This is a genomic window from Burkholderia sp. 28_3 (assembly GCF_003253915.1).
Taxonomy (GTDB): Bacteria; Pseudomonadota; Gammaproteobacteria; order Burkholderiales; family Burkholderiaceae; genus Burkholderia; species Burkholderia cenocepacia.
On record NZ_QKZF01000026.1, the window covers coordinates 1 to 53,622 of the forward strand.

The 53,622-nt window shown below is 64.9% G+C and carries 62 protein-coding genes and 2 tRNA genes (1 of these 64 only partly in view); 8 read left to right on the forward strand and 56 right to left on the reverse strand.

What is annotated here, in order from left to right; translation table 11 throughout:
- Positions 1–195: 195 nt before the first annotated feature.
- The 52 genes from DFS13_RS33890 to DFS13_RS34150 all read right to left on the reverse strand — a co-directional run bounded on the left by DFS13_RS33890 (position 196) and on the right by DFS13_RS34150 (position 44,836).
- The gene (locus DFS13_RS33890) at positions 196–1,590 is read right to left on the reverse strand and encodes an integrating conjugative element protein (RefSeq protein ID WP_009459646.1); all 1,395 of its coding nucleotides are present in this window, start codon (positions 1,588–1,590) and stop codon (positions 196–198) included.
- Between the two features lie 9 nt (positions 1,591–1,599).
- The gene (locus DFS13_RS33895) at positions 1,600–2,547 is read right to left on the reverse strand and encodes a TIGR03756 family integrating conjugative element protein (RefSeq protein WP_019726343.1); all 948 of its coding nucleotides are present in this window, start codon (positions 2,545–2,547) and stop codon (positions 1,600–1,602) included.
- Entirely contained in the window at positions 2,544–2,990 is a 447-nt protein-coding gene (locus DFS13_RS33900; RefSeq protein ID WP_009459649.1) for a TIGR03757 family integrating conjugative element protein, read from the reverse strand. The genes DFS13_RS33895 and DFS13_RS33900 overlap by 4 nt, the downstream gene beginning before the upstream one ends.
- A 161-nt stretch (positions 2,991–3,151) precedes the next feature.
- Positions 3,152–3,646, reverse strand: coding sequence for a DNA repair protein RadC (gene radC / locus DFS13_RS33905; RefSeq protein WP_009459650.1), 495 nt, complete (start codon positions 3,644–3,646; stop codon positions 3,152–3,154).
- 175 nt (positions 3,647–3,821) lie between these two features.
- Positions 3,822–4,586 (reverse strand): DsbA family protein, encoded by a 765-nt coding sequence (locus DFS13_RS33910; protein WP_009459652.1) that lies wholly within the window; start codon positions 4,584–4,586, stop codon positions 3,822–3,824.
- Between the two features lie 13 nt (positions 4,587–4,599).
- Positions 4,600–7,467, reverse strand: a complete 2,868-nt coding sequence (locus DFS13_RS33915; RefSeq protein ID WP_019726341.1) for a conjugative transfer ATPase — start codon at positions 7,465–7,467, stop codon at positions 4,600–4,602.
- Positions 7,467–7,907, reverse strand: coding sequence for a TIGR03751 family conjugal transfer lipoprotein (locus DFS13_RS33920; protein WP_009459662.1), 441 nt, complete (start codon positions 7,905–7,907; stop codon positions 7,467–7,469). The genes DFS13_RS33915 and DFS13_RS33920 overlap by 1 nt, the downstream gene beginning before the upstream one ends.
- The gene (locus DFS13_RS33925; protein ID WP_009459664.1) at positions 7,888–9,306 is read right to left on the reverse strand and encodes a TIGR03752 family integrating conjugative element protein; all 1,419 of its coding nucleotides are present in this window, start codon (positions 9,304–9,306) and stop codon (positions 7,888–7,890) included. Before DFS13_RS33925 ends, DFS13_RS33920 begins: the two co-directional genes overlap by 20 nt.
- Complete coding sequence (locus tag DFS13_RS33930) at positions 9,296–10,201, reverse strand: TIGR03749 family integrating conjugative element protein (RefSeq protein WP_009459665.1); 906 nt, start codon at positions 10,199–10,201, stop codon at positions 9,296–9,298. The genes DFS13_RS33925 and DFS13_RS33930 overlap by 11 nt, the downstream gene beginning before the upstream one ends.
- Positions 10,198–10,887 carry a PFL_4703 family integrating conjugative element protein gene (locus tag DFS13_RS33935; RefSeq protein ID WP_009459666.1) on the reverse strand — a complete coding sequence of 230 codons (690 nt, stop codon included), beginning with the start codon at positions 10,885–10,887 and terminating at the stop codon, positions 10,198–10,200. Before DFS13_RS33935 ends, DFS13_RS33930 begins: the two co-directional genes overlap by 4 nt.
- A complete protein-coding gene (locus DFS13_RS33940) occupies positions 10,884–11,282 on the reverse strand; it encodes a TIGR03750 family conjugal transfer protein (protein ID WP_009459668.1) in 399 nt (132 codons plus the stop codon). Before DFS13_RS33940 ends, DFS13_RS33935 begins: the two co-directional genes overlap by 4 nt.
- Positions 11,283–11,293: 11 nt before the next feature.
- A complete protein-coding gene (locus DFS13_RS33945; protein ID WP_009459670.1) occupies positions 11,294–11,653 on the reverse strand; it encodes a TIGR03745 family integrating conjugative element membrane protein in 360 nt (119 codons plus the stop codon).
- Positions 11,654–11,669: 16 nt separating this feature from the next.
- On the reverse strand, positions 11,670–11,903 hold the full coding sequence (locus tag DFS13_RS33950) for a TIGR03758 family integrating conjugative element protein (protein WP_009459672.1): 234 nt from the start codon (positions 11,901–11,903) through the stop codon (positions 11,670–11,672).
- Complete coding sequence (locus DFS13_RS33955; protein WP_009459674.1) at positions 11,900–12,283, reverse strand: RAQPRD family integrative conjugative element protein; 384 nt, start codon at positions 12,281–12,283, stop codon at positions 11,900–11,902. The genes DFS13_RS33950 and DFS13_RS33955 overlap by 4 nt, the downstream gene beginning before the upstream one ends.
- Positions 12,284–12,381: 98 nt before the next feature.
- Positions 12,382–13,131 carry a TIGR03747 family integrating conjugative element membrane protein gene (locus DFS13_RS33960; RefSeq protein WP_009459676.1) on the reverse strand — a complete coding sequence of 250 codons (750 nt, stop codon included), beginning with the start codon at positions 13,129–13,131 and terminating at the stop codon, positions 12,382–12,384.
- Complete coding sequence (traD, locus tag DFS13_RS33965) at positions 13,128–15,317, reverse strand: type IV conjugative transfer system coupling protein TraD (protein WP_009459677.1); 2,190 nt, start codon at positions 15,315–15,317, stop codon at positions 13,128–13,130. The genes DFS13_RS33960 and traD overlap by 4 nt, the downstream gene beginning before the upstream one ends.
- Positions 15,318–15,321: 4 nt before the next feature.
- Positions 15,322–15,861, reverse strand: a complete 540-nt coding sequence (locus DFS13_RS33970; RefSeq protein WP_009459678.1) for an integrating conjugative element protein — start codon at positions 15,859–15,861, stop codon at positions 15,322–15,324.
- Positions 15,858–16,463, reverse strand: a complete 606-nt coding sequence (locus DFS13_RS33975; protein ID WP_009459679.1) for a transglycosylase SLT domain-containing protein — start codon at positions 16,461–16,463, stop codon at positions 15,858–15,860. Before DFS13_RS33975 ends, DFS13_RS33970 begins: the two co-directional genes overlap by 4 nt.
- The gene (locus tag DFS13_RS33980) at positions 16,445–17,170 is read right to left on the reverse strand and encodes a TIGR03759 family integrating conjugative element protein (RefSeq protein WP_009459680.1); all 726 of its coding nucleotides are present in this window, start codon (positions 17,168–17,170) and stop codon (positions 16,445–16,447) included. The genes DFS13_RS33975 and DFS13_RS33980 overlap by 19 nt, the downstream gene beginning before the upstream one ends.
- 14 nt (positions 17,171–17,184) lie before the next feature.
- Positions 17,185–17,826, reverse strand: a complete 642-nt coding sequence (locus tag DFS13_RS33985; protein WP_009459681.1) for a hypothetical protein — start codon at positions 17,824–17,826, stop codon at positions 17,185–17,187.
- A complete protein-coding gene (locus tag DFS13_RS33990; protein WP_009459682.1) occupies positions 17,823–18,422 on the reverse strand; it encodes a PilL N-terminal domain-containing protein in 600 nt (199 codons plus the stop codon). Before DFS13_RS33990 ends, DFS13_RS33985 begins: the two co-directional genes overlap by 4 nt.
- Before the next feature lie 147 nt (positions 18,423–18,569).
- Positions 18,570–18,776, reverse strand: a complete 207-nt coding sequence (locus DFS13_RS33995; protein WP_009459683.1) for a hypothetical protein — start codon at positions 18,774–18,776, stop codon at positions 18,570–18,572.
- A 115-nt stretch (positions 18,777–18,891) separates the two neighbouring features.
- Positions 18,892–21,171: a helicase-related protein gene (locus DFS13_RS34000; RefSeq protein WP_019726337.1), complete on the reverse strand. Its 2,280-nt coding sequence runs from the start codon at positions 21,169–21,171 to the stop codon at positions 18,892–18,894.
- Between the two features lie 135 nt (positions 21,172–21,306).
- On the reverse strand, positions 21,307–21,612 hold the full coding sequence (locus DFS13_RS34005; RefSeq protein WP_009459685.1) for a hypothetical protein: 306 nt from the start codon (positions 21,610–21,612) through the stop codon (positions 21,307–21,309).
- A gap of 90 nt (positions 21,613–21,702) precedes the next feature.
- Positions 21,703–22,023 (reverse strand): hypothetical protein, encoded by a 321-nt coding sequence (locus tag DFS13_RS34010; protein WP_009459687.1) that lies wholly within the window; start codon positions 22,021–22,023, stop codon positions 21,703–21,705.
- A 51-nt stretch (positions 22,024–22,074) separates the two neighbouring features.
- The gene (locus tag DFS13_RS34015) at positions 22,075–23,223 is read right to left on the reverse strand and encodes a DUF6094 domain-containing protein (RefSeq protein WP_219805742.1); all 1,149 of its coding nucleotides are present in this window, start codon (positions 23,221–23,223) and stop codon (positions 22,075–22,077) included.
- Positions 23,224–23,248: 25 nt separating this feature from the next.
- Positions 23,249–23,896: a hypothetical protein gene (locus tag DFS13_RS34020; RefSeq protein ID WP_019726336.1), complete on the reverse strand. Its 648-nt coding sequence runs from the start codon at positions 23,894–23,896 to the stop codon at positions 23,249–23,251.
- Between the two features lie 76 nt (positions 23,897–23,972).
- Positions 23,973–24,233 (reverse strand): hypothetical protein, encoded by a 261-nt coding sequence (locus DFS13_RS34025; protein WP_009459691.1) that lies wholly within the window; start codon positions 24,231–24,233, stop codon positions 23,973–23,975.
- 16 nt (positions 24,234–24,249) lie between these two features.
- Positions 24,250–24,657 (reverse strand): hypothetical protein, encoded by a 408-nt coding sequence (locus DFS13_RS34030; protein ID WP_009459693.1) that lies wholly within the window; start codon positions 24,655–24,657, stop codon positions 24,250–24,252.
- A gap of 102 nt (positions 24,658–24,759) precedes the next feature.
- A complete protein-coding gene (locus DFS13_RS34035; RefSeq protein WP_009459695.1) occupies positions 24,760–25,083 on the reverse strand; it encodes a hypothetical protein in 324 nt (107 codons plus the stop codon).
- Between the two features lie 94 nt (positions 25,084–25,177).
- Positions 25,178–25,867, reverse strand: coding sequence for a DUF3275 family protein (locus DFS13_RS34040; protein WP_009459697.1), 690 nt, complete (start codon positions 25,865–25,867; stop codon positions 25,178–25,180).
- Between the two features lie 57 nt (positions 25,868–25,924).
- Entirely contained in the window at positions 25,925–26,842 is a 918-nt protein-coding gene (locus DFS13_RS34045; RefSeq protein WP_009459698.1) for a DUF3577 domain-containing protein, read from the reverse strand.
- Between the two features lie 368 nt (positions 26,843–27,210).
- Positions 27,211–27,564: a DUF3085 domain-containing protein gene (locus DFS13_RS34055; protein WP_009459699.1), complete on the reverse strand. Its 354-nt coding sequence runs from the start codon at positions 27,562–27,564 to the stop codon at positions 27,211–27,213.
- A 124-nt stretch (positions 27,565–27,688) separates the two neighbouring features.
- Positions 27,689–28,501 carry a hypothetical protein gene (locus DFS13_RS34060; protein ID WP_019726335.1) on the reverse strand — a complete coding sequence of 271 codons (813 nt, stop codon included), beginning with the start codon at positions 28,499–28,501 and terminating at the stop codon, positions 27,689–27,691.
- 288 nt (positions 28,502–28,789) lie between these two features.
- Positions 28,790–29,068 carry a hypothetical protein gene (locus DFS13_RS34065; RefSeq protein ID WP_009459701.1) on the reverse strand — a complete coding sequence of 93 codons (279 nt, stop codon included), beginning with the start codon at positions 29,066–29,068 and terminating at the stop codon, positions 28,790–28,792.
- 97 nt (positions 29,069–29,165) lie between these two features.
- Positions 29,166–29,903, reverse strand: a complete 738-nt coding sequence (locus DFS13_RS34070; RefSeq protein WP_009459707.1) for a hypothetical protein — start codon at positions 29,901–29,903, stop codon at positions 29,166–29,168.
- A gap of 80 nt (positions 29,904–29,983) precedes the next feature.
- The gene (locus tag DFS13_RS34075) at positions 29,984–30,670 is read right to left on the reverse strand and encodes a hypothetical protein (protein WP_009459708.1); all 687 of its coding nucleotides are present in this window, start codon (positions 30,668–30,670) and stop codon (positions 29,984–29,986) included.
- 173 nt (positions 30,671–30,843) lie between these two features.
- Positions 30,844–31,236 (reverse strand): hypothetical protein, encoded by a 393-nt coding sequence (locus DFS13_RS34080; RefSeq protein ID WP_009459709.1) that lies wholly within the window; start codon positions 31,234–31,236, stop codon positions 30,844–30,846.
- 21 nt (positions 31,237–31,257) lie between these two features.
- Positions 31,258–31,470, reverse strand: coding sequence for a hypothetical protein (locus DFS13_RS34085; protein WP_003290186.1), 213 nt, complete (start codon positions 31,468–31,470; stop codon positions 31,258–31,260).
- Between the two features lie 331 nt (positions 31,471–31,801).
- Positions 31,802–32,359 carry a hypothetical protein gene (locus tag DFS13_RS34090; RefSeq protein ID WP_009459715.1) on the reverse strand — a complete coding sequence of 186 codons (558 nt, stop codon included), beginning with the start codon at positions 32,357–32,359 and terminating at the stop codon, positions 31,802–31,804.
- Between the two features lie 242 nt (positions 32,360–32,601).
- The gene (locus DFS13_RS34095) at positions 32,602–34,209 is read right to left on the reverse strand and encodes a DNA cytosine methyltransferase (RefSeq protein ID WP_009459716.1); all 1,608 of its coding nucleotides are present in this window, start codon (positions 34,207–34,209) and stop codon (positions 32,602–32,604) included.
- Between the two features lie 519 nt (positions 34,210–34,728).
- The gene (locus tag DFS13_RS34100; protein ID WP_009459717.1) at positions 34,729–36,741 is read right to left on the reverse strand and encodes a DNA topoisomerase III; all 2,013 of its coding nucleotides are present in this window, start codon (positions 36,739–36,741) and stop codon (positions 34,729–34,731) included.
- A gap of 278 nt (positions 36,742–37,019) precedes the next feature.
- A complete protein-coding gene (locus DFS13_RS34105; protein WP_019726334.1) occupies positions 37,020–37,460 on the reverse strand; it encodes a single-stranded DNA-binding protein in 441 nt (146 codons plus the stop codon).
- Positions 37,461–37,532: 72 nt separating this feature from the next.
- Entirely contained in the window at positions 37,533–38,060 is a 528-nt protein-coding gene (locus DFS13_RS34110) for a DUF3158 family protein (RefSeq protein WP_009459718.1), read from the reverse strand.
- Entirely contained in the window at positions 38,057–38,836 is a 780-nt protein-coding gene (locus DFS13_RS34115; RefSeq protein WP_009459719.1) for a PFL_4669 family integrating conjugative element protein, read from the reverse strand. The genes DFS13_RS34110 and DFS13_RS34115 overlap by 4 nt, the downstream gene beginning before the upstream one ends.
- A gap of 318 nt (positions 38,837–39,154) precedes the next feature.
- The gene (locus tag DFS13_RS34120) at positions 39,155–40,381 is read right to left on the reverse strand and encodes an STY4528 family pathogenicity island replication protein (protein WP_009459721.1); all 1,227 of its coding nucleotides are present in this window, start codon (positions 40,379–40,381) and stop codon (positions 39,155–39,157) included.
- Between the two features lie 3 nt (positions 40,382–40,384).
- Entirely contained in the window at positions 40,385–40,945 is a 561-nt protein-coding gene (locus DFS13_RS34125; RefSeq protein WP_009459723.1) for a DUF2857 domain-containing protein, read from the reverse strand.
- Positions 40,946–40,960: 15 nt separating this feature from the next.
- Positions 40,961–42,610, reverse strand: coding sequence for a ParB family protein (locus DFS13_RS34130; protein WP_009459725.1), 1,650 nt, complete (start codon positions 42,608–42,610; stop codon positions 40,961–40,963).
- Complete coding sequence (locus DFS13_RS34135; RefSeq protein ID WP_019726333.1) at positions 42,603–42,851, reverse strand: hypothetical protein; 249 nt, start codon at positions 42,849–42,851, stop codon at positions 42,603–42,605. The genes DFS13_RS34130 and DFS13_RS34135 overlap by 8 nt, the downstream gene beginning before the upstream one ends.
- Entirely contained in the window at positions 42,835–43,710 is an 876-nt protein-coding gene (locus DFS13_RS34140; protein ID WP_009459727.1) for a ParA family protein, read from the reverse strand. Before DFS13_RS34140 ends, DFS13_RS34135 begins: the two co-directional genes overlap by 17 nt.
- A 42-nt stretch (positions 43,711–43,752) precedes the next feature.
- Entirely contained in the window at positions 43,753–43,965 is a 213-nt protein-coding gene (locus DFS13_RS34145) for an AlpA family transcriptional regulator (protein WP_009459729.1), read from the reverse strand.
- A 118-nt stretch (positions 43,966–44,083) separates the two neighbouring features.
- Positions 44,084–44,836 (reverse strand): hypothetical protein, encoded by a 753-nt coding sequence (locus DFS13_RS34150; protein WP_019726332.1) that lies wholly within the window; start codon positions 44,834–44,836, stop codon positions 44,084–44,086.
- A gap of 29 nt (positions 44,837–44,865) precedes the next feature.
- On the opposite strand from DFS13_RS34150, the gene DFS13_RS40460 reads away from it, so the two are divergent.
- The 5 genes from DFS13_RS40460 to DFS13_RS34170 all read left to right on the forward strand — a co-directional run bounded on the left by DFS13_RS40460 (position 44,866) and on the right by DFS13_RS34170 (position 49,162).
- Positions 44,866–45,021 carry a hypothetical protein gene (locus DFS13_RS40460; RefSeq protein ID WP_019726331.1) on the forward strand — a complete coding sequence of 52 codons (156 nt, stop codon included), beginning with the start codon at positions 44,866–44,868 and terminating at the stop codon, positions 45,019–45,021.
- 653 nt (positions 45,022–45,674) lie between these two features.
- A tRNA-Gly gene (locus DFS13_RS34155) sits at positions 45,675–45,750 on the forward strand.
- 99 nt (positions 45,751–45,849) lie between these two features.
- A tRNA-Cys gene (locus tag DFS13_RS34160) sits at positions 45,850–45,923 on the forward strand.
- Positions 45,924–46,566: 643 nt separating this feature from the next.
- The gene (locus tag DFS13_RS34165) at positions 46,567–48,045 is read left to right on the forward strand and encodes a sensor domain-containing diguanylate cyclase (RefSeq protein ID WP_006482189.1); all 1,479 of its coding nucleotides are present in this window, start codon (positions 46,567–46,569) and stop codon (positions 48,043–48,045) included.
- A 184-nt stretch (positions 48,046–48,229) separates the two neighbouring features.
- Positions 48,230–49,162 carry an alpha/beta fold hydrolase gene (locus tag DFS13_RS34170; protein WP_048989498.1) on the forward strand — a complete coding sequence of 311 codons (933 nt, stop codon included), beginning with the start codon at positions 48,230–48,232 and terminating at the stop codon, positions 49,160–49,162.
- A 94-nt stretch (positions 49,163–49,256) separates the two neighbouring features.
- Here DFS13_RS34170 and DFS13_RS34175 read toward each other — a convergent pair whose 3' ends face one another.
- Entirely contained in the window at positions 49,257–49,805 is a 549-nt protein-coding gene (locus DFS13_RS34175; RefSeq protein ID WP_006482197.1) for a GNAT family N-acetyltransferase, read from the reverse strand.
- 50 nt (positions 49,806–49,855) lie between these two features.
- Positions 49,856–50,476, reverse strand: coding sequence for a helix-turn-helix domain-containing protein (locus DFS13_RS34180; protein ID WP_111442701.1), 621 nt, complete (start codon positions 50,474–50,476; stop codon positions 49,856–49,858).
- Positions 50,477–50,623: 147 nt separating this feature from the next.
- Between DFS13_RS34180 and DFS13_RS34185 the strand changes: the two genes are divergently transcribed.
- Entirely contained in the window at positions 50,624–50,860 is a 237-nt protein-coding gene (locus tag DFS13_RS34185; protein WP_006482191.1) for a ParD-like family protein, read from the forward strand.
- The gene (map, locus tag DFS13_RS34190) at positions 50,860–51,666 is read left to right on the forward strand and encodes a type I methionyl aminopeptidase (RefSeq protein ID WP_111442702.1); all 807 of its coding nucleotides are present in this window, start codon (positions 50,860–50,862) and stop codon (positions 51,664–51,666) included. Before DFS13_RS34185 ends, map begins: the two co-directional genes overlap by 1 nt.
- Positions 51,667–51,786: 120 nt before the next feature.
- On the opposite strand, the gene DFS13_RS34195 is transcribed toward map, so the two are convergent.
- Together DFS13_RS34195 and DFS13_RS34200 are read right to left on the reverse strand one after the other, a co-directional pair.
- Positions 51,787–52,290, reverse strand: coding sequence for a GAF domain-containing protein (locus DFS13_RS34195; protein WP_006482190.1), 504 nt, complete (start codon positions 52,288–52,290; stop codon positions 51,787–51,789).
- Between the two features lie 102 nt (positions 52,291–52,392).
- A complete protein-coding gene (locus DFS13_RS34200) occupies positions 52,393–53,310 on the reverse strand; it encodes a LysR family transcriptional regulator (RefSeq protein WP_048989496.1) in 918 nt (305 codons plus the stop codon).
- 111 nt (positions 53,311–53,421) lie between these two features.
- Between DFS13_RS34200 and DFS13_RS34205 the strand changes: the two genes are divergently transcribed.
- On the forward strand, positions 53,422–53,622 hold the 5' portion of the coding sequence (locus DFS13_RS34205; RefSeq protein WP_006482192.1) for a pirin family protein. 666 nt of this gene lie beyond the right edge of the window; only the first 201 of its 867 coding nucleotides appear in the window; its start codon is at positions 53,422–53,424; its stop codon lies beyond the right edge, outside the window.

The following is a 53,622-nucleotide window of genomic DNA, read 5'->3' on the forward strand; positions in this document are numbered from 1 at the left end:
TGATCACCGTCGCTATAATCCATTGACCGCGCAACACCACCTTCCAGACTGATCACGTTCGCCGAAACGATTGATCACCATCGCCGAAATCCGCACACACGGCGACGGCCGCGAGTACCACCGTCCACAGCAGCGCCTTTGCTGCGCGCCGGCTGAACAGCCAGCGCGGGCGCAGCCAGGCCGCACGCATCGGGCTCATGGCCGGCCTCCCGGATTGCCCTTCTGCAACTGATCGAGGCGGTCAGGCACCGGATCGCCTTCGTAGATCCCACGCGAGCCCGCCGCGCGCGTGCCGTGGCGCTGGATGATCGCCATGGGCGAATTGTTTGCCAGCTCCCGGCGCAGCTCCAGCTCGGTCTTGAGGTTGCGGATCTCGCGATCGAGCGTGTCGCTCTCGTGGTTCACAGCTTCCACGGCGAGCTGGTTGGCCGCCACGTTGGGCTCTTTCTTGCCGGTCAGCAGCGTGCGTTGCAGCAGTAGCGCTTTCTCCAGCACCGACGCCAGCGCAACCTCGGACGCCAGGCGCTGCGACAGCAGGTGCTGGTCCGGCTCGTCGCGCAGTGCCTCGATCACTCCGCGTGTGATGGGCAGCGACGCGCTGCCGGCCTCGCGCAGGTTTTCGGGCGTCGTGTTCTTCGCCTTGGAGACCAGGTCCTGGAGCGCCTGCAGCTTGGCATCGTACTCATCCTGGATCAGCGGCGTCAGCCCGACGCCGGGCACCGTCTCCGTCTTGGTGCAGGCGTCGCAGGTGCGCTGCTCCTTCTCGCCGAGCACCCGCGTCGCCCACTCGACGGCCGCTTGCGGCGTGGTCCAGGTCTGGCACGACAGGCTCGCGCAACTTGCCGGTGCGATTGCCGATGTGTCGGTCACACCGCGGCCATTGACCAGGTTGTAGCCCGCGCGGGTGACGTCGCCGACCACCTTGATCGCGGGCTGACCGGAGCCGCCGGCATTGCTTCCCCCGACCCAAGGCACGCCGTCGTTGCCACGGCGCGTCTCGGCTTGCTCGACGGCCGAGACGGCATCCGTGCTCGAAACAGCATCGCGCAGTGCCAACCCCTCTGCCATCTGGCTCCAGCCGAGCTGGCCGCCGGCCGTTTCGGCCATCTTTTCGGCCATGGCGCGGCACGTCAGCTTCGAGCGGTCGAAATCCAGCCGCGCTTGCAGAACGCCGTTGGTGAGCAGGTTGTAGAGGCCCGGATCAGCCCGTTGGATGATCAACGCCGGCAGGGAGGCCACAGCACTCGTAGCACTCTGGATCACCGAGGACATGATCTGCTGAAAGCCATTGGTCACGCCGTTGAGCTGATTTTTCAACGTGGTCTGGATGCTCATGTCACCGCAGATCAGATTGCTGTTCCAGCCGACACCCACGCCGAGCGAGCGCATGCCGGCTGCGCGACCCATCGAAACGGCGCTGCCGCCGCCGATGGAGTACATGACGTCATCGCCGATGACGTTGCCGCTGGTCTGGTAGCCCAGTTGGCCCCAGGCCACGCCGCTTGCCAGAACCAACGCGCCGGTGAGCGCCAAACAGATCCTCTTGCCACGAGCCGGAGGGGAGAACTGCATAGAGTCGAAACGCTTCATCGCGGCACCTCAAAGGAAATCAACGCTTCCAAGGAACACCTGTCCACGGCGTTCGCAGCAGGCATACGGCCGCCACAGTGCCCAGGCGTAGTCGCCTTGCTGGGCCTGGGTCAGGAAGCCGGTGCGTGGGAAAACCGTGCAAGACGAGGACAGGACGGGCGTGAGTTCCTGCCACTTGCCAGTCGAGGCATCACCCTCCATCAGCGCGCCGGCGGGCCAGTAGCCATCGCGGGCGTTGGCAAGCAGCGGCTGGTACACGTGCAACTGCCCCCGGCGAGTGACGATATCTCCCGCACGCTGGGCCACCACGGCCCCCGATTTGTGGTCGTCGGTCTGGTGCAGGAAGCCGCCGCGGGGATACACGTTGCCCCAAAGGTTCATCGTGGTGCGTGCGCCGACCTCGCGCATGCCGGGAATCAATGCCTCCGGGTAGGCCATCTCGGGCACGTTGTAGCGCCAGGCAAGCGTGTCCAAGGTGCTGAGCAGATACGGCATGAATGCCGTTCCTGCGCCCTCGCAGAAGTAGCCCGAGGACGAAACAAACTGGTTGAACACCTCGACGCCGGGATGGCCGATCACGTCGGCGTTCTTGAATTTCGCAAGATTGTTTTCGTGATCCTCGTTCGTCGTTCCATCGCCCCCCGCTTGGGCGGACGGATTGGCCGTACTCATCGCCCGGACTTCGACCCACGGGTTCTCGCCCGTGTTGCTGTAGCTGGAGACGACCGCATCGGGGATGTAGTGGCGCACCTTGACAGAGGTGCGCACCGTGCATCCTCCCCAGGTGCAGTAGAGCCAGTAGCAGATACCTACCACCCGGTACTCCAAGCAATCGGGCGAGGCCACCGAGGCAACGATGGCGGTGGTGTTCAAGGCGTAGCTACCCGTGGCGCTGAGCAGCAGCAAGGAAGCCACGCCGGCCCGCATGCGGCGCATCAGGTCGAATGGTCGCGTCATGGCTGGGTCCTCCGACGCTGCTCGATGCGCGCGACAGCGCGGGCCACATCCGGCTCGCCATAGACCACGTAGCGCTGATCCACCACGACAGCCGGGATGCTGGTGATGCCCAGGCTCCATGCGTCGGTGACGCCCTGGTATGCGGAAGCGATGCGGCGCTGTAGGTCGGCGCCGCCTTGGCTCAGCCGACGCTTGACGGTGGCCGCCGCCTGTTCGGGGGCGGCGGGCAGTTCCGCAGAAAGCTCCGCTTCAATCCGGCGGGCTTCGTCCAGCTCGATCAGCCGCTCGCCGCCCATGGTCTTGACCGGGTGGTGGCTGTCGGTGACGACCAGTACGTCGGCTGCGAAGGCGACGGGGCTGAACACGGCCAGGGACGCCGGCAGCGCCACGACGAGACCAAGGGTTCGCCAGCCCGACGCGAACGTGGAAAAGGATGCCGGCATGTCGCGTGCCCCGAAAGTTGATCAGGGCCATAGTCAAACGCGAACCCGATGCCACCCCAACAAACAATGCGCATCGCGGGCTGCCCGCATACCTGCTTGTCCCGCGCCATAAAAAAACGGAGGCCGAAGCCTCCGCGGGGATCAATGAAGCAATGCGACCGTTACAGCAGGCCTGACTCCGCAAAGGAGAACGGGGAACCTTGGCCTACGATGATGTGATCCAGTACCCGTACATCGATGAGCGCCAGCGCGGCCTGCAGTTGCTGGGTCAGCACACGATCCGCGCTCGACGGCTCGGAGATGCCCGAGGGGTGCTGGTGCGCGAAGACCACCGCGGCGGCGTTCAACTCCAGCACACGCTGTACGACGACACGTGGATAAACAGAAGTCGAGTTGATCGTGCCCCTGAACAATGGCTCGTAGGCCAGCACCTGGTGCATGCTGTCCAGGAACACAGCGGCGAATATCTCGTTGGGTTCAGCGACCAGTTTCACGCGCAGATAGTCCCGCACAGCGGCCGGTCGGCTGAGGCACGGTCCAGCTTTGAAAACCCGCCTCTCCAGCAGCACGATGGCTTGCTGGATGATCCAGTCCTCGTGTTGGGCAGCGGTGACGGAAAGCGACTCCGGGCAGGAGTCGTTGACGACAAAAGACATGGCGAACCTCCAGACGGTGAGATCGGAGGGCGCGCGCCCTAGGAGGGCCAGCCCTCCTAGGGAACGAACAAGGTGCATCCATCACCGCGGCAGCGGCGATCGTTCGCGACCAGGATGCGAGGCGAACGGGTTGCGGTCAGCGCAGCGGACTGCGCCGTAGCCTTGAAGACCGGGGCTACCTGGGCATGTCGCCGACGACGTCGGCAGGCATTTCGGATGTGGGTGTGCCGGTCGGACCGTCAGCCGTCAGCATGTCCATGGCAGACAACAAGGCGTCGCCCTCGATTGGTCCCTGCAGCAGGATGGCCTGGCCCGTCTCGCGATCAAGCAGACGCAGTGACGGTGTGGCGGTAACGCCGCTCTTGGTGGCTTCCGCGGCCTGGGCGCGGATAGCGGCACTGGACCTTTCGCTTGACATGCACTGCTCGATGGCTGGCGTCGATTCGGGGTAGCGCAAGCCATCCGGCAAGCCCAGGCCGTCGCTGCGCGTGTGGGCATAGACCCATTCGACCGCCTGCCAGAACGCGGCATGCCCGCCAGCTTCGGCTGCGCATTCGGCCAGACGTGCCTCGGCCGACGCGGCCGGCTCGTGCGCGGCTAGCGGCTGGTGGTGCCATTGCAGCGCCACGTCGGCGTTGGTGCCCACCCACCGTTTGAGCTGCGGAAAATATTCCCGGCAGAACGGGCACTCCAGGTCGGCATAGAGCGTCAGCGTGAAACGGCCTTTGGGGTTGCCCATTAGCCAGGGCGGCCCGGCCACCGGTGCCATGCTGACCGGCGTGGGCGGCTGCGGCGGGGATTCGCCGGGCGACCTCGGCACAAGCCAGATCAGCAGCAGCGCGACCAGCACAGCAACCAATGCCCAGGGCCAGCGGGGCCGCCCGTTGCGGCGGCGGAACGCCTGGACCTGCATCGGAATGGAAGGACGTTTCTGTTCCATGGCGTTCTCCGTCTTACGACAGTTCCAAGGCCGGCGACTCGATGCCGCGCGCCTGGTCGATCTTCTCGGCCACCTTGAAGGCCGCTTCCAGTTCGGTGCAGCCGTAGTGCTGCATGAGCTGGTAGCGCTCGGCCTTCTCTTCGGGTTCGGTCTGCGCCAACGCCAAGTACAGGCTGGGCGGCACGGCACGGAACAGCACTTCCATGCTCTTGGAAAGGATGACGCCCTCGGTGAACTTGCCCGCTTCTTTGCGCGCCGAGAGCATCAGCGCTTTCTGCGCGGGCGAGAGTTCGCGGAAGCGTGCAATCTTCTCGACCTCATCGGGCGGCATCGACAGGCAGATCCACCACTCAATCATGTTGAGCATGGGCTCCGCGGCACGCGGCAGATCGTCGATATTTTGTGTAGCCAGCCAGAACCAGGCCCCTAGCTTGCGCCACATTTTTGTAATTTTTACAACGTAGGGCGCGAGCAGCGGGTTCTTCGTGATGATGTGGCCTTCGTCGGTCACATTGATGATCGGACGGCCCAGGTACTGGTCGCGCTCGGCGATGTTGTTCACCGTGCTGATCAGGCTGATGTAGGCGATGGAGAGCTGCGCGTTGTAGCCCTCCCGGGCATAGGTCGCGAGATCCACCAGCGTGATGTCGGCCTCGGGCCACGGCGTGCCATCGCGATCGAACATCTCGCCGTCCGTGCCTTGGCAGAACATGTCCATCGCGTCCGCCATCTCCAGCAGCCGCACGCGCCGCATCTCGGGCAGCGTCGGGTCCTGGCCGCGCGTGCGCAGCGCGTTGCGCACGTCGCGCGTGAGCACCGTGCGTTTCTCGGCCACGCAGTGTTCGGCGGCATCGAGGATGCACTGGCGGATCAGCGAGCGATCGGCCCGCGTCATCCGGGCTTCTTCCTTGTCCTCGCCGCCTGTGATCATCAGCCGTGCCGTGATCTCCAGTTCACCCAGCACGTCGCGCTGCTCGTCCTCCTCCATGACCGAGGAATCGGCTGGCAATTCTTCATCCAGTGCATCGGCATCAAGCGTCTGCACGTTGCTGGGCGTTTCGATCAGCCGGCGAGCGTCGGCGAACGGCGCCAGGCTGATGCCTGAGCCAGGAGCCAGCTTGACCCGGTTTACGGTCAGACCCAGGCGCTTGGCGAAGTCGCTGAACAAGCCGAAGCTGTTGCCGGCTTCCACGATGAACAGCCGCGGCCGGTAGATGGCCGTGACCTGATTCAAGAGGTTGTTGAGCGTTGCGCTCTTGCCCGAGCCGGTGGGGCCGAATAGGAACAGATGGGCGTTCATCTGCCTGTCCAAGCGGTTCAGCGGATCAAACGTGATCGGCCCGCCACCGCGGTTGAAGAACGTGTTGCCCGGATGGCCCGTACCCTGGCTGCGTCCCCACGCCGGCGAGAGATTCGCCACATGCTGGGCGAACATCAGTTGGGTGAACCAGTTCCGCCGATCCTGCGCAGGGTTGTAGCAGCACGGTAGCCAGCGCAGGTAGCTGTTGAGCGGCGCAACTTCATCGTCCTCGCGCACGGGCTGCAACCCCGCGTTGAGCATCACGTTGGCGAGGTCCAGGCCGCGCCTGTCAAGCTCGGCTTCGTCGCGCCCGCGCAGATAGAAGGCCAGCGTGCCGCGGTAGAGCTTGTGCGCGCTGCCGATGAGCGAGCGCGCCTCCTGCACATCCTTGAGCGTCTGCTCCGATGCCAGTGTTTCGCCGACAGCCTTCTTCGCCAGGTGATTCAGGTGCGATTCGAGGATGTCCTGGGGCGTCGCCACCATGGTCAGACACATCGTGGTGTCTTCGGGCATCTGATCGAAAAGCGTGTTGATCGCATCGCCCTTGCGGGTTTCGCCAGTCAGGTGTCCCGTACCGGGCGGCATGCGTAGTCGGTCGGTGACCAGCACACGGTGCGGCATGCCGTCGAAGTACCAGGTACCGTGCCCGGCATCGGAGCGAGGCTGACCGAAGAACAGCCGTTGGCTGAAATCCCGACCACTCGCCAGCTCGATCTCGCCTTCCTCCACCTCGTCGGGATAGCGGGCCAGCGCATAGAAGCGCTCTCGATTCTCAGCGCTTGGCCCGAGCATCGTTGGGCGTGGGTTGAACCACCGCAGCAACCAGTCGTGAACATCGGCCGCGACCATGCGCCGGGCCTGGATGCCGGCGTTCGCCAGGCCGCCGCAAAGGCGATCGCAGACGATGTTCAGCATTTGCTCGGGTGTCTGGCCACGGCGGTTCGCCTGGCCGGTGGCCCGGCGATAGACCACCATGCGCACGCGCCGCGTCTGGCCGCGCCAGCGCAACCGCGTGACCACCGTGTCCTCGAACAGGCCGCCGGGCTTGGCCACCGCGCGCAGGTGGTGGCCGAAGAAGCGAAGATAGAACTCGGTGAAGGCTGTGCCGCGAGCGCGCGGCTGCACGTAGTTGCGCAGGGTCTGCATGTACTGGTCGAAGCTGGGTTCGTCCTGGGCGTAGAGCTGGAGCACCCAGGGGTTCTCGTCCAGCTCATCGAACGAATCCTGGAGCGCGTTTTCGAGCGCATCGCGGGCATGCGCGAGCCAGCCAGGCTCCCGACCTTCGGTGCCCAGCGGGACCAGCTCGTAGAAGGCTGCGACCGATTGCCCGTCCTCCAGCAGCATGGACTTCGACGGCGGCAGGAACTCCACCCACGGCAGCAGCTCCGCGAACGACTGCGCGACGTCGTACAGCGCCTGCTCGTCCGCCACGGTCGCCGGCTTGCGGCCCTGGATCGTCGCTCCGGGTTCGGCGATGCCGGCTTGGCGCAACGCCTCGACGTGGCGCTGCCAGCCGTCCGGCTGCTCGTCATTGCCACCATCGGATGCAGCCAGCTTCGGCCAAGGGAGTTTCCAGCGCATCAGTAGTCCTCCACGCGCTCGCCCGGCATGGCGTACTGCACGCGCTGGTACAGGGGGAAGACTGTCGTGTAGCCCGGAACAGGCACGGGGTCGGTACCCGCCAGGTGCGGGTACACATACATGACAAGATCGGGGTTCGGGAGGCGGTGGAACTGGCGATAGACCTCGTTTCGCGCCGTGCGCGTGTAGCGCATCTGTTCGGCGGGCGCGGCCTCCACGTCGGCCTCGGTCAGCGGCCGGCGCAGGCTCTGGCGTGCATCGAGCAATTGCCTGCGCGCCACCTGGCCGGCGCCACCGCTGCCGTCGCCGGCGTTCTGCTGCCAGATGTCCATCATCGTGCTGTCGCCGTGCGGGAGCAGCTTTTCCTTGCTGGTGGCACAGCCGCCGAGCACCGCGACGGCGAGGGCCAGCGCCAGGCCCTTATTCAAGTTCGAGAGCATGGCTTTCTCCTGCGCGGTGATCGACCTTGCGGCCTTCGGGATCGAAGTCGATGGCAAGCGGCTTTTCGAGGTGGACGGCGACCTTCGCGCCGGGCTGGACATAGACGGCGGCGAAGGCCTGGCCGTATAGCTTGTTCACCCAGTCGGCCATGTCGCGCACGCCACCGGCCAGGATGCGGCCCACGGCTTCATTGCCCGAGATGCCGACGCTCCCGATGGAGCCGTCGGCGCCGACGTAGGACATCTGGCCGCTGTCGCTGTCGATCAGCGAAGCGACGCCGGCACCGGCGGCGGTAATCAGGGCTTGCGAGCCGAGGTACTGCTGGGCGTTGCTGCGCCGCTCCCCGCTGACGCAGGGAATGCCGTATGGGTCGCTGATCCAGCCCAGGCCGTCTCGCTGCTGGTTGTTCTGCTGGTTGCCGTCGCGGTCTTCGGGGATGGTGCGGATCGTGCCGTCGTGGAAGACGAAGGTGATGCTGCGCACCTGGCCGCGCACGCACGAGAGCGTCCAATCTCCCGATGCGGTGCCGCTGAACACGGCACCGGCCACGTCGGGAATGTCGATGCCATTGGCGGTCAGGTTGTCCGGTCCGACCAACACCTTGAAGGGGTATGGATCGTTAACGGTTCCGTCGATCGGCACGCGGCCGATCAGCGCCGTCATCGCCACCGACCCCATCAGCGTCGAATTGGTCGGTACGGTATAGACCGCCTTGGCGCTCTTGACGCCTGCTGCGCGTGCGCCCGCGTTCGCCACGGTTTCCGCCGTGGTTTCCAACGTGCTCTGCGCGGGGCCGAAGCTCGTCGGGAAGCTCATGCCGCTACCCGTGCCACGACTGCTGTTCCGCCCCTCGGCCTTCCTCGCATCGTCGGGTTCGACCCATCGCACGCCGCCTTCCATGCCGGCCTCGTCGCCGTCGCGCAGCCCCAGACCCACCGGCAGGTCGGCATGGCCGCCGCCACGTCCGCCGATACTGTCCAGACGCCGCTGCAGGTCGGCAAGCAACCCTTCGGTCTGCTGGCGCGCGCTGGCTGCCTGCTCTTGGTCGCGACGCAGGTTGGTACGCTCGGAGTCGAGGGCCGAATTGATGCGCTGATCAATGGAGTTCTCGCGCTGGCGCAGTCGCTGGTTTTCTTCGCGCTGGGATTTGTTGTCCGAGAGCGCGGTCTGAAGCTCGGTGCGCAACTGCTTCACTTGGGCAACGAGCGTCGCCACGGTGTCGCGCGGGGTATCGCCCTCGATGCCCAACGCCTTCATTTCCGCTGGCGTGAGCTTGGCACCGGCATCCGCGGCCGGTGGCGCCGAACTGCTGCCACCCGAGAACAGCCGGATGGCAACGAACAGCACCAGCAAGGCAACCGGGACCATCAGCCACTTCAGGAGTCCATTACTGCGCATGGCGGGCCTCCTTGCGGTCTTCCGGTTGCGGGAGATGCACGGCCGGGTCGAAGCGGTTGATCGCCGGTAGCAGCGATTGCGCCAGGCCGCGCCCGCGCGTCACCAGGTACAGGACGGTCGTGTCCTCGGGCGTGCCACGCGGGCCAAGTGCCTCGTGTTGGAAGGTGGCGGTGAGGAAATCGCCTTGCAGGATGCGCGGATCGAGAGTGATCCAGCCGCTGCTGTTGTTGGTCAGTCGCACGGCAGTGACCCACTGGTCTTCCAGACGCCACGACGCGAGCGCGACCGCGCGCACGGGCAGCGTCGGCATCAGCGTGCCGAGGTCGAGGTCACGACGCAGGTTCACCCGCATGACGCCGGGCAACGGCTCCACAGTGCGCAGCGGAGCGTAGAGGTTCTGCGCGGCGAAGCGCGTCAGGACAACCGGCACCGGGGTCTCGCGTCGCGCCGCCCGCGCACCTGCCTGGTCCTGGGCGCGCGCCGGAGCTTCGTTGTCATCGCCGGGCTGATCGCCATAGCGCGCCGGGGTGCTGTTGCCCTCGACGATGCGCACTGGTTCCAGCTCGGCTTCGCCGTCCTTGGCTGGCTCCGCCGCAATGTCCAGCAGGATCAGCGCGCCCGTGTCGGCGTCCTGCAATTGCAGCCGCGTGGGCTCGATCGGCTCGCTGGCGCGCAGGTACACCGCGCCGCCCGCGCTCTGCACCCGTAGGCGCTCGCCGACGCCCGAGGGTACGCCCACGCGGACGTTGCGGTCGATGAACACGATACGCTCCTGGCCGACCTTCAGCGGCACCGCCAACGGCATACGTTCCCAGCGCAGGATCTCCACCGCCTGGACAGCAGGAGCCGCGGCCACGGCCAACAGCCCCAGCAGCGTGAGTACAGGATGCTTCATGGGGTTTCTCCTTGGGGCGCTTGCGGAGACAGGCCACCAGACGCCGGGCGCGTCGGCTCCGGCGTGCTGATGCGCTGGGGCGCGCCCTCATAGCAGTCGAGCGCCAGGCCGAACGGGTTGCGGGCAGGATCGACGTCCACCCGCGTGACCTTCACGGGATAGCGCACCAGAGCGCGCTTGACTTGCTCGGCGCCGTAGTACTCGTCGGCGGTGATGTCCAGCGTCACTACCCAGTCGCGGTCGGAAACCACGCGCACGCGGGCCGTGGGGTCGTCGCCGTAGCCGCGGCCGGGGATTTCGTAGATGCCGCGCACGCGCTGGCGCAACTCGCCCGTGCTGCGGCGGTAGTCGTAGTCCGCGCGCAGGAAGGCCTGGCAGGATGGGGTGAGGTACGGCGAGAGCGTGTGGAGGTTGCGCGCGTAGTCCTCTTCGCCATTCGTCGGCCAGCGGTTGAGCGTCTGGAACACGTAGAACGTGAACGCATAGACCGATTCGGGCGGCACTTCCCACCACTTCCTGGTACTGCCGGAGCGCAGGTCAGGCGGAACGTGGATGGTCAGATCGCGGGGAGCGCTCCACCAGCCGCCACCCATGACCAGGGCGACGATGATCAGGGCGCCAGCACCCAGGCGAAGCGTCTTGATGTGCGCCTGCAGGTGGGTGATCTCGTTCTTGAAGCGGCTCATCGTGCGCTCCTTCGGGTGGTCCAGAAGCCGGAGCGCGAGATCAGCACATGGCCGCCTACCCAGCCCGCCATCAGCGGATGGCGTGTGGCAATGCGCCATTGCAGTTGCCGATACAGCCAGGTGTCGGGACGCCCGCGCTTGAGGCGGCGAAGAATGCCGCCGCCGATGAACACGCCGAAGGCCACGCCCAGGACGACGAACGTGGGTGCTAGCGCGATCGTGCGGAACACCCACGACAGCGGTGCGCCGACCAGCAGACCGGCGGCGCCGGACAGGCCGCAGCAGATCCACAACTCGTCGGCGGTGAGACCGCGCACCACAACGGGATGTCGATTGAGCCGGTGCGGAAGGAACGTGACCGTCCCGTCCGCACGGACGTGCTGCTGCTCGGACATACCGGCCTCGCTTACAGGATGCCGGTGGCTTCGGTGAGCAGCCAGATGCCGATCACGAGCAAGACGGCGCCGATGGCGACCGTGAGGCCGAACTGGCCCCACGTCTTGCGGCCTGTGTGGATTTCCGCGTAGGTCCCGTAGGCGTGGTAGCACACGCCGATGAACATGGACGCCACCACCAGCAGAGCCACGAGCATGATGATGTCGTAGCCGTAGTTGCGGATCGTTTCCATGATGCCGTTGCCTGTGCCGCGGGTCGGGTTCTCCAACTGCGGCAGACCCTGCGCGAACGACAGGGCGGGCAGCGCTGCGGTGCCCAGGGCCACGGTGGCGCGCTGGGCAAGACGGGAAGTGAGGATGCAGTTTTGCATGGTCATGCCTTTCAGGTCAGGAGAGGAGGAAGAAAGTCAGGACGAGGTACATCGCGACGAATCGGATGCAGACGCCGAGGAACTGGCGCTGGTTGAGGCGGCTTTCGGACCACCCCACGTAGGCCGTTCGCATGGCCCAGACGCCCCAGACGAGCAGGACCGCGAACACGACGCCGACCAGGACGGTCGCCATCGCTGAAGGCGCGATGCCGCTGTTGGCTTGAAATGCCGAGACCTGGGCGCCGTTCATGGCTTGCCCTCCGTGGTCGTCGGCGGTGATGGCGGGACGACCCGCTCCGTGCGGTAGTCGCCGATCAGTTCGGAGGCGTCGCGCGGCTGGGCGCGCGACGGTGTGAGATGGGCCTGGATGCCGGCGCGCACGCGCGCCAGGTCAGCCAGCAGCCTCGGGTAATCGAAGTGGTAGCGCTCGCCCGGCTGGATGGGGGCATGCGTAGCGCTGTCGGCGACGGTGCGCTCCAGCGCGTCGAGCTGGCGCAGCGCTGCGACCAACTCCTGACGCTGCGCCGGGGACTCGGCCAACGCCATCGAGGACTGACCCAGTACAAGGGCCGTCACGAGAAAAGTGGGCACGCCGCGATGCGCGGCGCGCAGCCAGATCGGAGCCAACATCGCGCCATTCCTGTGTGATCAGCAATGGCTAGATCGTGGAGATCGGGGCTGTTTCAGGCCGCAAACAATAGGAACCTGCAGATGACCGGATTGATCTGCTAGAGGTACTTCTTGAAGCTGCCCGCAGTCAGGCTCACGGCCAGTCCCAGCAAGGCGGCGCTCGGCAACAGGATCAGCAATGGATGCACCGAGATCGGCAGCGCCAGGTACGTGATCCACGGCAGCACGGCCAGCGGCATGAGGCTGGCTTTTGCACGGTGGTAGATGAACCCGGATTCGCGGCCCGCGCCGAACCTGCGCACGTCGCGTCGCACCAGACCGTCAATCAGACCGACGAAGGCGGCCGTGAAGATCAGTGGCAGCGTGAGCACCAGGACCAGCAGGCGCACTAGGAAGGTCAGCGTCGTGAAGGCTGCGGCGATGAGGTAGCTCTCGGCCCAGACATAGACTTGGCTGATGTAGTAGCGGAAGTTGCGCGCCTGCTCGTGGCTGGGCGCGCGGACGCGCTCGGCGGTCTGGCTCATGCGCGCCAGCAGCCCCGAGCGAACGAACACCCATTCGTAGCCTGTATCCACCAACTCGTGCGCCGTGCGCCCTGGCTCCTGCACGACCACGCTGCGCGTGAAGTGGCTGGACAGGTGCCCAAGCTCGTACTGCAACATCTGCTGGGAATGGCGCCAGCCCTGATCCTTCCAGAACAGGTGCATGCCGACGCACTCCACCACGATCGAGAACAGCAGCGAGCCAATCAATACCCCGAGCAGGCGAAATGGCAAGGTGATGGTGCCGACGATCAGACCCTGGCGCTGGTTCTGCTCCCGCTGCGCGGTCGAGGCGGCGTCCTTCATGGCGCGGCCTCGTCGGTACTGTGGTCGGTGTCGGTGGCCACCGCAGCAGGCTCGGCTGGAGCAGCATCGTCCAGCAGGTCATCGGGCAAGGCCGCATCCTGCAAGGCAGGGGAGCTGGTGAAATCCCACCACTGCGTGGCCTCGCTGTAGCTCTGGCGCATGTATCCGGCCAGTTGCTGCAGATCCGCCGGCATCACTTCATCCGGGTCTGGTGTCGGCAGCGGCATGCGAACCTTCCAAAGCTGGCCGCCTTGCAGCAGCGCGAAGCACTGGCCTTTTGGCAGGCCGACTACGTGCGATGGCTCGATCATCGGCACGCTGGACATGCTGATGCGGTCCTGGGTGTTCGACGTGAAATCCGTCGCGCCACGGATGTCCGAGCTATCGGTCGCCCCGGAGACGATGGTGGTGGTATAGACCTCGACCTTCGGCAACTGCCGCGTCAGCAGTTCGGCGGTGGCCGTCTCGCGCACGCGCAGCATGAACAGGTTGTTGAAGTTGCCGATCACCTGGCCAGCTTTCGCGCGGTTGCCGATGCGGGCCTCGATATCCGAGAGGGTCTGTGTGTACGCCGTGACCTGTAGCCCGGCACCGCCGCCCTTGTTGATCAGGGGCACGAATTCGTCACCCATGAGTTCATTGAATTCGTCCGCATGGACATTGATCGGCACGCGCGTGCCAGCGGATGCGCCCGGCAGGCCATCGTCGATCCCGTGCTTGTAGATATGGCCCGCGACCGAAACCAGGTCGGAGAACATGGAGTTGCCGACCGCTGCGGCAACCTCGGCGTCGGACAGCGCGTCCAGTCCCACATAGACGATGGCGCGCTTCCTGATGACTTGCATCCAATCGAAGATCGGGCGCGGGTCGGTCAGGTCGGAGTAATTCGGGGCCAGGAGCTGGGCGATCTTGCCGCTGGTGAGCTTTTCCAGCAGCGGCAGCAACGATGCGACGATCTTGTCGAAGTAGGTCTTGTCGTACCGAACTGCCGAGCGCAAGCCGTCGAGCACCGGGTCGTAGTTGCGCGCCTGGGAAAGGTACTGCTCCAGCGCGACCACGCGCTTCTCGCGCCCGATCATGTTGCGCGGGATGTTCTTCTCGTTGAGCTTGGCCTCGATCTGGACGATCACCTCCCAGGCCTTGGGCTCGGTCTTGGCGAAGTAGTGCTGGGCGTACTCGATAAACAGTGCGTCGATGTTGATGACGTGCCGCTGGATCAGCATGTAGTCCGGGCGCTGCCCCAGTTCCACCAAAGCGCGGGCAATGATGTTGACGAAGCGCCACGCGAACTCCCGGAAGGCCGCGCTGTTGCCTTCACCGGAGAGTTGCCCTGCGATACGGGTGGCGACTTCCGAGATGCGACCGAAGCGTCCTACCGCGTTGTAGCGGGCGCTGATTTCCGGCCAACCGAGGTGGAAGATGTAGAACTCGCCTTCACGGCCTGCGCGCTGGGCTTCGACGTACATCCGCTTCAGGAGATCCGCGTCGCCCTTGGGATCGATAACGATCACGACCTCGTGCTCGCCGGCAGCGTTCTTGCGACGGATGTCCTGAGTCACAAACAGCTCGGCCAGCCGCGTCTTGCCCACGCGCGTCGTGCCCAGCACCAGCGAATGTCCGACGCGCTCACCCAGCGGCAGGCTGACGTCCACCTCGTCGGGTTCGATGCCATGCAGCCGCGGCAGGCCACCTACAGGTGGCAGCGGGCGCACAGGGTTGAACGGAACGTCCCAGCCCGTGAGAGCGGAGAGCCGGGACAGCGGGAACGGCGCAAACTCCAGCCGTTCCTCCAGCCGACGCGCCAGGCGATAGGCCGGTGTCGGCTCCGCGTAGCGGCGAAACTCCGGCCGGTATGTCTGCATGAGCCTATGGGTGTGCTTCTGCTCCCACAGGAATCCGCGCCCGATGAAAAGCCGCTGCTGGCTGACGGGCACATCCTTGCTCGTCATCACGTAACGCGGCAGGCGGCGGATGTTGCGCCTATAACGCAGGATGACGCGAGCGTCGCGGTAGCGGATCGCGCCGTAGGCGCCGAACGCCAGGGCGCTGCCGACGCCCATGGCCGGACTCAGCGCGAGCGACCACGGGGCCACCAGGGACAGAAACGCGGCGCCTGCACACGCTGCGACGGTGTATAGCTCCACCGCTGGGCGTAGCAGAACCTCGACCGGCTGTTTCCCCGACATGGCTTCATTGCTCGATGCCGGTGGCCGTGATCAGCGCCGGGTAATGCCGCAGGCCTAGGCGATCGGCCAGGTCGTCTCCGGCTACGGGCGCGAGCGGCACGCCCGGCACCAGGGCACGCAGCCCTGCCAGGCCCTGCGCGGTCTCGACATTGACCACTAGGCCGACCGCGCCGCGTTCGCGCAAAGCAACGCCGCGGCGCTGCAACCAGGCCCGGGAGGCGTCGTCGTCGCCGATGACCACGAACGGCCGCAGGCCGGGCGCTTCGATCACGCGCCGAGCGACGGTGCCAGGCGTGAGTTTGGTGCTGCGCACCGGCAGCATCGCTGCCTCGTCCGCGGGTGTGGCGGGAACCTGTGGCGTCGGAATGGGCGGCCGGGCCGGGACATCGGCGCGCGGCTGGAGGTTGAGGGCCTCGTAGTACGGCAGCGCCGACGTGCCACCGCGATCTTCGACCACGATCAGCGGATCGCCGGCACGCGATGCCAGCGGCAGACCCGCCAGCAGCACAAGCAGGCCCCGCAGGGCCAGATGGGATTTCGTCATGGGGAAGTCTCCTGGCGCGTGGCGAGCACCGCGGCGTTTGGGCGTGCGCCCTGCACACGCGCGAGATGGCGCGACACGCTGCGCCGGTAGCGGGCGGCGGGCTCGCCGCCCGCAGGACGGTGGTAGCGGCCGATCGCCAACAGCCAGTCTTCGCCGGACGTGTGCTGCTCCTTCAGGATCTCAGCGGCGATGGCGAGGTTGCGATAGGGGTCCAGCAGGTCGCACGCGCTGGTGAAGCGGTGCTTGTGGTAACCGAGGTTGATCTGGCCCAGGCCTGCATCGATGCGCGTGTGGGGCGTGGCGCGCATTGCCTGTTGCAAGCCCGAGCAGGCGTCGGCGCGCGTGGCGAAGCGGCGCGACTGGCCGGCGACATTGAGGGACCACGGCCACGGGACGATGCGCCCGTTGCGCCGAACACCGCTCTCCTGCAAGGCCACGGCGAAGAGCACGGTCGAGGGGATGCCCGCCCGCTGTGCGGCGAGTTGGTAGGCCGGTGGTGGAACCTCCTGGGCATGGACGGCGCAGGCGCACAGGCCGGTAGCAAGCACCAGTGCGCGCAGGAGCTGCGAGACGGAGGTGGCCGCTACGGCTGACGCTGCCATTGGCCGTTCACCTCGCGCACAGCCGCGGGCAAGTCACCGGGCAGGCCCAGCGACAGCCAGCGGCCGCCGTCGTGGTTGAGGGTAATGCTGCCGCTGCGCACGCGCGCCGGGTCGATCTGCGCGCGCTTGGCCCAGTCGCGGATGCGTGCATCGTCCTGGCGGCTGCCCACCATATACAGGTCGAACTCGGCACCCGAGGATTGCAGGCGCTGCACGAGCTGCCCACAGGCCGCGCAGCCGTCCTTGACGAACACCGCCATTCGGCCGCTGCCGCGCGCGGTGCCGGCGCCCGGCCCGTCGTCGGGCAGGTTCACGCGCTGCATGCCGGGGTTCAGGCGCTGCCAGGCTTCGTCGTAGGCGCGTTGGTAGGCGAGCAACTTCTCGACGCGGCGTGCTTCGATTTGCACCTGCAGCTCTGCATAGCGCCGCCGTTCTTCGTCGGTCCGTGCCTCGATGCCTAGGGCAGACAGCGGGTCCAGGTTGGGCGAGTAGATTCCCAGCGGCCCATCCATCAGCTCGCGGTAACGCACCCATTCCTGGGGTTGGAGGCCCCAGTTGCTTGCTACTCGGTCGTCCAGGACGCGGGCGGCCAGCGGGCGCTCCTGGCTCTGCGCATTGCGAGCGGGAGCCGTGGCTGACTGCTGCGCCCACGCGGGCCACTGGACTGAAGCCAGTAGGAGTGCGGAAAGGATGATCGACGGCTTCATGTGGTGTGCTCCGATCAGGGAATCGCCACGCGACGGGTCTGGTCGCCGGCTTGGAACACCGCGGCGCTGCCATCGATTGCCTGCAAGCGCCATGGGCCGACCGCATCACCGGGCAGCAGCACCTGAAGCTGGTCGGGCGTGAAGTCCCCACTGCTCGGCGCGACGGACACGCTGCGCTGGCCGGCGCGCAGTTCGGCGCCGACGATGCGGAACGGCAATGGCGGCGGTTCAGACTTGGCGGCGGGCTTGCTCGATGTGCGCGGCTGGACGGGGGCTGCTGCACGCGCGGCGGTCTGGCGCGTCTTGATCTGCTCGATCTCCGCGCGCAGCGCCTGAAGGTCGTCGGCGGCTGCGTAGCCGCTCAGTGTTTTCTCAACCTGGGAAGCGCGTGCTTCCAGGATTTGGCGGGTGTCTTTGAGGTCCGCCGCCGTTGCGACGGCCGGACGCTGCTGGATGGTCTCGATGGCCTCGGCCAGGGCCACCGCCTGCGCTTCGAGGCGTTGCAGACGGGAATCGAGCCGTTCCTGGTCGGCCTGGTCGCTCATCGCCTGGTAGCCGAGGGCCACGATGACGCTTAGACCGAGCAGCCAGAGCCAGAGCATGCTTTGCACCACCACGGCGGCGGTCGGGCGACGCGAAGATTGCGGAGCGTTCACGGCTGGCCTCCTGGAGTGGAAGGCATCAGCGGGAAGGTCTGCACCGCATCGGCGGCGGTCGGTTCGGGCATGGGTTCGGCGGCCACGCTGTCGCCGGGCCGCTCGAAGCAAATCTGTCGTGCGCGGTCATCCGCGTGCAGTTCCCAGGCCGGACCAGCCAGGGTGAGCAGCGCATCGCGCAAGGTCATGGGACCGAGATGCAGGTGCGCCGCCGGGAGCGGCAGCTCATACAGCTCGATCACGGCATGCGCCGTTTGGCACAGGCTGTAGCCGCTGCGCTTGAGCACATGCCGCAGCCCATCGCCGACCGTGGCGCGGGCATCCTCGGGCATCGACACGTCGATGGTCTGCAACAGCAGGTCGCGCTGCGCCGCTGTAGGGGCCAGTTCGACCAGCGTGTAGCGGGCGTAGCGCACGACCGGGATGTACTCGGGCGCTTCGGGTTCGGGCGCGGCCGAGACTTCCTCGATGGTGTCGGGCGCGACCGGCGCAGTCGTCGTCGCGCAGCCACCGGCCAGCACCGACCAAAGCAGGCCGAAAAATCCCGCCAGCAGGCGGCGTTCGGGATGGTGAAACCAGGGTGGAGAGGGGCACATAGCTCGGCGTCCTGAAACATCGAGCCCTCACCATCGCCGCTCGGGCTACGAGCGGCAGCAAACAATGCGAACCAGACAGCGCCCGATTTGCCGGCAGCGCCTTCACCAAAGAAAGGCCCCAAGTTGGGGCCTGTGAAAATGGGTCTCTTATTTCTCGTCGTCGATGCCCATGCGCTCACGCATTTCGGCGAGGAACGCCTCGGGGGCCATCAGACCATAGCGTGCCAGGCGCACAGGGATGTCCTCCGCATCGAGGTTCCCATCTTCGATGCGCTGCCGCAGGAAATCCGCAATCTCGGCTTCCAGCTTCCGTTGGGTGTCGATGGCTTCGGACGGTTGGGTGTTGGTATTCATGGAAATCTCCTTGGGATGAAAAAAGCGCAGCCACGTCCACGGAGAACGTGGGCGTGGCTGCAAGGTGGGAACAACAGAAATGCCGGCGGCGCTAGGCCGGCTTGTGGCGTGGGAATCAGGCGGCGACCAGTTGCCGGGCCAGTGCGACCTCGACGGAATCACCATCCTGGTTCAGGACATCCAGCCCCGATTCGGGTACATCGCCCGAGGTGGACTGCGAGACCATGATCTTCTTGGCCATCAGTTCGAGGCATGTCATCTGCGAGGAACCGGCGTAGCCGAGATAGATCACGCGCACGGGGTGCTTCTGCCCGATGCGCCAGGAGCGGCGGGCCGCCTGCTGGAGCGAGTACACGTTGTAGCCCGACTGCATGAACACGATTGTCGGGAAATCCAACAGGTCCAATCCCGTCTTGACCAACTCGGGGTTGGTGATGAGCACGTCGATGCCACGATCCAGTTGCTCGGCAATCCAGTCCTCGCGGCGGCTTGCATCCACGCTCGCGCGCAGCACCGCCACCTTGAAACCTTCCTGCTCCAGCAGTACCTTCAGGCGCGACGTGGTGTCGCGCGTGCCGGTATAGACCGTGTAGGCGAGGACCTTGCGGCCCTGCGCCTTCTCCTGTTTGCAGATATCGATCAGCTCACGCTCCTTGGGGCTGATCTCGAACTCGTTGAACTGAGCCGGGACGAACGCCAAGGTGTTGCGCGTGCGCGGATGCACCACGGTTTCCGACCGGAAGCAGCAATCCGGCCAGGCCAGCAGCACGTTGAGGACCACACCCAGCAGAGTCGTATCGCGTCGCGCCAGAGCCTGTTTCAGCTCCGCGGTCAGCCGGCCCGCCAGATCGCGGTAGGCCGCGGCTTGCGCCGTGTCCATCGCGACTTCGCGGAACTCTTCGTCATACGGCGGCAGGACGTTGCCGCCGATGTCCTTGAGCTTGAGGAAGATCGTGAACGGCAGGATGCAGCGCAAGACGCCCTTGGGGCCGAAGCCCGGGGCTTTGACCGTGCGCACCGATACCTTGGTGCCCTTGGCCGTCTTGTGCGCCGTGCCGGCGCTCTCGGAGTAGATGTCCTTCAAGACCCCGTGATCGCGCATGAACGCCATCGCGGCCGAGGTCATGCTGCCGCTCGTGGTCGGGCGGTAGCCGTCTTCGATCATCCGCCCGGGAAGGGCTCGGAACAGCAGGTAGAACAGGTCGTCCCCGTAGCCGCCCATCAACGTGCCGGTCAGCAGCAAGGTTTTGCGAGCCTTCGCCGCCAGCACGCCCATGGCTTGGCCCTGGGCACTGCCGCCGTTCTTGTACTCGTGTGCCTCGTCGGCGATGAGCAGGTCGAACGTGCCTTGCGGCAGGTATCTCTTGATGAACTCGGACGGCTGATAGCCGCCCTCGCCAAACCCGAACTCCATGTTGGCCATCGCGCGTTCCATGCGCGTGGCCTGACGGTCGGAGAACACCAGTTCGCCGTTGCCGTCCATGAGGTTGATGAACTCATGGATGTTGTCGCCGAGCATCGAGGCCAGGAAGCCGTCGCCGAACTTCTGCATCAGCTTCTGCGCGGTGACTTCCCCGATGGTCGGGATGCGCTTCAAGGCTTTGAGGACGGCCGAGGACTGATCGCTGCCGGACAGGCTTCTCGGGCGGATCAGCGTCCACAGGGGGGCGGCGCAGTGGCTGCACTTCCTGCGGGATTCCTCGGCTTCGAGTTCGACCGGGTTGACCGGCTCGCCGTCGAGATCGGTGATGACCGTGCCGCAGTCCGGGCACGCTGCCACGTTGCCGTGGCGGGTACGCCGCTGAGTGAAGACAGGCTTCCAGTGGAACCCCATCCGCATCCTGACGCGCCCCAGGACAAAGAACTCCTGGCCCGTGGGCTGCACGCCCAACTGCTCGCGTAGCTTGATGAGCTTGACCAAGGTATCGGGGCCGTTGAGCACCCACACCTTGGCGCCTGCTACCGTCTCCTGGATCTCGCGCCGCCACTTGTAAACAAGGTGCGGCGGCGAAAGAACCAAGGTGCGGCGGTAGCCTTCGGCGTTGAGCACGGCGGCCGTGGCGATGCCGACGGTCGTCTTGCCGCAGCCCATTTCGCCATTGACGATCGCGGCATGTTCGCCACGGTCAATCAGCAGCTCGGCGGCGGCATGGACGACTTCGGCCTGGGCCTGGAACAGCTTGCGCTTGAGGCTGGCGACGATGAGCTGGCGATGTGCCTGCGGTTGGCCGGTATAGACCGGCGGATTAGCGCTGTTGAGGGCGTCGAGCAGTTCGTCGCCGAACTCGCCGACGAAATCCTGAAGGCTCAGGGTCAGAGGGGAAGATTCCGCATCGAGCAGTTCGCCCTGTACGGGCGCGGCTTCAGCGGCATTGGTTTCGAGATCGAGGGACATGGTGATGCTCCAAAGAAAATGGGGCATGCACCACCCCCAGTGGGGCAGTGGCATGCCCCGTGGTGGGAAGTAAATCGGCGCGTGGCCGAAGGTGGTTGAAGGTGCTGGCCTGGATGGCCAGCGGGTGAACCGTGCTCAGTCCTCGGACGGCAGAACGATGACGGTGGCGCGGCGCTCCGCGTCGGTAACGATGCGAATGGCCAGCCCCGGGTGGATCACGTAGTGCGATGCCAGCGAAGCACCTGATTGAAGCGCGGTGCTGTTGGCCTGCCATTGCTGGACGTTGACGTCGCCCCAGTCACCACGGGTGTGGCGCCTGAAGTACGGGATCGGGTCGAGGCGACCCGAGCGGACCAGGCGGTCAATGCCTTTGCTGAAGATAAGCGCCCCGATGGGGAACGCCAGCCTCTGGCAGTAGGTTTCGATGCGATGTGATGCCATGGGCTCCTCCTTGAAAGGTTATTGAGCCACGACACCCCTGGCGGAGTGAAGTGGCTCCGTCAGGTGGATGAGAATGACGATGTGGGGCCGTCAAATCAGATCTTGCTCCTCGGATAGCTGGACCACCGTGGTTTCATGGTCCTCGCTGGTCTTGACGATCAGTGCCAGGTCCGGCGTGATCCTGAACTGCGAGATCATTAGGTTGTCCTGTTGGATTGCGACGTTGTTGGCTTGGCGGGTGGCCTCGTCGATCTCGCCCCAGTCACCGCGCACGTGGCGCTGGACATAGGCCAAGGGGTCGATCAGGCCTTTGCGTGCCAACCAATGCACCTTCTCGCTCAACTTCAGCGTACCCGGTGCGAACAACGGTTGCTTCTGCGGCGCGGGCCGCTTGAACGGGTTTGCGAACATGGTGTTTCTCCTTCGATGTGGGAATAGCAGGACGGCAGCGCGTCCGGTGAGTCAGCGGATGGTCAACACCTCGCCCCGTGTCGCGGAGCCAGGCGTCATGTCCCACGCGCGGATGACGGGCACAAACTTGTCGGTGAGGATGCGGGTCTCGGCGATCGAGCCGTCTTCGCGTTCGGTGAATTCACGCTGGAGCGTCTTGTCCTTGTGGGTGTCACCTTTGACGACGAGCACGCGCCCGGTCTTGGAGCGCACAACCCCCGAGATCGCGCCCGCGGCCAGAGCCAGGGCGAGATGCCAGTGGGACAAAGCCCGCGCCGGTGGACGCAGCGACTGCTGCGCGGCCCCCAGGTGCGTGTCCAGCGACGGCCAGAGGCCTTGCAGCCTGCCAACCTCGTCGGCGAACTGCTCGGGCTCCATCGTCACGCGGAAGAAATGCTCCGGCTCGGCCGGACTGGCGGGGACGATGTACGGCAGGAACGGCCAATCGCTCGGCAGCTCCTCGGCTTCGACTTCGCCAAGCCCAACCTGCAGCAGCAGATTGCGCACGGCCTTGACGCCATCGGGAGCCTGTTCACGCTGTCGCACCCTTCGGCCGAAGATCACCACCTGCTTGAATTGCGTTTCCACCGCTCGGTAGATGCGCAGGTCCGTGTAGTGGCGTGTCAGCCAACCGACCAACTCCGCGTCGAGCACGTAGCCGGGGACGATGAAGACCAGCACGCCGCCGTACTGCAACAGCGACAGCGAACGCTGATAGAACAGCTTTTCGAGGCGGGCACGGCCCTGGCCTTGGTAGCCGATGTTGCCGTTGACGTCCTTGGACAGGTCGCCATACGGCGGGTTGAGCCAGAGCAACCCGAAGGATTGCTTGGAGACCATCGTGTCCATCAGGTCCGCGTGCAGGCAGTGATCGACCAGGCCGCGGGCATGACGTGCCCGCTCCGGGTCGAACTCGACGGCGAACGCCTTGGCCTGCTCGCGCCCGAGGGCATGGGCGGCTTCGGCGATCGCCACGCCTTCGCCGGCGCAGGGATCGAGGATGCACATCGGCCCGTCGCTGGGCATCAGTGCGTTGAGGGCTCTTTCGAGCGTGGGTTCGTCGGTCGGGTAGTAACCGTTCTTGGCGAAATTGCGGGCAAGCCGCGGGAACATGAGGGCCATGGAAGTCTCCTGGTTGGCGGGGAGGAATGGCGGAAGCACGCCAAGGCGTGCCTCCGCAGGTGGGTCAAGCCGCTACCGCTTCCGGCGTCCAAATCTTGGCCGGATACGGATAGGCGGTGAGTACGTCACTTCGGATCAGGGAACCCAGCGCCAGGGTCAGCGCCGGCACGTCGATGGCGAGCCGATGGCCTTCCAACGGCCCGAGGGCGAACGGAAGGCGGGCCAGCATCTCGCGGGTTTGCAGCAGTTCCAGCACGGTCTCGCGCCAGTGGTCGAGCAGCGGCAACGGGCAGGTGTCCCGCACCAGCATCCACAGGCGGTCAAGCCGGTGGGAGCTGTCGCGTGGCAGCAATGCCAGCGCGCTGGCGTTGGCCTTGTCGGGCTTCACGCAACGCCGGTCGAACAGCCACACGTTGGACAGCGAACCGAACAGCGTTCGCCGGTAGGCGCGGGTCATGCGCTTTTCCAGGCGATCGACGTTGCCGACGAACACCGGGACGCTGCCGCCCTGGTCGGTGATGACGTGGAACTGGTCCAGTCCTTGCTCGTCGCGCCCGAGGGTCAGGCGAGCGAGGAACTGCTGGACGGCGGTGTCGCGCGCCCAGATGGACAGGAAGATCAGGTTGCCCTGGTCATCGCCGACGCAGGCGTCGGCCATCACGTCCGGGCATTCGTCGATGCGGTACAGCGTGGAAGAAGTGTTTGCGGGCATGGTGGTGTCCTCGGATGAACGGGAACAGCACCGCCCGCCGGGGCAAGTACTGCCCCAGGGGGTGGAAGAAAATCGCTCAGTCCGGCTCGAACTGCCGGGTGTGCGGGTTGAAGTGAAGCGCCTCGTCCACCGCGGTGATCGGCGTGAAGCCGTCCAGGTAGATGTTGTTGAGGTACTGGTCGCGGTAGGTCAGCGCCTGCCGCGCCTGTTCCTCGGTAAGGCCGTTGCTGATGAAGTACTCCTGCATTTCCTCGTCGGAAGACACTTCGTCGTTGGACAAACTGCCTTCAACGAGTTTCAACAGTGAGGCGGGGAGCGCAGCCAGGATCGGGTCCATGTCGGTTCCTCCTGACTCAGGCCAACAGCGCCGCGGCGGGTGCCGTGGATGCCGTGGGGGTGCGCCGCCGCGCGTGGTAGGCGCGAACGCCTGCACGCCAGTCGGCGGACTGCTCCGGCGTCATGTCGAGGTAGCTCAACGGGCACGAGTAGTAGTACGGGTGCATGGACTCGTCCAAGGGCTTGTAGCCCCATTGGCTGCCGCTGCGCTCCAGAAGATCGCAGCGGATGTAGCGCAGGGACTGGCCCGGTGCGAGATCACGATGCACGCCTTCGGCCCTGGCCGTCACTTCCGCGACGGACCAGAGGACGTTGCCGCGCAGCGTGTGGGCGATGACCTTCACGCTGGCGCGCTCGGTCTCCTGCGGTGCGATCAGTTCCGCGATCAGTTCAGACCGCGATTGGGGAGAGAAATACCAGCCCATGAGAGGCCTCCTGAAGAATGTAGAGCCAGAGGCCTCCCCGTGGGGAAGAACCCCCAGCGGGTGATGGAATGCCGCGTGTGCGGCGATGGAATGCAGTGCGGGCTAGGAACCGCAACCGGCCGGGCAGCAACCCAGCGTGATCCCATGCGAACAGCAGCCGTTTTCAGCGAGCCAGTCCTGGGTTTCCTGCCGTTCGGCGGGTGTTGCGTAGTCCCATTCCTGGGTCGCGATTTCCAGCGCATGAACGCGCTGGCTTTCCGGCAATCGACTGGCTTGCGCGTCGATCTCCGAGCTGAAAAGCGTGACCCAGTGATCCCAGGACAGGCCGCAACCACGTTGGGCATGCTCGGCGGCCGTCTTGCAAACGGCGCGCCACGCGGTTTCGTCCAGCGCGGAACGGGGTGTATCGCAAGTGATGATGGACATGATGGAGACCTCCAGAAGAAAGCCGAGGCCACCCCCGCATGGGGAAGGAACCCCGGCGGGTGGATGAAGAACACCGCGGATGCGGTGTCTGCAATCACGCAGGTTGCAGTTCGGCCTGGCGGCTCCACTCCTGCGTCTTGAAGTCCAGCGCGTAGCCCAGTTCGCCCAGGCGGGCGATCTGCGCGCGCAGGGTGCGGCGGTCGATGGTCGAATCCAGCTTCACAGACTCGCCCAGCGGCCACAACAGGCCGAACAGCGCGGCGTCGCCATCCTCGGTGCTGCCGGGGGCAGCAGCCGCAGCAGGCGGCGCGTCCACGCCGAAGGGCGTGGTATCGACCAGCGGGTCCGCGGACGTCTGCACGGGTGCAGGTTTGGCGGACCTGGATGCCTTGGCGGGCTTGGCCGGCGTTGTCGCAGGCTGTGTCCCTTGCTCTTCATCGAGCGGATCGACTTCCTGCGGAGCAAAGCTATGTGCTTCGGCCTTGCTCAGCTTGTCGATGCCGAAAAGTGTCATACCGTCCAGGTTGGCGCGCATCTCGAAACGCATGCTGCCGTCGCTGATCGGATAGCCTTTGAGGAAGATGTAGCGAAGAACGAATTCCCCTTGGTACTTGCCCTCGGGGTATTGCTCCAACTCCGCGTCTTTAATCGTGAACTTGCCGAGTTGGCATTCGAGCTTGCCAACGTTGAACTTTCCGTTGCGGCCGTGAATGGTGCGCAGCGCGAGCTGGCCCGGGACGATGATGGGCGTGGCCGATTTCTCGGGTGCCGATGTGACTGCCATGATGCTTCTCCTTGAGGAATAGGAAAAAGGCAAGGCCCCGTGAGGGGCCATGCCGGATCAGAACGAAGCAGCCAATGCCGGCTCCTGCTCTTCGACTTCACCTGCGGGCTCGCGCTCGGCGGACTCGATAGGCTGGTCGGCAGCGGTGTCGGCGGCATCCTCGGCTTCGGGCGCGGGTGCGTCCTCGGCCTGCGGCGCCTCGGCTTGCGCCTGGCTCGTCGGATAGACCTGGGTGCCGTCGATCTTGATCAGACCGATGTGGATCAGCGTCGATTCCAGGCTCGCTCCCGGCTCCCCGGCGCGCTCACCCTTGGTGCGGATGTACGGATCGATCTTCATGTCGTTCAACTTGAAGGCGATCAGCACCTTGCGGTCCCCTTCGATGGCCTGCACGCACCGGCGAACCAGGTGCTCGGCTTCAGGGGTGGCGACGATGGTGTCGAAGTACCGATAGTCCGGTTCACCGACAGGCCCGGCCAGAGCCGCGACGCAGCACGACAGGAACGGATCGCCATCCTTGGGGGTGACGTCCTTCGGACGGCTGAGGTAGCCGATGCCGCGGGTGATCAGCTCGTGCTGCTTGATGGAAGCCAGTTCGGCCCGGTCAAGCGGCTCGGCCTTGAGCAGTCGCGCCTTGAGGGACGCGGCGGCTTCACCCTTGCGCTCGCCCTTGTCGCGGATGTACGCATCGCCCCACAGGTCGCCGAGGCGGAAGCGCACCAGCGGGCGCTGCTTGGGATCGTCAACGCCGATGTAGCGCTGGACGAGGTTCTTGGCCTCGGCACCCGAGACCTTGACGTCGAAGTAGCGGTAGCTGGGGTCCCTGGCGGGGCCGACCAGCGCGGCAACGGTGCATGCCAGGAAAGGCTGCGCACGGCGGCCGCCCCGGACAGGCACTTCACGGACACGCTGGATGTAGCCGATGCCCGAGGTGTGGAGGTCGAAATACGATTTCTCGTTGGACGTGGTGTTCATGGTGAATCTCCATAGGGAAGAAGCGGAGACACACCAGCCCCACGCATGCGGGGAAAGGTGCGTAACCCCGCGGTGGGTCGATAAGGCGAAAGCATCCGCCACCAGAGACTGGTGGCCGCTCGCGGATGGATGCGGTGCGAGCTGGCTCGGTCACGCAGTGGGAACTGCGACGCAACCTCGAAGACCGATGGTTGCCTGGCATGTCGCTGACAACGTCAGCAGGCATGGGGTCAGCATGGCCGGGCCTCGCGCGCGCGACAGCAATCAATCGGCATCCGGGCGCTTCCCATTTTTTCCAGGCTGCCCAGTTCCGCCCAAAAGAAAGCCCCCGAAATGGGGGCTTCAAGGGGTATGCGGACATTTTTGGACTACGCCGATTCCACCGCCGCCAGTGACAGATACGTAGCGGTGGCGGACAGCTCCAGATCATCTGAGCTTTGCAGAATGCGAGTGAAAACGCTGTCTTTCGGGTCGAAGAACTCGCCGAAATCGTCGCCGCCAAGCTCGGCGCGTGCCAGTTCCCACCAGTCATCGAACGGGTCGGTATCCGGGTTGCAGCCGACGGCATAGGCCAGCAGCTTCACGCGGCCATCGGGGCGGCGCTCTCCGCGCTCGGCGAGGAAGTACACGCCCTGGTCCTTGGCCAGGGCGACGCGGCATTGGTTGGCGATGGCCTCGGCAAGCACGGGGCGCAGGTCGGAGCCTCTGAATCGCAGTGACATGGTTGAAATCTCCTGTATGGATGAAGAAAAAAGCCCTCCACCGAAACGGATGGAAGGCTTGTGGGGCAGTCGCCGGTAGGCTGTGGACTGATCAGTCGTGCCGCTAGGCTTCCTGTCTGGCGCGTCAGGCTGGAACCGCCTGACGTTGACGAGAGGCTTTGGCGTCGATCACGCTCACGCCGATCAGGCGCCAGCGCCCGTCGTCGATGAGCCGCTCCAGCACTTCACCGAGCATGTCGAAATACACCTCGTCGTGCCTATCGATCAACTCACCGTCGCGGTGCAGCTCCACCACGTAGGTGTCGCCGCCACGGTCGTAGAGGATCGTCACCTGACCCTCGAACTTGGTGGTTGAGACCGTGAAGCTGATCGCCGGCGGGGTCTCGATGATCTTGGAGGGCTTGGGATCGACCCAGGCGAAGTCGCGGGCACCTGCATCGACCAGCATGTGGGTGATGCACCGGAACCCGTCGGGCGCGGGCATCTCCTCCAACTGCTCGATGAGTTGGCCCAGCTCCATGCACTGCGGCTCGGGAATTGGCAGCTTGGCGGGTGCTTTGCCAAGGATATGCCTCGTGATGGTGTAAGGCGTGCCATCCGAAGTCTTCTCGGTGACGACTTCCGGGGTGTCCGCGCGCAGCCCGTCGAAACGTCGCCGGGCGTAGGGTTGGACATGGACCTTGGCGCCCTCGCTGGGAACGGTGGTCACCAGGTTGGGATCGAGCACGGCGAACTCGGAAGGCTTGAGCTTGACGACGATGGCATCGTCGGTCGCGGAGACCACCTTGCCGTTGAAGGGCTGAGGGTCGATGGCGAAGCCCAACGTCGAGGACTGCGGCTGATCATCGAATACGCGGTATTTGAACGAACGCACGTTGCGAGGCATATGGCCCGCGACAAGCGAAGGCATCATGGATTTGATGAGGGAACGGTCCATGGGAATCTCCTTGAGGAAGAACAAGGGATTCCCCGCCCGCAAGGGAGAGGTCCCTTGTGGGTGGCGTGAACGGACGGGGTACGTCCATAGGAAGAAACGACCAGCACGGTTTCCCGCACTTGCAGCCTTGAAGGTCTCGGCTGCCAGGGCATGTGTCGGCAACGCCGACGAACATGGAGCAAGGATGGCTCTGGAATGGGCGGCCTGCCCGCAAGAAATCGCACAGCGTCGCACCCGCTTTCCTGCGCTGCGGACAAGAAAAAGCCCCTCGAAAGGGGCTTGGTTGGGTCAGGCTTCGTACACGAAGTAGTGCTCGCGCTGACGTGGGAAGAAGACATGCTTCCATGTATCGCCGCTGGTGTTGCCACCGTCGAAGACGACCATTTCGTAGTCGTCAATGTCGGTGTCCACCAGGTCGGCGCTGGCGATATGGCGCATGTGCAGCGTGCCGCTCATGCGCTCGAATACCAGGATCTGGCCGATGGCGTCGTCCTGGCCCATGGCATTGACGCAGGCGCCGAGCTGGTGCTCGAAGTCTGGCGTGCGCGAGATGAGGTCGGGGAACATGAGGTTGCTCCTATGAAAATGGATCAGCCCGGTTCCGGGAGGGAGACGGGCCGGTATGGGGGAGAACAAAGAGGAAGGATGTTGCGTCGAGCGGCTGCTAGGATTCGGCCAACGGCAGGCCCAACAGCACGGGTGCGTCGGCGTCGAGAATCAGGATGCGCACATCGGCCTGGCCAGCCAGTTCAATGACGTTCGCCAGGTCATCCGGCATACCCTTGCTTCGGTGCTCCTGGCGAAGCTGCTCCGCACTGATGCCCTCGGCGTGGTCCAGGTTCTTGTCCGTCCAGGGGGTGGAGATCAGCTTGATGCCGATCGCCGGGCTGTACGGAACCCGGAACGCGATGAACAGGAAGGCCTCCGGCGTGGCGAGGTCTGCCAGGTTGGCGAGGTATTGGCTGGTTTCCTCGCTTATGTGCGCGCTGCTGATTTCCCAGCACCGGCTGTAATAGCCGGTCTCGAAACTCAGGCGCTGTACGACCTCCCGCGCTGCCTCTGCCGAATAGGCGTCGCCGACGTGGATGGGGCGGCCGTCGAAGTCATCGCCATGGATGGCATAGACCACGGCGCCGATTACGCCTTCGCCGCTGACACCTTCTCCGGCATCGCATTCGGCCAGTACCTCGGCACTCACGGGTTCGGGACCATTCCTGACTACGGCGAAATCGCTGGTGACGATGCACGAGGATGAAATCATTTCCTCGTCGGAAAGGTGCTTTTGGCTCGGGTGGATGATTCGCCAGACATGCGGGCTTCCATCCTCGTAGCTGATGCACAGCGTGCGGACGATTTTCAGATTCCAGTATCCGCGGAGAAAGGGATTGGGTTTCAGGGACATGGGAACTCTCCAGATTTGAATAATGGAGCCAATCCCCGCCACCGGGAATTGGACCCGGTGGGTTGAAAGTGGAAAATGCGTCAGTCGGCGCTGATCGTTGACGTCTGAGCCAGCCGTTCGGCGATGCGATGGCGCACATTTAGGCGAAATTGCTCATCGGTGATGCCGGCAAGCAGGTTGGCGGCCTCCAGCGCGATCAACGCTGAGGCCTCTTCGATGTCGGCGGCCAGGATGGTGTTGCGCAGTTGATCGCCGAGTTGAAGCGCCTGCGAGGACGTTCTGAAGACCTGGACCTCGCGGCTCAGGTAGCAGCCGTTGCCGCCGAACTCGAATAGCCTTGGCTTGCTGCAATACCAGCAGCCCTCAAACTGTATGGCGGTCAGGTTATGGCCATCATCGAAGCGGGTAGCGATCAGAAGCAGGGCTTCCAGGTCCGCGCTGTCCTCGAAGTGGTGGTGCTCTATCAGGTTCTCCAGCTCCCCGTCCTGGTCAGCACCGAAGTGCGCGGCCAGCCGTTCAAGCAGAGGCGGAATCGACAACTCTTCGTCGTCGGGCATGGGGATTCCGAGTTGTGTGGCCAGGTTTTCCAGACCGTCCAGCACATCTGTCCAGCGTGGATCATTGGTCTCGGCGATCTGGGCGATGTAGGCCTGCCCATTGCCGGGATGGTTTTCGTCGAGCGCGAAGGCATCGAACAGTGCCTTGATGACGGGAGTAACGCGGTCGAGCACGAGAACGCCCGTGCCTTCGTAGTAGTTGTTTGCCATGCTGGCTCCTTTCGAGAAGAGCGGAGCCAGCCCCTGCGGACGATGGCATCCGCAGGGAATAGCCCAGGGCCGTTGGCGCCGGGCGATGGGGAAGAAAAATTGAGGGACATGGCCTTATGAGCGCATGTCCCTCACGGGAGGATCGAGAAGACAGTGGCGTGCCGGAGACCGACTCACCAACCGCTGTAGTTCACCAGCAGGTCGGCGATGACCTTGCGGCGTTCCAGATCGAGACCGTCGAAGTCCGACAGCCCGTGGAAGTGGCAGCGCTTGAGCATGGCACCGCCCTCGCGCGCGTTGTAGAAGCTGACCATGGCGGACAGGAACATGCGTTCGCCGCTGCTCAGGACGCCGAGGGCATCGTTGAGCCGCAGCATGTCGGGACGCAAATCCCACTTGGTGTTGGCCCGGTTCAGGCCTTCACGGGTGCCGTCGCCGAACCACTCGGGACCAGCAATCTCGACACCGCGCTTCCAGGCCTCGAAGAAGGCTTGGGGCGCGGCAGCGAAATGCTGCTCTTCCCGCATGATCTGATCGACGACTTCCCGCGGCAGTAGCTGGTTCATGATGTGATTTCTCCAGTTGGATCAGGGAATGGCGAGCTGGGACCAGCCGCCTCTTTCGAGGGCGCGTTGAGCCGCGGCATAGCTGCGGAAGTACTCGCGGGATTCCCGCGAAACGGGACCTTCGGTATCGCGCGTGCCGATGTAGTGGCCGGCGGCGCTTTGCAAGACTTCGAGCGGCAGGAACTTGCCGCAGTAGGTCAGGGCCAACTGGCCGAAAGAGGCTTGCTGGGACATGGACGGGCTCCTTGGAAAAGCGGGGCCTTGTCCCTCACGGGATGGCAGCTCCCGCACGCGGTTGATAAAAAGCATCAGCGTCACGGGGACGCTCATCCGCAGAATTGATGCGATGCGGACTGGTGGGTGACGCGGGAGAGACCCGCGGCAGCCTGGAACCCTGGCTGCTGGCATGTGCTGACGAATCAGCGAACATGCGGGCAGCTTCTTGCGAGGGCCGTGCTGCGTCAGTTGGAAAACCGCATCCGGCACAGCCCCGATTGATGGGCTCAGAGAAAAGAAAAGCCCCGCGTCGAGTGCGGGGCTGTCAGGAGGGTGCGGTGGTGCTGGGTCAGTCGGGCTTGTCGCCCAGGACATGCTGCTTCCACAGGTCGAATGCCTGCTCGGGCGGCAGCTCGGCGAGGATGACGATGGGCTGGGCCTGCCGGGCGCGCAGCGAAGCGAAGTACGACTTGCGGTCGGCGATGGCCTTGAGCTTGATGCCCTTGATGAACAGCAGTTTGCGGTCCTTGATGAACAGCACCTTGTTGCCGATGTCGCGGTTGAACGCGGCTCGCACCTTGCGTTCCGCGTGCATGGCATCGGCCAGCTCATCGACCAGGAAGTCGAGCGTCATGGCGATGTAATGAGGGTCTTCACCCTCGTGGCCCAGGTCGAGCGGCGCAGGCGGCAGGCCCTTGGCGAAGGCTTCGGCCTGCGCCAGCAGCGCCGCCTTGCCGTTGAGTGCGTGGAGGAACGTCGAGCCGCCGTGGCCGTCGTTGCGGGCCTCGGCGATGGGAATGCCGTCGAACACGATGGTCGCGGTGAAGCACAGCGTTTCCTCGCTGGCGAAGTCGGCCACCTTGAGGTTCTTCAGCGTGATGCGGTCTTGCTTGGTGATGGTTTCCATGGGAGATCCTGAAATCGACCGGGTGGCGACATGCCCCTAACGGGACGTGGCGACCATCCCGTGGGTTGGAGAAAGGAGGCATCGATGCCCCGGTGGGCAGCGTTCGCCGGTGAGATGCCGAAGCGAACTGGTGGGTGGCGTGGGCGGAACCCACGGCAGCCTTGACACCCTGGCTGCGGGCTGCTGCCGATACATCGGCAATGCAGGGAGAGAATGGCGCGGCCGGCAGGCTGCGTCGTCGATCAATCCGAATCGGTCAAGTCCGTCTTGTGCAGGCACTGCACCAGCCGGTTGCCCAGCCAAGCCATGCACGGGACGGCCATGGAGTTGCCAATCGCCTTGTAGCGCGGAGCGTCTGCGGCAGGCTTGCCGCGATACGGGATCAGCGTGTAGTCGTCGGGCATGCCCTGCAGCCGCTCGCACTCCATGGGCATCAGCCGCCGCACCCGCCATTGCGACCAGTCCGCTGCACCGGATTCATTCCAGTCGTAGCGGAAATGTGCCTCGAAGTCGGGGGCCAGGACATGGGGCTTGTCTGCGCCGCCGCCGCTGGTACGCAACGCCGCTGCAACGCTTCCGCCCAGTTCGGCGGCAAGACCCTGCGTCCGTCCCCGCAGGGCAACGCAGGCCACCATCGGCACACCGTAGCCCGGCTTGCCGTTGGACAGGACGGTGCAAGACACCTGTCCATGCCCCGACTCGAAGCGCACTTCGCCGCGGTTGTTCTGCGCGAAGGCGATGGCGGGTACGACGCCTGCGTTCGCATGGCTGTTGCGATGCCCGCCGGCACGCAGCGTCGGCGTCAGGTCGATCGTGGCGTCCGCGCCGCTGCCCTGGGCGGTGAAGGCGATGATCGGCACGCCCTTTCCCGTACCGTCCTCGCTGCTGCCCTTGCCGTTGTTGGCGGTGTCGAGGGTGTGGGCGATGCTGCCGGCGATGGACTGCACCATGAACGTCTCGGTGCGGATGTCGTGCTTGGGACCCGCGGCCATCAGGCATGCCGCAACATCGACGGGGCCGATGCCGCCGCTGAATCCGAACGTCGTCGTGACCTTGCCGTAGGGCTGGTTCAGTCCAGCGAATCCTGCGTATCCGCCTGCTGCAGCAGCACCCGATCCAGCAGCGCGGGCAGCTTCTTGCCACGGCGCGCGGCCCGCAGAAGAATCCCCGCGCAGGCCTGTGCGCTCAAAAAGTACTTCGGAGGGATCGAGGTCATCACCACCACATGCCACAAGAAACACGCGCTTGCGGCGTTGGGCGACACCGAAATATTGAGCGTCGAGCACGCGCCAGGCGATGCGGCGGCGGGGTCCAGACACACAACCAGCGTGCGCCCATTTTTCCCCTGGCGGCTGGAGCGCACGGCTTTCTCCGGCCAGTGCTCCCAGGAAATGCCCGAAGGCATTGCTGCGGTCGTTGAGGACGCCGGGGACGTTTTCCCAGACGAGCGTTGCCGGCGGGCGGCGGTCTTGGTGGCGGGTTTGGTCGATGGCATTTGCAAGCTCCACATAGGCAAGGGTCAAGGCGCCGCGCGGGTCGTTCAGCCCCTGGCGCGCGCCGGCAACGCTGAACGACTGGCACGGCGTGCCGCCGACCAGGATGTCGGGCGCCGGCACGATGCCGGCGCGCACCTGACGGGCGATCGCGGTCATGTCGCCCAGGTTGGGCACATGGGGGTAACGGTGGGCGAGCACGGCGCTCGGGAACGGCTCGATCTCGGCGAACCACGCGGCTTTGAGGCCGAGGGGTTGCCATGCGAGGCTCACGGCCTCGATGCCGCTGCACACGCTGCCGTACAGCAGTGGCGCGGCCTGGGGCGCACCGCGAAGGGTGCAAGGTTGCGGGTTCATGTCGGGTCTCCTGTTCGTGTGGCCCGGGGCGGGCCGGGACGTTGATAGGCAGGAGAAAGGCGCCGAAGGCCCTGCGGCCTTCGGCTCGGGAGGACAGAACCACCCGTGGGCTGGTGCAGGCCCGGTCGTCGCTAGAACCGTCTGCTCATCAGCAATCACACCCGGCGCATGTCGTGGTTCGCGCCGGCATCGTCTGGCGCACATCCGCGCACAAAGGGAGCCCGTTTTTGCGCCGGCGGGCACCGGCACCGAATACCGCTGACCACGAAGGGTCTCCGGGTGGCTCGCGCAGCTTGGCAAGCCACCGGGGGACCCTTCGCAGAGGCGGGAGAAATGCAGATCAGCAGAACGCGCAGGAGGCGGTTCGCGGAGAAGCTACCTTCAGGTCCCGCGGCCGGGGACGGCCAGGCGGGACGCGCACACGGACAAGAAGGCGTTGCGCGCTGGGCGTCCCGCAGGGCGTGCGGAACACAGGCCGCGCCGCCGATGGCGGGCACGGCTCACGGGGAACGGGGTCGGTCAGGAGCCTTTGCGGCCGCTGCGGCGCGGGCGCGAGGCACCACGCCTGGACGTGCCGGATTCGACCGGCAGCGTGCCTTTGCAGTCGGGGTAGCGACTGCACGACCAGAATGGGCCGCTCTTGCCGGTGCGCTGGCGCGTCGGTGCGCCGCACTGTGGGCAAGGCGGTCCGTGGGGAACCTTGATGGACAGGGACGTGCTGCCGTACTGCGCGATCAACTGTGAGATCCATGCAGCCTGCTTGCCGATGAATACGTCCAGCGTGAGCTGTCCAGCTTCGATCATGTCCAGCGCCTGTTCCCAGACGGCGGTTGTCCCTGGGTCGGCAATCGCTGTGGGCACCGCGTCGATCAGGGTGAAGGCCGCATCCGAGGCACGGATGGCGCGGCCCTTCTTCACGAGGTAGCCCCGCGTCAGCAGGCCACTGATGATGTTGGCCCGCGTCGCTTCGGTGCCGATGCCGACCGTATCCTTGAGCTTCTGTTTCAGGCGCGGGTCCGAGACCAGTTTGGCGACGCCCTTCATGGACTTGACCAACTCGCCCTGCGTATAGGGTCGAGGGGGCAGCGTCTTGAGCGCCTTCAGATCGACGTCGGCCACCTGACATGCCAGGCCCTCGCGCAGCGCGGGCAGTACCTGGCTGCGCGCCGCAGGGTCGCCATCCTCCTCGGATTGCGGTTCGGCCAGCACCAGGTGCCAACCCTTGACGACGACCTGCTTGCCGGTGGCCGCCAGCGTCTGCTGGCCGCAGGAGAGGTTCGCCACAGTGCGGTCGAACTCGTGGTGAGGAAGGAATTGCGCCAGGTAATGCGCCCGGATCAGCCGATACACTGCCAGTTCTTTCTCACTCATGGTCGAGAGGTTCGCCGGTTCGAGCGTCGGGATGATGCCGTGGTGAGCAGACACCTTCGCGTCGTTCCAGGCGCGTGAGCGTTGAGTGCGGTCGAGCTGGTCCATGATCGGTCGCAGCAAGGGATCGGTCTTGACCAGGCTGTCGAGGACCGTTGGCACCTCGGCGAACATGCTTTCGGGCAGGTAGCCCGAATCGGAGCGCGGGTACGTCGTGGCCTTGTGCGTCTCGTATAGGGCCTGAGCAATGTCTAAGGTCTCCTGCACATCGAGCCCAAGCTGCCTGGAACACACCTCCTGCAAGGTCCCCAGGTCGAACGGCAGCGGCGGGCCTTCCCGCACGCGCTCGGTTTCGACCGCCACCACCTGGGCGCTGTCCGCGGCGCGGATCTGCTGCGCGGCGTGCTGCGCGATGGGCTGCTGCAGGCAGCGGCCGGCGTCGTCGGTGCATGTGTTCGGGGGAACCCACTGCGCGGTGAAAGCCTGGCCACCAGCGGACAGGGACACGTCGATGGCCCAGTACGGCACGGACACGAAGGCGGCGATCTCGCGGTCGCGGTCCACGACCAGTTTGAGCGTGGGGGTCTGGACGCGGCCGACCGACAGCACGCCGTCGTAGCCAGCCTGTCGTCCCAGCACCGTGAACAAGCGGCTGAGGTTCATGCCGACGAGCCAGTCCGCCCGAGAGCGTGCCAGCGCCGAGTAGTACATCGGCAACGTCTCGGCCGATGGCCGGAGCTTGCCGAGTGCCGCGCGGATGGAAGCATCGTTGAGCGCCGACAACCACAGCCGTTCGATGGGGCCGCGGTAGCCGCACAGGTCGATGATCTCGCGGGCGATCAACTCGCCCTCGCGGTCGGCATCTGTGGCGATGACAAGCTGGGTCGCCTTAGCCAGAAGCGCCTTGACGACCTTGAACTGCGTGGCGGTCTTCGGTTTGACCTCGACCCGCCAGTGCTGAGGAATGATGGGCAACTGCTCGATGGACCAGCGCTTCAACTGCTCGTCGTAGGCTTCGGGCGCTGCGGCTTCTACGAGATGGCCGATGCACCAGGTGACGGTGACGCCGGAACCGTTGAGGCAGCCTTCAGCGCGCTGCGTGGCACCGAGAATCCGGCCAATGTCTTTGCCCTGGGAGGGCTTCTCGCACAAGAACAGCCGCATGTCCGTCCATCCCGATTCCCGTTGTTCATGGAGTTGCTGGAATCGAGGATGCCGAGCGCCACCTGGGGCAGCAGCAAACAAGCCGCATGCGGCGGTGACCGCTTTCACGGGATGGAATGGCTTGTGCGGGGGTGGCGCGTGGCCGCAGGTGTGCGGACCGGGAGCCGCGATATGAGGGAGCGCGTGAAAGTCGGTGGACGTTGGTGGAGCTATCCCCTGGGGATAGCTCGCGAGCGCATGGAGGGCGGCGAAGACGTGCGACCGCCCTCCATGCCGGTTCACTTCCTGCGCTTGGATTCTTTCGGCGCAGCCGGTTCCTGCGCGGCCTGGGGCTTGGGCTCTGCCTCTTGCGGCTTCGGGCTGAGGGTCACGGATTCGATGCGGTACGGCAGGATGCCGACGCTGCGCGCGTTGATCTGCCAGGTCTCGCGCGGCTGATCCTCGTTATCCGTCCAGGGTTCGCGCTCCATGCGGCCGACGACCAGCACGCGCATGCCTTTCTGGTACAGGTCCTTCCAGTGCTCGGCGTCGCGGTGCCAGATTTCCACCGGCGCCCAGAAGCCGCCCCGGTCCTCGAACGTGCCATCCTTCTTCGGCACAGGGTTGTCGAAATAGACGTTCAGGCGTAGCAGGCGACTGGGTTCGTCGTTGCCGTTGGGGAATTCGCGGTACTCCGGTGGCGAACCGATGTTGCCTTCGCCGGAAAAATGCGTGCTCATGATGTGATCTCCGTGGTGGTTGAAATACCCGTGCCTCGTCGGCGCCGGGAGCGTGCTGGGTGCCCGGCGCAATCACCGATCGCGCATTGCGGCGGGAATGGGCGTGAGCCGGCGCAGGTAGGCGTCGTCCGCCTCGGCCGCCTTGCTGGCGCATTCCTGCGCCTGCCTGCCCAAGGTGTGCAGCAGGCTGATCTGCATGTTCAACGTGATGCGCTGCAGCTCGATCGCGTGCAGGTCGGCCAGCAGGTTGACGGGTGTGCTGCTGCTGGCGACCAGCTCCCGCCACAGCGCCACGCCCATGGCCGACCTGTCGTGTCTGCGCCAGCGCAAGAAGACGGTTCCTGCGCCAGTGGTCTGTTGGGCCAGTTCGATGGGCAGCAGGTGGAAGGGGTGCCCGCATGCCTGCTCCAGTACCTGTCGCTGTGCCAGGGCAATCAACTCGTCGCGCATGGCGAAGCACTGGCTGGCCCAGGCCTCGAAGTCCCCTTTACCCTTAAAAGGCTTTAAAAGGCCTTTTAGATAGGCCGCGTGTTCCAGCCGCATGAAGGCACCCTGTTGCAGGCCTCGGAAGTAGCGGGTCGGTGGGTTCGGATCGCTCATGCCGGCTCGTCCTCGCCGGCTGCGGCTTCGGGCGACTCTGCGGTGGTGGTTTCATCGCCGAGCAGTGATGCTTCGGCAGGACCGTCGCCGCGCTGCTTCAGGCCACGGCGCACGATGGGCGGCGCAAACTTCGACCGGCGCGTGCCTTCCAGCACGTCCTGCGGCAGTTCGCCATACTTCTCCAGCGCTGCCCGCGCTGCGGCATTCTTCGACGCGAAGTCATCGCGTGTGCAGCCCGAATAGCGATACTGCTGGGCCAGCGAGAACAGGCTGCGCAATGAATGTGCGCCCTCGTTGAGCCAGCGTTCCAAGGTGCTGCGGTCAATGAGCGCGGTGTGATGGGCGAGGATCAGCTTGCGGGCGATGTCGTCGTAGTCGGCCAGGAGATAGACCGCGGCAAAGCCGAGCTGCGCGTTGACGAAGAGCGGGAGCTTGACCGGCTGCACGTTGAGGTTTTCGCCCAGGCTGAGCGCCGGCGGCACACTCGCCAGCGCCTGGTCCACCTGCTCGCGCAGCGATTGCAGCGTGACCTTGGTGTGGTCGAGCTTGTCCTCGATGCGCAGCATCCACCAGTCCGAGTACGGATCGTCTTGTTCTGAGCCCCGCCGCATCTTGTTCATCTGAGCGATATAGCCATTCAGGCCGACGATGCCCGGTCGCCCCTCGGCGGCGGCGCGGCCATGCCAGATGCGGGAAGCGTGATGGGTGTGCAGGGTCAGCGACATCGCACTGCGCAGGGAGCCGAGATTCAGTTGCAGAGGTTCATTGGTTGCCATGGTGTCTGCTCGTTGTTGGAAAAGGAGCGGCCAGCTTCGACAGGAAGCGGAAGGCAGTCAGTCAAGAATCCGAATCCCGGCGGGCCCCGGTTTAGGGCGTGGCGGTTGCATGCGGCGCGAGCTATCCCCAGGGGATAGCTCCATGGAGCGCTAACGAACGCTGCACGCCGAGATCAGGGGGGACAACGCCGATGCTGCGGCAGATGGTCGATCCCAGGCCTGCGACAGCTTGGCGTTGTGCCCAGCAGCGGAACTATCCCCAGGGGATAGCTCTACTGGCGGCCATGGGCATCTAGTTTCACCGCCTGGCATGCCGACTCATTTGCTGGCGAGCAGATTGCGTAGCCGCTCGATGTGCTGCTTGGCGACTTCTGGCGGCACTGGCTTACCCTGCGGCTGAGGTGGCGGTGCTGGTGGTGGTCGCTCGTTTGGTGGGACGGATGCCGATGGCGCGTCTTTCTTGGCCCAGGCATTGAACTCGCCATGGATGGCGCGCTGGATGATGCCGAACAGATACCCCGCAGGATTGCGTATGCCATGACTGCTGCATCGTGTGGCCCATTCGTCCAGCACGGCCTGTCTCAGCGCGGCATCAACCTGCTGCAATGCCACCCTGGCACCTGTCTGCTGCTCTGCCTTCAGTTCCGTGAAGCGCTTGGGCCATTGCAGATCGCCCAGCGCGCGCGCCTGCGCGGTAGTACGTACTTCATTAATACGACTACTACGTACTGTACGGGCCTGCTTCGGATTCCGAAGAGAGGCGTTTGGCACGGGTTTCGCCCCTGCTTCGGATTCCGAAGATGGGTCATCCGCATTCCGAAGAAGGCTCGATACTCCTTCTTCGGAATCGTGGGCGGCGTCCTCCTGTGGATAACTTGCGGCGGCCGTGATGCCTTGGCTGGCGAGGCGTTCTGCCAGAACCTGCAGCCGCGACGGCAATGTGCGCCCGGAGAGCAGCGGATCTTCCGCGATCTCCTTAAGGGTGTTCAGGCCGACCATCTGGACGGCCTTGGCCGAATGGCCGAGGGACTGGCTGACCAGTGCCAGGTAGTCGGCGTCGAGCTGCATGGCCTCGAAGGGCGTCAGCGGTTCATCGTGCAGAACGTAGAGGTTGCCGAGGATGCGGCCGGTCTTGGGGTCACGCCGTCGCCGCACCAGGCTCAACCATCGGGTGAGGCGCAACAGCGTCAACGCTCGGGCCACGGTTTCATGCGAGGCCTGCCCGGCGCAGGGCATCGATGCCAGCCAGGGTCGAAGCTGCTCATACGTCGGGAAGGCTGTCACGCCATCGTCGTTGAGCATCAGCCGGAACACCTGCCAGGCGTTGCGCTCCAGCGGCGTAAGGCGACGGTCGAGGAACAGTCGCCGCGGCACGGTCTCATGCCGGTTGCCGCTGAAGAGGAAGGCATCGCCGGACGTGGCGGGCGTCGGCGCAGGCATAGGTGCTGGCGCACTGGGCTTGGGCACGAGGTCTTTCAAGGCGGCGTCGAACAGGTCCGCGAGTGCGACGGGGCCACGGCGTGGTGCGGTGTCGTCCACGGCCATGGCTCAACCCAATCCTTGATCGACCCAGCTCTTGATCGAGGCCCAGACCACCGACAGAGGCAGCGACATGCCTTCGGCCAAGTCCATGGCGGCGTCGAGAATGGAGGTTTCGTCTTCGAGATCGACATTCCTGCTGCCGGTCACGGCCTTCCATTGCCGCCACAGATCCGTGTCCTGTTTCTCGTCCAGCACGGGGTGGCGGCCCTTGCGCTTGGGCAGGCCGAGGATTTCGCGGCGAAGCGCCACCTCTTGGTGGGTCAGGCCATAGAACCGACTGACCATCTCGGTGCTCGCACCCAGCCTGAGCATGCGATCGACCGTGGCGATTTCCTTCTCCACGTCCTGCGCCTGCTTGAGTAGTCGCCGGAGCACTTCGCGGTTGACCGTCACCGAGCACCAGGAGACGTTGGCGTTGGCGAGCACGCTGATCAGCGCGGGATGCTTGAGGGCGTCCAGTTCTTCCTCACCAAACCCCATCAGTTTGCACCGGCGCAGTTGCCCATTGCGCAGGTCATAGAGGGCCTGCGCGATGACGGCCTGGTTGAGTGGGTGTGGTGCGGACATGCTGGCCTCCCTCGCTCACGTTCCAAGGTCCGCAGCGCCGGCTTCAAGATCGAGCAGGCGCCGGGCCAGCCGCAGCAGCCGGAACAGCTTGACCAGCGCGGTGTCGCTCAATCGCTGGGCCGCATCACCCTGGCCGTGCAGCAATGCCGGCAGGTCGATGACGATTTGCCCGTCGTGCAGACCGACGTCGGCGGGCCGCTGACCGGCCAGGCACGCCAACAATGCGAGGACGGAACGGCCCAGCGGCGCCGGACTTTGGGTGCGGGCCCGGCAGGCGAAACCGATACCCTCTGCACGGTCATCAATGCACTCGTCCAGGTCTGCCTCGCTCGCGATTTCGCGGGCGAACTGTGCGATGTGGATGCGCAAGCGCTCGGCAGTATCCAAGCCGGGATCGATGTACCAGACATCGGAGATCGGATAGAGCCCGCCAGCCTGCACGGGGATGGACTGCAAGACGCTCGCCGAGAAGTCGGGAGGCAGCGCATCGCCCAACTGATCGGCGACCATGCGCTGGATGGACTGGAGCCGTTCGGTCGTCGGTGCCGGCGAAACGATGTGCTCCCGAAGCAGATCGCTCCCCGCCGCAGGGCTGGCCGGACCCGCCTGACTGGTATCCGTGTCGCTCTCGCGCGCAGGTCGGCCTGCAGGCGGCGCTGCCGATGCAGCCCCTGCGGTGGGTGGCGCGGTGTTGGCAGTTGGGCGCGCGATGGTTTCCGACTCCGGCTCCGGCAACGCAGGCGGCGTCGAGGGCGGCGTTGGGTCGCTGATCAAGGCGCGCTGCCGGCTTTCGGATTCGGTCATGTCCAGGGCGAGCACGTCGTAATTGACACCCAGCAACTCGGCCATCTGGCCGATCAGCTCGTCCTGTACGCGCTGCGCGGAGAACTCGTCGGCCTGGACGTCGAATTGCGACAGCGCTTCCTGGAAAAATTCGTCGAAGTCCTGAACCAGGGAGCGGCCCTTGGCGTAGCGCTCCCACGCGAGCATGCAGGCTTTGCGCATGACCGACAGGCGTTCGACCTGATGGCGACCGAGGCCGCCATAGAGCACGGTGGGGATCGCGGGCAGGAGATACTGCACCGCGTCGTTCATGCGGCTGATGTGCGACTGTTGTACCGGGAAGCCATCGGCAGCGAGGCGGCGGGCCAGCTCGGACTGGCTCAAGGTAGTGCCGCTTTCTTGCTCGTAGAACTCGCGTGCCTTCTCGACGCCGAGGGCGCGCTCGATGAACGTGAGGCCCCCGCGTAATTCATTCTCGGCCAGGTGGCCGGTCAGCATGACGACTTCGCCGCGGCTGGGCCACGGCCGGAACAGGCACGATATACGGAAAAACCGCTCGTCCTTGGTCTCTGACCATAGTTCGCGCAGGATCGCCAGCCGCGTATTTCCGCCGTTGCGGATGATGTAGTGGTCCTCACCTGGTCGGCGAGTGATGGCCGGCGCCGCGTCCAGACCGCGCTCGCGGATGGACGCCTTGATTTCCTCGTAGGCCGGGTTGCGTTTTTTCCTGGGATCGTGGTCGTAGGGGCGCAACTGATCTAGGGTCACGACCATGGGTGTGTCGGCGATCGGGTCGCTCAAGGTCGAGGCTGACGGGCCGCTGCGCTCGAACCCGGCCGCGAGCAGCTTGCCAGCCATCTGCTGGGAGGTGATCTCAGCCATGGCCGCCTCCCTGCGCTTGGTATCGGGCCTCGCGCTCGGCGCGGCGGATTTGCGCACGGGCATTCAGGGTCGCCCGGTGGTCACTGGCCGTCGAGCTGGTGTAGATCGCGGCGCAGCCAGGCTTGGTGAACTTGAGGTGGCCGCCAGGCGTGCGTTTGACGTGCCAACCTTCGCCAACCGCGAACTCGATCAGGGCGCGAAGCCGCTTGTGGCCTCGGGCAAGCTCATGTGCGTTCGCCATGGAACCTCCCGGCATCAAGAGGGTGTGGCGGACGGCCGGACACCATGGCAAATCGGTGCCGCCATTGCGGAAATAGTTCGTCTGCGAGGCCGCGCATGGTGTCGAGCGCGGCGGGGGCGACTCTGCCCGGCGGCTGGCGGTATTCGACCCGATGCACTGGCAATCCGCGCGTAGCTGCACGCGGATACGCCTCGATGGCCGGCACGTCGGTGGCCAGCACGCGGATGCCGGCATGGTCCTGGAAAAGATCGCGCAGGGCCTGCTGGATCAGCCGTGCATTGGCTGACACAGGGTGGACGCGATTGATGAGCAGATGCAGAGGTGGAGGCTCGATGCCCAGGTGCCGGTAGGGCGCAATGTCTTCGAGCAACTGCATGGTGCCGCGCCGCAGCTCGCGCGCCGCGAGGATTTCCGGGGTCACGGGCGACAGCGCGAGGTTGGAGGCGAGTACCGCCATCTCCAGCAGCACCGATCGCGCGCCTTGGGTGTCGATCAGTACCAGGTCATAGAGAGGCGCCAGGACCGGCAAGAGATGGCGCAACCGCAGGCGGCCATCCGGCGCGTGCAGCAGCAAGGTGTTCAGCTCGCCTCGGTGGTCGTTGGAGAGCACCAAGTCCAGGCCCGCGACGATCGTGCGGGACACAAGCAGCCCGAGGTCGCGCTCGTTGAAGGCCAGCAACTCGTAGATGCCACCAGGTGCGCGGTGACCTAGCTCGTAGTACGAGGACAAGGTGGGCTGCACGTCGAGGTCGAGCAGTAGCACACGCAGCCCCGCGTCGGCGGCAAGCCCGCCGAGGTTCGCGGCCGTGGTGGTCTTGCCGACGCCACCTTTTGTTGAAATGATGGATACGACCTGCATGGCGTTCTCCGTGTGAGGATGGGAAGTCCGCTGGAGAACGGGTCAGGCCCGGTTGTTGACGCGCTCGGCGATCCACTGATCGATCTCGATGGAGTCCCAGCCGACCGCGCGCACGCCCAGGCGCAGCGCCTTCGGGAACAAGCCTTTGCGCATCAGGTTGTAGATGTGGGCGCGTTTGAAACCGGACTTGGTTTCGACTTCATCAAGCCGCAGGATGCGGCGCTCGCTTGCGGGCAGTGCAGGTGTTTGCGACATGGCGGTCACTCCTGAACGCTCAGTGGCGTTTGTTGGCGTGACCTCCATTCAATAGACATGGATGGGAAAAGACATTGCAAATGCAATCTCCGCGATTGCACATACAAGATGGAAAACCTCAGACTGTCGCGCTACGCAGCCGGCGTCTGGCCGTGGCGAACTTGCCGTTTAGCGTCCGCTCCGCGATCCCCATGGCGCCGCTGTGATGGGCGACCAATGCACTGACCACCGCCTCCTGCGTCTTGAAGCTGGAGTACGGCACGCCCGAAGGCGACTGGCCGAGCATCAGGTCCAGCATGCTGCCGATAATGTTCAGGTAGGTGGCTTCGGCGCGATCACTGATCAGGCACTGTGCGCCAGCAGAGGGCGCCATCTGCTTGAGAAGCGCCCCGTGCTTTTCCTGCAACTCATGCAGTTGGCGTTTGTACTGGTCCAAGGTGGATTTCAGGGCCAGGCGCTCGACTAGCATCGCCTGCCCAGTTTCCAGCGAGATGAAGGGATGGGTGATGCGCTCGCTTCGGGAGAAGAGGAAGCCCGGTCGTTGCTCGGGATAGTGTTGGCGCATCCAGCGCTTCAGATCGACGTGGCGCACCGTCAGATCAGGGGAGTCGATCAGCGTGGAATCGCGCGTCGTGATGCCGTTCTGCCCGAAGGGCAGTTCTCCATTGAGGATGCCGTCGAAGATACGTTCGGTGCAAAGTCTCAGCTCGGCGCAACGTGGGCAGTCCAACGACTGCGGCAGGCGCCTTGGCGACGAAATCGAAGCCAGGATCACCTGCTCGTATCGCAGCAGCCCGGCCCAGCGGATGGACGCTTCGATCGGGCGATAGAACACCTTTGATGTTGGTGCATCATTCTTGTTCTCGTGCATGCTCCGTCTCCTTCCAGGAGAAGAACTACATGACCGACTCCTTTGTCACCGACCTCATGGTCGGCCTGTCGTCTGTGCAGGAAGTGGGCACCGAAGGCCGCTTCGTCATGTGGTTTGAATACTGCTCACCAGTTCGCGCAACTGGTAGTCGTCGTGTGCTCGATGTGCAAAAATTCATCGATTAGAAGGTCGAGCATCGGGACGTAGGCTCGACAGTGACGCTCACGCTATCAGGGTCGTGAGAAGTTACGGTTTCTGCAAAACCGTCTAGGTATGACCTGATATGCCAGCGGTCTCAGGAGGCGTTAAGGGGCCGCAATCGTCGTCGAATGTCCAGCCGGACGCAGCAAACCCGCGTCTGTCATGCTTGCCCCGTCATCCTGATATATCGACAAAGAATCGTGTGCGGAAACGCGGTGGCCAGCGTGCGCGTTCTTTCAAAGGAGCTTGAGCAGAAGGTCCTTGTGAGTTGTGGTGCAGGCGTTCCCAGCATCCGACCTGTGCCATCACCAGAACCATCTGCCTGATCGTCTTCACGATGATGGATGCGGGGCAGACAACCGGGCGTGGATGATGAGTTCGAGGCAGTCGCCTACGACGATGTACCGATCGTGGGTCTGGTGTACTGAGTGCAGCTCTTTGGACGTCTGTGGAACTCTTTGGACGAATTTGTTGCCGAGGACGAAAAACAAGGCTACAATTGAGGTCTTCGCTGGCCAGTCCAACGAAGAAAGTGTTTGGGAAACAACGACTTACTGTCCTAGTACACGTCTCGTCTCCCGCTCCAGATTTTTCTGGCAGCGTGTAGTACGGCGAAGCGCTGCAGGTGCAGGACAATGCGGGAGTAGCTCAGTTGGTAGAGCGCAACCTTGCCAAGGTTGAGGTCGCGAGTTCGAGACTCGTCTCCCGCTCCAAGTAATGGGGAAGCCACGCTTCCCTTTTTATTTGATGGACCTCCGGTCCTCGAATGAAAATCTGTCGCTTGCCTCACGGCATCCGGACAGTCCGCTTTTGGCGCGATAGCAAAGCGGTTATGCAGCGGCCTGCAAAGCCGTTTAGGCCGGTTCGACTCCGGCTCGCGCCTCCAGAAAAAGCCCCGCTTCGGCGGGGCTTTTCTTTTTTCTGCGCCGCTTTCCCCCGTGGACGAAGAGGTCGCGCCGTGGGCTCCCTCTGGGAGGGCACTGCGGGTGCGTTCGTCGCGCCCAACTGACACGGCGTGGCGCGGTGGCTCTGGCCGGTCGAATCCCGGCGAGATCGCGACCGGGTTCCCCGACGCACGGGCCGACTGATGCGGCGGACTCGATCATCTGGCGCCAAAGCATCGCGGACATTCTGAGCATGCGCGCGGAAAGGTTGCTGAACGAAACGGGCTGATCATCTTCAGGGATGACGCCGCACAGCCCGTGGGGCAGTTCCACCGAGGATGCCGGCACGGACTATCGTCGCGGCATCCTCGCTCGCCCGTCAGCAGAAACTGGCGGGATCTTGATCGGCGTGCGGATCGTGGCGCGCCTCACATATTCTCCCGGAAGCGCGGTTTCCTCATGTAATTTAATCATTTCGGAGGAGGGCGCGGCCGGTAGCGGGTTGTCGGCGCGTCACGTTCGATAGACTCCAGCCGTTTTCGGTTGCGGTCAGTTTGGTGCAGCACATGTCAATGCGCCAGACCGAGACTTTGTATGCGAAATCACGTCCGACCCGGATGTGCACAATTTGCAGCGAGGAGATCCATGCAACACCGGACGGCAGCCCCTTATTTCGTTGTGGCAGTCGGTATCGTGATCGCGTGCGCGCTGATGGGCCTGTGCGTGCTACAGCTATTCCAAAGCCGTCACGACGCCCTGGAGCGGGCCAGCGAAACCTCGCGCAATCTCGGCCTGATGGCCGAGCGCGACATCGAGCGCAACCTCGAACTCTACGATCTGTCCTTGCAGGCGCTGATCCATGGCCTGCAGCGGCCTGACGTGATGGCTGCGGCGCCCGCGCTGCGGCGGGAAGCGCTGTTCGATCATGCAATGACGGCGCAATTCATCGGTTCGCAACTGGTGCTCGATGCCGACGGGAATATCATTCTGGATTCGGCCAACGACGTGCCGCGCAAGGGCAATTTCGCCGATCGCAGATACTTCACGATCCACCGCGACAATCCGAACGTGGGGCTTTACGTCAGCGATCCATTCGTGTCGCGCTTGCGCGCCGGTATGCTCAGCATTGCGCTGTCGCGGCGCATATCGAATCCGGATGGTTCGTTTGCCGGTATCGCGCTGATCGCCATCAACCTTGAATATTTCCACAAGCTGTTCGCAGGGTTGTCATTGGGACAACACGGCTCGATATCGCTGATCGGAAAGGACGGCATCATGGTCATGCGGCAGCCGTACGACGTCCGGACCATCGGTCGCGATATCGGCAAAGCGGCAACCTTCCAGCGCTTCCGGAGCGCGCCCGAGGGTTCATTCTCGGAAACGGCATCGATCGACGGCGTGCGCCGTCTCTACTACTTCAAGAATTTGCCGACGCTGCCTCTGATCATCATGGTCGCAGAGGCGGAGCAGGATATTTATGCTGCGTGGCGACGTCGTGCGGAGACGATCGGCCTGCTGGTTGCGACGTTCGGCGCAGCGTTCATTGCGCTATCCGTGTTTCTCGGTGTGCAACTGCGGCGTCGGATGCGCGCGGAGTCCGAGCTTGAGTTGCTGGCACGCACCGACGGGCTCACCGGTCTTAACAATCGCCGCAGTTTTGGGGAAGTTCTGGACCGGGAGTGGCGCCGTGCGCGACGAGCCCATTCCGTTTTTTCATTGCTGTTTGTCGATGTCGATCGTTTCAAAGCCTACAACGACACCTATGGTCACCAGGCGGGGGACGATGCGCTGGCTGCAGTCGCGCGCTGCATCGGCGAAAACATTCGCCGACCGACCGATACGGCGGCTCGCTACGGCGGAGAGGAATTCGTCGTGTTGCTCCCTGACACGCCACCGACGGGGGCAGCCCAGACTGCTGAACGAATACGCGCGGCGATCAACGAACTGGCGCTTGAGCACGCCGGAAGCGAATACGGGCGTGTGACTGCCAGCATCGGGTTGGCGAGTTGGACACCGGATCAGGACGGCGATCCCGGTGCGGTCATCAAGGCGGCCGACGAGGCGTTGTATTACGCGAAGGCAGCCGGTCGGAACAAGGTTTCCGCTTTCCAGTCGTCGATTTGACGGTGATTGGACCCGAGCAGGAGTCTCAACGTTACTTTGGGCTCGGGTATGTCGGTGCGTCTACGTAGACGCACAATTCCATGACGAATCGTTGCGCGCGAAATTCGGTCGGAAGTCATGTCGAACGGGAATGAGCGATGCTGCTGCTTGCCGGCATCTTTGAATCGTCTTTCCGGAGATCGATATGACTTCAGATGCGAATGAGCGGGGCACACGCGGATCGCCACGAAATTTCTTGACATGTCGCACCGGCGAACTCGACGTGGCCTACGAAGTATCGGGCCCGCTTGACGGACCGCCGCTGGTCCTTGTCCACGGATGGCCCGACGATGTTCAGTGCTGGGACAAGACTATCCTGGACCTCGGATCGAGTGGTCAGCAGTTCCGAATCTACGCGCCCTATCTGCGTGGATCGGGACCGACACGCTTCTTGAATGGCGACACGATGCGCAGCGGCGCAATTGCAGCGCTGACCCTTGATTTGTCGCAGTTCGTGGAAGCGCTGGATTTGACGAACGTCCTCCTCGCCGGGTACGACTGGGGAGCGCGCGCGGCGTACGGCGTCGCGGCGCTGTTTCCCGAAAGAATAAACGGTATGGTTACCGCCGCGGCGGGCTATGCCACCGCGATGCCGGCCAACGAAATGCCCTATGAACTGGCCAACGCGTATTGGTACGAGTGGTATGTCGCGACGACGTATGGAATGAAGGCCTATCGAGAGGATCGCGAACGGTTGTGCAGATACTTGTGGCACAGCTGGTCGCCCGCTTGGCCCGACAGGGAGAGCGACTTTCAAGCCATGATCGGCTCTCTCGACAATCCCGACTGGGCCGACATCAGCCTTCATGCTTACCGACAGCGCTGGCATGATGCGCCGGGCGCAGGTCAGCACGAGCAGATAGAACGACAATTGGCGGCTTCGCCGATGATCCCTGTCGACACCATCATGCTCCAGGGTGCGGAAGATCGTGACAATTTGCCCGTCACGTCTGAAAACAAGGAGCGGTACTTTTCCGGGCACTATGAACGCCGCCTGCTGCATGGAATAGGACACTTCGTCCCGCGCGAGGCGCCAGATGTCTTTGCGGAGGCCATACGCGCGATTGCCGGGCGGTGAGCTCATGATCCTGCGGCCTGACGACCGGAAGAGAGGTTTCCTGCATCACCTGAAGCCGTCGCGCACGGCGCACGCGACGTGTCGCAAGCCATCATCACCCATCCACCGGCTGCGCCGGCGTCTCGAGCTTCAACTGATAGAACGCCGCATCGAGCCAGCGGCCGAACTTGAAGCCCGCCTCCGCGATCGTGCCCGCGTGCACGAACCCCAGTTTCGTATGCAGCGCGATGCTGCCGGCATTGGTCGCATCGATGCAGCCGACCAGCACGTGCACCTGCGCTTCGCGCGCCCGCCGGACCACTTCGCGCAGCAGCCGTTCGCCGAGCCCGCGACCGCGCTGGTCGTTGCGCACGTAGACGCTGTGTTCGACCGTGTACTTGAACGCCGGAAACGCGCGGAACGTACCCCAGCTCGCGAAGCCGAGCAGTTCGCCCGCTGCGTCGACGGCGCCGAAAACCGGGAAGCCGCCCGCGCGTTTCGTCGCGAACCACGTGACCATCGCTTCCGGCGGGCGCGGTCGATAGTCGTACAGCGCGGTCGAGTTCACGATCGCGTCGTTCAGGATCTCGAGGATGGCCGCCGCGTGTTCGGCCTCGCTGCAATCGATCAGGCGCACGTCGTCGCGCTGCGTCGGGGAATTCATACGGGTTCCTTCCTGTTGGCTCTGAATCGGTTCCACACACGATGCGCGCGTCACGTGCTCCGCACGCCGCCGGCGGATGCATCGCAGATCGCGACGACATAGCGCGCGGCATGCGACGACGGATTGCTGAAGATCAGCGGCTGGTCGAGCCGCATGGCCAGACAGTCGCCTTCGTGAAGTTCGTGCAGCACGTCGCCGAACGTGACGTCGACGCGGCCGCTGATGATCCACACCTGCTGATGCAGCGCGCTTTCGCGCCCGCCGCTGTCGTACGCGACGCGCGCGCCGGGCGGGAAATCGACCTCGACGAGCTGGATCGGCGACGGCCAGCCGGCCGGCGACAGGTTGCGGCGCACATAGCCGGACGCCGGGTCGCGCCATTCGGCCTGCTGCGCGCGCCGTGCGAGCGGCTGGGCGGGCGCGTCGTCCCGGTCGCCGCCGAACAGTCCGGCCAGCGACACGCCGAGGCCGGCCGCGAGCTTGTCGAGCACGACGGCCGTCGGGCTGGCCGACGCGCGTTCGATGAGCGAGATCATCGAACGGCTGACGCCGGAACGCGCTGCCAGCGTGTCGAGCGTGTAGCCTCGAACGGCGCGCAGGCCGCGCACGCGCCGGGCAATGCGCTCGTTGATGCCGGTATCGTCGGCCGCGGTGATCGCTGATTCTTTCATAATGGATTTATTGTCCAGCAAGCTGGAATTCGATGTCAACGGTATTTCCCGCAGCGGGGCGGCAGGAGGCGAGACACGAACGGCTTGCCCGGTCGTCTTGCGCAGCGTAATATACGAAATAGCTACGTTTCGTTTAATTGGGGATATATGGGCATCATCAAGATTTCCGAGCATATGCATGAGCGGCTGCGCTCGACGAGCACGGCGTTGAGCCGTTCGATCAACGCGCAGGCCGAACACTGGCTGCGTGTCGGGATGCTGGCGGAACTCAACCCGGCGCTGTCCTACGGCGACATCTGCAAGATGTTGATCGAGGCCGAGGCGCGGGGCGGCGACGTGGGGCCGGCAGAGACGGCCGCGCACGGCATCGAGCAGGTGGCGTGATGGCGAAACGCGAAATTCCGATCCGCGGTGCCGCGGAAATCGCCAAGTCGCGCGAAGCCGCGAAGCTCGCGTCGCAGGTGCTGACGATGATCACCGAGTACGTGAAGCCGGGCGTCACCACCGACGAGCTGGACGCACGCTGCCGCGAATTCATCATCGACGAATTGGGCGCGATTCCCGCGAACATCGGCTACCACGGCTATCCGAAGACGCTGTGCACGTCGGTCAACCACGTGGTCTGTCACGGCATTCCGACGTCGCGGCCGATGCGCGACGGCGACATCGTGAACCTCGACATCGCGGTGATCAAGGACGGCTGGTTCGGCGATACGAGCCGCATGTATTTCGTCGGCGAACCGAACGAACTCGCGCGGCGGCTCGTCGCGGCGACCTACGAGGCAATGCACGCCGGCATTCGCGCGGTGCGTCCCGGCGCGACGCTCGGCGACGTCGGTTATGCGATCCAGCAGGTCGCCCATCGTGAAGGGTTCAGCGTGGTGCGCGAGTATTGCGGGCACGGCATCGGCGACGTCTATCACGACGAGCCGCAGGTGCTGCATTACGGTCGCCCGGGCACCGGCCTGCCGCTGCGGCCGGGGATGATCTTCACGATCGAGCCGATGCTCAACGCGGGCAAGCGCGACACCCACGTGCTGGCCGACGGCTGGACGGTCGTCACGAAGGACCATTCGCTGTCCGCGCAATGGGAGCACATGGTCGTCGTGACGGAAACGGGTTTCGAGGTGCTCACCGAGGACGCGAAGCCCCAGGCGTTCTCGGCGCTTCCGGGCACGCACGCTGCCTGACACTGGCAGGGGTGCGCCGCGCACGGCGGCGTAGCGTTGCAATGGAAGCGTTGCAATGAAACGGGCCCCTTCGCGGGGCCCGTGTCGTTCACGGCGGCCGGCGCCGCGACGCCGCGGCGCTTAACCGCGCGCCTTCTCCCAAGCGTGTTCGACGAACACGCGACAGAGTGCCTCCATCCCTTGGCGGTCTTCGTCGTCGAAGCGCGCGGCGACCGGGCTGTCGACGTCCCACACGCCGATCAGCGTGCCGTCGCCGGCGACCAGCGGCACGACGATTTCCGATTCGGACGCCGCATCGCATGCGATATGGCCGGGGAAGTCGTGCACGTCGCGCACGACCTGCGTCTCGCGGGTCTGCGCGGCCGTGCCGCACACGCCCTTGCCGAGCGCGATCCGCACGCACGCGGGCTTGCCCTGGAACGGTCCGACCACGAGCTCGGTGCCGTCGAAGAAGTAGAAGCCGGCCCAGTTCAGGCGATCGAGCGAGTGATAGACGAGCGCGGAGAAATTCGCCGCATTCGCGGTCAGGTCGCGTTCGGATTCGACGAGCGCGCGCGCCTGCTCGACGAGCGTCGCGTATTGATCGGCCTTGGAGGCGGTAGGGTCGTTGGACAGCGTGAACATGGCGGAAAGCGATAGGGGTTGTGAAATGCGCACTCGCGCGTACCGCAGTCTACGGCACCCGCGCGCGCTCTGCAGCGTGTGGTCGTGCGTGACGCGGCGCGCTCAGTCGGGTTCGAGTTCGGCGAACCGTTCGGCCAGGAAATCGAGCAGCGCCCGCACCGCCGGCAGCAGCCCGCGGCGCGACGCGAACACCGCGTGCACGATTTCGCGGCGCGGCGCCCAGTCCGGCAGGACGGTCGTCAGCTCGCCGCGCGCGACTTCATCGCGCACCATCATCGTCGGCAATTGCACGACGCCGACGCCCGCGACGGCCGCCGCGCGCAGCGCGAGCATGCCGCCCGTCACGAAGCGCGGCTGGTGATGGATTTCCGCCTGCGCGCCGTCGGGCCCGCGCAGCCGCCACACGTGCGTGGACTGCGGCACGCCGTGGTCGAGACTCGGCAGGCGCGTGAGATCGGCGGGAACGGTCGGTACACCGTGCTCGCGCAGCAGTGCGGGGCTCGCGACGAGACACTGGCCGCGCTCCGCGAGCACGCGTAGCGCGAGATCGCTGTCCTCGAGTGGCGGCGGGCGCACGCGGATCGCGACGTCGATCCCTTCGCCGACCACGTCGACGCGCCGGTTGGTCGCTTCCAGGTGGATCTCGACGCGCGGGCACGCGGCCATGAACGCGGCGATCATCGTGCCGACCAGCGAATCGAGCAGCACGATCGGGCAACTGACACGCACGATGCCGCGCGGCTCCTCGTGCAGCAGCGCGATCGCCTCGTCGGCGGCGTCGGCCTCGACGAGCATCGCGCGGCAATGCGCGTAATAGGTCTGGCCGACGTCGGTGACCGTGAAGCGGCGCGTCGAACGCTGAATCAGCCGCATCCCGAGCCGCGCCTCGAGCAGCGCGATGCGCCGGCTCAGCTTCGATTTCGGCATGTCCAGCGCGCGCCCGGCCGGCGCGAAGCCGCCGTGTTCGACGACCTGCACGAAGTAATAGAGATCGTTCAGATCCCGCGCTTTATCGTTCATGAAATGGAACGCTGAGTGCGATTTCGGCAGTCTACCGGATCGTTCGTTCCATCTCTATATTGTCACTCATGGATGCGAAACACGGGTTTCGCCGCAATATGGAGAAGGGCAATGAAGAAGATCCAGGGTGTGTACAGTGCGCCGCGCGGCCATTGGGTCGGCGACGGGTTCCCGGTGCGTTCGATGTTCAGCTACCAGTCTCATGGCACGCATCTGAGCCCGTTCCTGCTGCTCGATTACGCCGGCCCCGCGACGTTCGAACCGACGACCGCGCCGCGCGGTGTCGGCCAGCATCCGCACCGCGGGTTCGAA

Bases quoted from the DNA above. Each gene is read 5' to 3' on its own strand.
- DFS13_RS34070 (WP_009459707.1), bottom strand. From the start codon at position 29,903: ATGTCCCTGAAACCCAATCCCTTTCTCCGCGGATACTGGAATCTGAAA.
- DFS13_RS34035 (WP_009459695.1), bottom strand. From the start codon at position 25,083: ATGTCCATCATCACTTGCGATACACCCCGTTCCGCGCTGGACGAAACC.
- DFS13_RS33915 (WP_019726341.1), bottom strand. From the start codon at position 7,467: ATGCGCTGGAAACTCCCTTGGCCGAAGCTGGCTGCATCCGATGGTGGC.
- DFS13_RS33980 (WP_009459680.1), bottom strand. From the start codon at position 17,170: ATGAAGCCGTCGATCATCCTTTCCGCACTCCTACTGGCTTCAGTCCAG.
- DFS13_RS40460 (WP_019726331.1), top strand. From the start codon at position 44,866: ATGACCGACTCCTTTGTCACCGACCTCATGGTCGGCCTGTCGTCTGTG.
- DFS13_RS34090 (WP_009459715.1), bottom strand. From the start codon at position 32,359: ATGGAAACCATCACCAAGCAAGACCGCATCACGCTGAAGAACCTCAAG.
- DFS13_RS34140 (WP_009459727.1), bottom strand. From the start codon at position 43,710: ATGCAGGTCGTATCCATCATTTCAACAAAAGGTGGCGTCGGCAAGACC.
- DFS13_RS34175 (WP_006482197.1), bottom strand. From the start codon at position 49,805: ATGAATTCCCCGACGCAGCGCGACGACGTGCGCCTGATCGATTGCAGC.
- DFS13_RS34130 (WP_009459725.1), bottom strand. From the start codon at position 42,610: ATGGCTGAGATCACCTCCCAGCAGATGGCTGGCAAGCTGCTCGCGGCC.
- DFS13_RS34125 (WP_009459723.1), bottom strand. From the start codon at position 40,945: ATGTCCGCACCACACCCACTCAACCAGGCCGTCATCGCGCAGGCCCTC.
- DFS13_RS34060 (WP_019726335.1), bottom strand. From the start codon at position 28,501: ATGGACCGTTCCCTCATCAAATCCATGATGCCTTCGCTTGTCGCGGGC.
- DFS13_RS34195 (WP_006482190.1), bottom strand. From the start codon at position 52,290: ATGTTCACGCTGTCCAACGACCCTACCGCCTCCAAGGCCGATCAATAC.
- DFS13_RS33945 (WP_009459670.1), bottom strand. From the start codon at position 11,653: ATGCAAAACTGCATCCTCACTTCCCGTCTTGCCCAGCGCGCCACCGTG.
- DFS13_RS33920 (WP_009459662.1), bottom strand. From the start codon at position 7,907: ATGCTCTCGAACTTGAATAAGGGCCTGGCGCTGGCCCTCGCCGTCGCG.
- DFS13_RS34030 (WP_009459693.1), bottom strand. From the start codon at position 24,657: ATGGGCTGGTATTTCTCTCCCCAATCGCGGTCTGAACTGATCGCGGAA.
- DFS13_RS33930 (WP_009459665.1), bottom strand. From the start codon at position 10,201: ATGAAGCATCCTGTACTCACGCTGCTGGGGCTGTTGGCCGTGGCCGCG.
- DFS13_RS33970 (WP_009459678.1), bottom strand. From the start codon at position 15,861: ATGACGAAATCCCATCTGGCCCTGCGGGGCCTGCTTGTGCTGCTGGCG.
- DFS13_RS33960 (WP_009459676.1), bottom strand. From the start codon at position 13,131: ATGAAGGACGCCGCCTCGACCGCGCAGCGGGAGCAGAACCAGCGCCAG.
- DFS13_RS34025 (WP_009459691.1), bottom strand. From the start codon at position 24,233: ATGGACCCGATCCTGGCTGCGCTCCCCGCCTCACTGTTGAAACTCGTT.
- map (WP_111442702.1), top strand. From the start codon at position 50,860: ATGGCGAAACGCGAAATTCCGATCCGCGGTGCCGCGGAAATCGCCAAG.
- DFS13_RS33975 (WP_009459679.1), bottom strand. From the start codon at position 16,463: ATGGCAGCGTCAGCCGTAGCGGCCACCTCCGTCTCGCAGCTCCTGCGC.
- DFS13_RS34005 (WP_009459685.1), bottom strand. From the start codon at position 21,612: ATGGCATCACATCGCATCGAAACCTACTGCCAGAGGCTGGCGTTCCCC.
- DFS13_RS33950 (WP_009459672.1), bottom strand. From the start codon at position 11,903: ATGAACGGCGCCCAGGTCTCGGCATTTCAAGCCAACAGCGGCATCGCG.
- DFS13_RS34115 (WP_009459719.1), bottom strand. From the start codon at position 38,836: ATGGCAACCAATGAACCTCTGCAACTGAATCTCGGCTCCCTGCGCAGT.
- DFS13_RS33890 (WP_009459646.1), bottom strand. From the start codon at position 1,590: ATGAAGCGTTTCGACTCTATGCAGTTCTCCCCTCCGGCTCGTGGCAAG.
- DFS13_RS34055 (WP_009459699.1), bottom strand. From the start codon at position 27,564: ATGTCACTGCGATTCAGAGGCTCCGACCTGCGCCCCGTGCTTGCCGAG.
- DFS13_RS34135 (WP_019726333.1), bottom strand. From the start codon at position 42,851: ATGGCGAACGCACATGAGCTTGCCCGAGGCCACAAGCGGCTTCGCGCC.
- DFS13_RS34065 (WP_009459701.1), bottom strand. From the start codon at position 29,068: ATGTTCCCCGACCTCATCTCGCGCACGCCAGACTTCGAGCACCAGCTC.
- DFS13_RS34045 (WP_009459698.1), bottom strand. From the start codon at position 26,842: ATGAACACCACGTCCAACGAGAAATCGTATTTCGACCTCCACACCTCG.
- DFS13_RS33990 (WP_009459682.1), bottom strand. From the start codon at position 18,422: ATGTGCCCCTCTCCACCCTGGTTTCACCATCCCGAACGCCGCCTGCTG.
- DFS13_RS34095 (WP_009459716.1), bottom strand. From the start codon at position 34,209: ATGAACCCGCAACCTTGCACCCTTCGCGGTGCGCCCCAGGCCGCGCCA.
- DFS13_RS33955 (WP_009459674.1), bottom strand. From the start codon at position 12,283: ATGTTGGCTCCGATCTGGCTGCGCGCCGCGCATCGCGGCGTGCCCACT.
- DFS13_RS34000 (WP_019726337.1), bottom strand. From the start codon at position 21,171: ATGTCCCTCGATCTCGAAACCAATGCCGCTGAAGCCGCGCCCGTACAG.
- DFS13_RS34180 (WP_111442701.1), bottom strand. From the start codon at position 50,476: ATGAAAGAATCAGCGATCACCGCGGCCGACGATACCGGCATCAACGAG.
- DFS13_RS34080 (WP_009459709.1), bottom strand. From the start codon at position 31,236: ATGAACCAGCTACTGCCGCGGGAAGTCGTCGATCAGATCATGCGGGAA.
- DFS13_RS34145 (WP_009459729.1), bottom strand. From the start codon at position 43,965: ATGTCGCAAACACCTGCACTGCCCGCAAGCGAGCGCCGCATCCTGCGG.
- radC (WP_009459650.1), bottom strand. From the start codon at position 3,646: ATGTCTTTTGTCGTCAACGACTCCTGCCCGGAGTCGCTTTCCGTCACC.
- DFS13_RS33900 (WP_009459649.1), bottom strand. From the start codon at position 2,990: ATGCCGGCATCCTTTTCCACGTTCGCGTCGGGCTGGCGAACCCTTGGT.
- DFS13_RS34110 (WP_009459718.1), bottom strand. From the start codon at position 38,060: ATGAGCGATCCGAACCCACCGACCCGCTACTTCCGAGGCCTGCAACAG.
- DFS13_RS33935 (WP_009459666.1), bottom strand. From the start codon at position 10,887: ATGAGCCGCTTCAAGAACGAGATCACCCACCTGCAGGCGCACATCAAG.
- DFS13_RS33925 (WP_009459664.1), bottom strand. From the start codon at position 9,306: ATGCGCAGTAATGGACTCCTGAAGTGGCTGATGGTCCCGGTTGCCTTG.
- DFS13_RS34040 (WP_009459697.1), bottom strand. From the start codon at position 25,867: ATGGCAGTCACATCGGCACCCGAGAAATCGGCCACGCCCATCATCGTC.
- DFS13_RS34200 (WP_048989496.1), bottom strand. From the start codon at position 53,310: ATGAACGATAAAGCGCGGGATCTGAACGATCTCTATTACTTCGTGCAG.
- DFS13_RS34105 (WP_019726334.1), bottom strand. From the start codon at position 37,460: ATGAGCACGCATTTTTCCGGCGAAGGCAACATCGGTTCGCCACCGGAG.
- DFS13_RS33895 (WP_019726343.1), bottom strand. From the start codon at position 2,547: ATGACGCGACCATTCGACCTGATGCGCCGCATGCGGGCCGGCGTGGCT.
- DFS13_RS34170 (WP_048989498.1), top strand. From the start codon at position 48,230: ATGACTTCAGATGCGAATGAGCGGGGCACACGCGGATCGCCACGAAAT.
- DFS13_RS34120 (WP_009459721.1), bottom strand. From the start codon at position 40,381: ATGGCCGTGGACGACACCGCACCACGCCGTGGCCCCGTCGCACTCGCG.
- DFS13_RS33940 (WP_009459668.1), bottom strand. From the start codon at position 11,282: ATGTCCGAGCAGCAGCACGTCCGTGCGGACGGGACGGTCACGTTCCTT.
- DFS13_RS34020 (WP_019726336.1), bottom strand. From the start codon at position 23,896: ATGCCCGCAAACACTTCTTCCACGCTGTACCGCATCGACGAATGCCCG.
- DFS13_RS34165 (WP_006482189.1), top strand. From the start codon at position 46,567: ATGCAACACCGGACGGCAGCCCCTTATTTCGTTGTGGCAGTCGGTATC.
- DFS13_RS33910 (WP_009459652.1), bottom strand. From the start codon at position 4,586: ATGGAACAGAAACGTCCTTCCATTCCGATGCAGGTCCAGGCGTTCCGC.
- DFS13_RS34075 (WP_009459708.1), bottom strand. From the start codon at position 30,670: ATGGCAAACAACTACTACGAAGGCACGGGCGTTCTCGTGCTCGACCGC.
- DFS13_RS34010 (WP_009459687.1), bottom strand. From the start codon at position 22,023: ATGTTCGCAAACCCGTTCAAGCGGCCCGCGCCGCAGAAGCAACCGTTG.
- DFS13_RS34185 (WP_006482191.1), top strand. From the start codon at position 50,624: ATGGGCATCATCAAGATTTCCGAGCATATGCATGAGCGGCTGCGCTCG.
- DFS13_RS34100 (WP_009459717.1), bottom strand. From the start codon at position 36,741: ATGCGGCTGTTCTTGTGCGAGAAGCCCTCCCAGGGCAAAGACATTGGC.
- DFS13_RS34085 (WP_003290186.1), bottom strand. From the start codon at position 31,470: ATGTCCCAGCAAGCCTCTTTCGGCCAGTTGGCCCTGACCTACTGCGGC.
- traD (WP_009459677.1), bottom strand. From the start codon at position 15,317: ATGTCGGGGAAACAGCCGGTCGAGGTTCTGCTACGCCCAGCGGTGGAG.
- DFS13_RS34150 (WP_019726332.1), bottom strand. From the start codon at position 44,836: ATGCACGAGAACAAGAATGATGCACCAACATCAAAGGTGTTCTATCGC.
- DFS13_RS33995 (WP_009459683.1), bottom strand. From the start codon at position 18,776: ATGAATACCAACACCCAACCGTCCGAAGCCATCGACACCCAACGGAAG.